The sequence below is a fragment of the Actinopolymorpha sp. B11F2 genome (genome assembly GCF_040195635.1).
Taxonomy (GTDB): Bacteria; Actinomycetota; Actinomycetes; order Propionibacteriales; family Actinopolymorphaceae; genus Thermasporomyces.
Genome location: NZ_JBEFTX010000007.1, coordinates 171,443 through 228,252 on the forward strand (window position 1 = coordinate 171,443; position 56,810 = coordinate 228,252).

Genomic DNA, 56,810 nt, shown 5'->3' on the forward strand with positions numbered 1-56,810 from the left:
GTACGCCAGGGCGAGCAGGACGAGTCGGACTACAAGGAGAACGTGGTCATCCGCTGGGCGAAGCAGAACCTCCCCATCACCGACCAGTACAACGGCGTCCGGCTCACCCTCATCGAAGGCGGCAAGCGCCTGGCGACGCCGATGCTGATCGTGATGATCGCGTTGGGTACGACCGACCTGCTCTTCGCCCTCGACTCCATTCCCGCGATCTACGGCCTGACCAAAGAGCCCTATCTCGTCTTCACGGCCAATGTCTTCGCGCTGATGGGGTTGCGGCAGCTGTACTTTCTCCTGGGCGGGCTGATCAACCGGTTGGTCTACCTTTCCTACGGCCTCGCGGTCATCCTCGGCTTCATCGGCGTCAAGCTCATCCTGCATGCCGTGCACGACAACACCCTGCCGTTCATCAATGGCGGAAAGCCGCTCGAGGGCGTTCCCGACATCGGCATCGGATGGTCCCTGACCGTCATCATCGGCACGCTTGCGGTCACGACGGTGGCGAGCCTCGTCAGAAGTCGAAGTCTCAGCAAGAGCGACCAGCGCTAGATGTACCCGGCCAACAGGTTGGTCACAGTCGGCTGATCGCGGGTAGTCCGCCGAGTGCGGCCAGAGCGGTGTTCCCCGGGGTGTCAGCCTGAGTCGCGCGCGGCCCTCAGTCGACGCAACGGAGGGGCCTTCTGGGGTGGCACCCGACGCGGAGGCATCTCCTCGAGCAGAGCTTCGGTGATCTTGGCGACCTCGGCGGCGGCCTTCTCGATCGGGCCACGAGTGGCGTTGCTCAGACTCCCGACGCCTGTGACCTTGCGTACGTACTGCAGAGCCGCAGCGTGGATCTCTTCGTTGGTCGCGGGCGGTTCGAGTCCTCGCAGGACGGTGATGTTCCGGCACATGCCTCGACCTTACGCGCGACGTCAGCCACCGGGGCGTCGAGCTGATCCCAGGGGCGTGCCCTAGATGACCCGGCCGGCATCGCAGACCAGCGTGCGGCGACGGTCTGCTGTGAGCGGCTCCTCGACCACCTGCTGGCCGGTGGCAGGCGCGTGCAGCATGACCCGGTCCTCACCGATGGCGAACCCGACATGGTGGACCGGCTTGTCAGGTCGTACGAAGAAGTAGAGATCGCCAGCGACCGCCCGCTCCGCCGGGACTCGCTTGGCGGCAGCGGCCTGGTCGTGGGCGTCGCGGGGAACGATCAACCCGAGGGCGCGGAACGTGAGGTGGACCAGCCCCGAACAATCCAGCCCGAATGCGGACGTGCCACCCCAGAGGTAGTCGAGCCCGATGAATCGGCGCGCCGCGGTGAGGACGGCCTGTCCTGGGGCCGGCGCGCCCTGGCCGGCGACCGATCGACCCGCACCGGACGGACGTACGACGCAGGCCGAGGTGTCCAGCCAGCCCTCTCGGTTCCCAGGGAGGCGGACCCGGACGCCGGCGCTGGCCTCTTCGGTCACCGCGAGGATGGTGGCGTACGAAGCCTCGGTGAGGGTGGCCGTGCCTTCGGGTGCGTCACGCACCGGCGCGGCCTCGACCGCCACGACCGCCTCGCGGTCCGACGGCGCAGCCGCGGCCGCGACGTGGGCGCGTGGAACCCAGCCGGGGTAACCCCGCGGGTCCAGGCCAGAGGGTTGCCAGAGCGCGACGACCTTCAGCCAGTCGCCTCGCTCCTCGATGACCTCGACCGGCTCGCCGAGCAGGAGTTGGGTGAGGACCCGGTCGTGCAGGTCACGCCGGGCGGGCACGTCGAGGCTCTCGGCCCACCGTCGAGGGTCGGCCAGAGGGGCGACGATGTGCGCGTCGATCTCTCGTACCGCGCCCGGGTCGATCCACAGGGTGGTGGCCGGAACGCAGATCGCTGTGCTTGTCGCGACGGAGAGGTCAGGCGCTGACATGGCGTCACGGTACCGGAGACACCGCCGCTGGCGTGGTTCCCAGCCTCGGCTTCGCGATTCCGCACCGTCGCGACCAGGTGAGCGGGGCCCGGGCCGGTCAACAGCTGACGAGGGAGATCAGGTGGGATAGATGGTGGGCACGCCGCCGAGGTAGCCGGGCCATCCACAACGGTTGAGGTCGGGTGGGGGAGCGGTGTCCTCCGTCAGTAGCTCGTCGACGAGGAAGAGTCGCGATCCGCCGTGCCGGAGCCGCAGGAGGAACGCCAGCGTCCCTGCCAGACCGCCGCCGTAGCCGGCGGAGACGTCCCGGAGCGAGTCGTCCGGGAGCAGGACCCTTCCCTCGCGGCGGCAGTGTCGTACGGCGAGCAGTGGGACCATGTCCTCGGCCCAGACCCGGTAGGTGCCGTCGGCGAGGAAGTCCGCGGCATCGAGGAGGAACTCCCCGTCTCCGGCAAGGCCGTGGCAGGTTCCTGGCCGTGACGTCCAGCGGGCCCGGTGGACGGCGCCGGCGGCGGCTCTCGCGTACTCACCGAATCTCTGCTCGCCCGTCACCATGGCGAGCCTGAGCAGGAAGGTTCCGATCCCCGCGGGACCGTCACACCGGTGTGGCCGATCCGACGTGGTGCCATCGAGGTCTTCGCACCACCATGCCGAACCGTCGTCGTCCATCCGCGCTGAGCGGCAGAGCGTGTAGCCGGCCTCACCGGCCAATGTGACGTAGCTGGAGTCGCCGAGCGCAGTACCGACGGCGAGCAGGGCATAGCCGATGCCCGCGATGCCGTGAGTGAGTCCGAGGCGTCCGCTCGGGGTGTGCGAGGTCGGCGCGCCGTTGGCGTTGGGTGGGGTGCCTGGCCCGACGGGCCAGGTCGGTCCACCAGGTCCCGGCACGGCGGTGTCGCGGAGGGCCGCGGCATAAGTGGCCGCGCGGTCGCAGAAGCGGCTGTCGCCGTCCTGACGCATTCGACCGGCTGGATGGGTACCTGGCCGCCGCCAACGCCGCTGGCCGGTGAGACGGGCGAGGCGGAGCTGGAGCAGCGCAGCGCCTGCCAGCCCGTCGGCAAGTCCCGGGTCGGGCCAACTCGTCGGCAGGGTGAGCGCGATGTGTTCGGCCTGCGCGTGCAGGTGAGGTTCGCCGAGGACCGCTGAAGCGTCCGTGAGAACCCATGCGACACCCGCGGGGCCGTGGAGGAGACCAGGAGGTTGGGTGTCGGCGGGTGTGCACCGGGCGGACAGCCAGGACGCGGCCTTGCGGGCGGCCGCCTCGACCGCGAGCGGAGCGATGTCGTCGGTCGCGTCCTGGCTGTGCGCACGCAGCAGGACCGCGAGGACGCCCGCCGCCCCGTGTTGGATGCTCGCCGAATCCGTGCGTGCGCCGTGCGGACCGGGCGGCCACAGTGTCTCTTCGTCGGGACACATCGCTGCGGTCAGGTGGTCGAGCCCATCGGCGAGCAGCTCCTCGGCGGGTGGCAGTGCCTGACCGCGAGGCAGGACCCGGTCTCTGGACCCGCGCTCGCCACCAGGCAACCTGTCGGCGAGGAGTCGGTCGAGCTGAGCCAGGTCACCGCGTTCGCTCGGCTGCGGGCACAGCAGGGCCATGATCGCCGGCCGCAGAACCCTGGCCGCGTCGTTGTAGCGCGAGACGAGAGCCAGCCAGTTGGCCAGTCGTTCGCGGACCGGTCGCTGCGCCGGTGCGTCGGCCGCAAGCACCGGATCGTTTCCGGTTGCCAGGTGGAACAGCAGCCCGCCCAGACTGTAGAGATCCTCCGCCGGTGCCGCGGGAAGGGGCAGACGGCGGGTACCCGACTCGGGCGCGGTGTAGCCCGGTGTTCCTCGGTGCAACAGCACCGATCCCCGGTCGGTCGCTCCGGCGAGATCGCGGAGCATCGGCTCCCCGCCGGGGCTGACAAGGAGCCGGTCGGGATTGAGGTCACGCAGTACGAGTCCGGCCTCGTGCACCGAGGCGAGGAGGAGGCGGAGTCGGCGGGCCATGGTGAGGGCCAGCTCGGCCGGCAGGCCCGCGCCGGCACCTGTGTGCTGGCGTACCCACTGACGCAGGGGCACGCCGGCCATGCGCTCCTGGACACTCACCAGGTCGCCCGCCACCGCGAAGAGGTCGAGGGGGAGCGACACCGGGACGCTGCCGTGGACGCGAGCGGCGAGCCGTGCCTCATGGAGGAGTCGGGCGCGGGCGTCGCGCCCGTGGACGTCGACGTCGGCGTGGGCGCGGGCATGTGTGAGCACGACGGTGGACCTGCCGGCTGTCGGGCGTTCGTCCGTCGCGAGGTACGCACCACCCGTCGGATCGAACCGAAGGGTCCGGTGCACGACGTACCGGGCGCCGAGGCGTTGCCCGATGCCGATGCCGCCGTCGATGCCGCCGTCGATGCCGTGGTGGCGGGAATCGGTGGACTCGCCCGAACCACCGCGGGCGCCTGTGCCATCGGCAGTGACCGAGACGGCCACCAGGCTGCGTGGCCGGACGGGCCGAGCCCCCGGAATCCGCGGTCCCGCGAGCCCTGCGGTCGTGAGGTGCAGGTCTTCTGCAAGGTCGGCGAACTCCGCGTCGTCGCGGGGGTGGACGGCAAGACATCGCCCGAAGTCGTCCTTGGGACAGTCGGGTTGTCCGAGCCAGCGCACCCGTTCGACCGTCGACGCGAACGAGAAGGGCACCCGCCGGCGGGCGAGGATGGTGATGGCCCGCGTGAAGACGGTCCGCACCGACTCAGGCGTCGCTGACACGTACAGCGTCCCACCCGCGGCCCCGCCACCGTCCTGCGGACCGACCAGGTCACTGGAGTGGTCGGTTGGGCGGTCGAACAGGTGGTCGCTCGGCCGGTCGGCAGGCAGCGCGGAGTGCAACGGGTGACCGGCCCGGATCTGCCAGACGCGTCCTGAGACGCGAACGATCAGCTCCGAGACCAGGTTCGTCAGGTTGTCTCCGCGGAGTCTGACCGGTGGCACTGACCCCACGCCCTCTCGATCTTGCACTTTAGGTGGTCATACGACTACCAAGAGTGCATGATCTCCGCAACCGAAACGAGGCAGAATCCCAACTCGATTCGATCACGGGCCCGCCGGCCCGCCGGCCCGCCAGCCCCGCCGGGCCTCCAGGGTCAGAGGCTGAACCTGTCGGCCCAACTCGCGGCCGCCACGCGTGCGGCCAGCGCACAACCATCGTCGTGGGAGAGCGGCGCGGTCGTGCAGCTCACCAGGAGGTACGCCGGCGCGTCGGGAGGATGGACGAGGGCCACGCTGTGCCGGATCCCGTCGACCCAGCCGTTCTTGTGCGCGACCGGCGTGCCGGGAGGAAGTCCGCGTACGACGTCTTCGGTGATCTCCTGGGCGCGCAGCACGTCGAGCATCTCCCGGCATCCGGCAGGGGACACGTGTCCCCAACGCGTCCGTGCCTCCGCACCGAGGGCCAGCGCTCCCATCAGGCCGGCGAGGTCGCTGGCGGTGACGAGATTGGCGAGGCCCGCCTGTTGGGCCGGCTCGTCCTGAATGCCACGGGTGACCACCGCGTGCCGTGCATCTGCGGCTCGCCAGGCCGCCGCGACCGGCTCGGGGCCGACACGCTCGAGTGCGAGGTTGGTGGCGAGGTTGCTCGACCTGACGATCATCCGGCGGACAAGCCAGCGCAGCGGCGCGGTCCTGCCGAGGAACCGCCACGGCTCAGGGTCGCTGTCGTAGTCGGCGGTCGACCGGTACGTCGCCCCGCGCCCTGCCGCTGAGACGAACTCGTCGTGAACGGCCACCTCCGCGTCGAGGTCGAGCTCACCTGTCTCCGCCAGCTGGTACGCCGCGATCATGACCGCGACCTTCATCGTGCTGGCGGCGTAGTGGGTGTGATCGGCGTTCAGGGAGTACGCCGGACCCGCGCCAGGGTGACCGCACCAGACCGAAACCGTACCCGGCACCGCGGCGAGTTCGGCGCCGAGGGCGCAGAGATGAGGCACCCGCGAAGGATTCAGGCTCACGGCGCCGGCCGCTCGGGAGGTGTCCCGGCGGTGAGGTCGAACGCCCACTGCACAGTGGCGAGGGCGGTACGCACGTCGACGCCGAGTGCGCGGGCGGTCGCGGCGTAGGTCTCGGCGGCGGTACGGAGCGGATCGTCCCGACCCGGTAGGGCCGCGGCGACGACCGTGCCGTGCCGGCGCGCGGTGTGCAGGACCCCTTCGGCCTCGAGCTCCTTGTACGCACGTGCGACCGTGCCAGGCGCCACTCCCAGGTCGGCGGCGAGCTGGCGGATCGGCGGGAGCCGGGTGCCTACCGCCAGGTGCCCCTCGTCGATCTGCGCGAGGATCTGGTCGCGTACCTGCCGCCAGGGCGGAGTTCGGCTTGCGCTGTCGACAGCGATCCTTGCCATGCAACCCCCATGAGATCGGATGCGGCGAAAGTTTCGGTTGGCGGAAATCGGCGTGCGGGTCACCGCGCAGGCGGCCGGCCGTCGGTCGTGGGAGAGGGTAGAGGAGCAAGCTGGCATTGCGACAGGAGGCGTACATGGGTGAGTGGCGGGATCTGCACCAGGACTGGGTGCTCAACGCGGTCGCTTCCGACGGCACCGGGGGTGAACCGAAGATCCCGGCGGCCCCGGCGTCGGCGACGGTTCCCGCCAGCGTGCCCGGTTGTGTGCACACGGACCTGCTGGCGGCCGGCCTCATCCCTGATCCGTACCTCGACCGGAACGAGCACGAGTTGCGCTGGATCGGTCGGACCGACTGGCGCTATGCAACGACCTTCGACTGGCAGCCGGACGGCACCGACCGGGTGGACCTGGTCTGCGACGGCCTCGACACTGTGGCCAGGATCGAGCTCAACGGGTCGCCGGTCGCCACGACGCAGAACATGCACCGGCCCTACCGGTTCGAGGTCGGGCAGCACCTCCGCCGGGGCGCGAACGAGTTGGTGGTGACGTTCACCTCCGCCCAGGCGTACGCCGAGAACCTCAGGGACCAGCTCGGCGACCTGCCCGGACCCAACTCCGCCACCCCCGAGCCGTTCAACTTCATCCGCAAGATGGCCTGCAACTTCGGTTGGGACTGGGGGCCCATCCTCGTCACCGCCGGAATCTGGAAGCCGATCCGGCTGCACTCCTGGCAGACGGCACGACTGGCCGAGGTACGCCCGCTGGTGACGGTCGAGGGCGGCGTCGGCAAGGTGCGGGCGGTCGTTCAGGTGGACCGGGCCGATGTCAACGCATCGTTGACGCTGACGGCTGAGGTGGCCGGGGTGCGGGGGCGGGTTGACGTCGCGCCCGGGGAGACGTCGGCAACAGTCGCGCTCGAAGTCCCCGATCCCCGCCTCTGGTGGCCGCACGGCCACGGCGACCAGCCGCTCTATGACCTCGACGTCGGCCTGGCCGCGGGCGACGGTACGGCGTTGGACAGCTGGTCGCGCCGGATCGGCTTTCGTCACGTACGCCTTGACACCACGCCGGACGAGACCGGTTCGGCGTTCACCATCGTCGTCAACGGGGTGCCGATCTTCGCCCGCGGCGCCAACTGGATCCCCGACGACTGCTTCCCCAGCCGAATCGGTCCGGAGCGCTACCGCGCGCGGCTGCAGCAGGCGAAGGACGCCCACATCGACCTGCTGCGGGTCTGGGGCGGCGGGATCTACGAACAGGAGGCGTTCTACGACGCGGCCGACGAGCTCGGCATCCTTGTCTGGCAGGACTTCCTCTTCGCCTGCGCGGCCTACCCGGAGGAGTCGCCGATCGCGGAAGAGGTCGAGGCCGAAGCCCGCGAGAACGTCGCCCGGCTGATGCCGCACCCCAGTCTCGTCCTGTGGAACGGCAACAACGAGAACATCTGGGGTTACTTCGACTGGGGTTGGCAGGCGAGGCTCGACGGCCGGACCTGGGGCAAGGGCTACTACCTCGACGTGCTCGCCCGGGTGGTCGCCGAGACCGACCCGACCCGGCCGTACTGGCCCGGCAGCCCCTATTCCGGCTCGTTCGACATCCATCCGAACGCCGACGACCACGGCTGCAGACACATCTGGGACGCCTGGAACCAGAAAGACTACGCGGTCTACCGCGACTACGTGCCGAGGTTCCTGGCGGAGTTCGGCTGGCAGGGCCCGCCGACCTGGGCGACGCTGACAAGGGCCGTGCACGACGAGCCGCTCGCGTCCGACTCGCCAGGGGTGTTGAGCCACCAGAAGGCGACCGACGGTAACGGCAAGCTCGCCCGCGGGCTGGCGCCACACTTCGACGAGCCGACGACGGTAGCCGACTGGCACTGGGTCACGCAGCTCAACCAGGCCAGGGCGCTGACGTACGGCATCGAGCACTTCCGCTCGCACCGGGGCCGCTGCATGGGAACCGTCATCTGGCAGCTCAACGACTGCTGGCCAGTGACGTCGTGGGCCGCGGTCGACGGTGACGCCCGGCGCAAGCCGTTGTGGTACGCCTTGCGGAAGGTCTATGACCCTCGCCTGGTGACCGTCCAGCCCCGCGACGGCGGACTCGACATCATCGGGATCAACGACGGAGCGGAGGCATGGAACGCCGAGGTCGTCGTCGAGCGTCGCGCGTTCGGTGGCGAGGTGTACGCGCAGTGGACGGCGAAGCTCGAGGTCGGTCCACGAGACACGACGGCGGTCCGCATACCTGCCGACGTCGCGACACCGGTGGACGCGGCGAGTGAGGTGCTGGTCGTCACGGCCGGAGACCGGCGTACGACCTGGTACTTCGCCGAGGACAAGGACCTCGCCTACCCGCAGCCGGAGCTCGACGTGGAAATGTTCCCGAACCCCAGCGGCACGCAGGTGCGTGTGGCGGCGCGGAGCTTCGTACGCGACCTGGCCCTGTTCGCCGACCGGCTCGATCCGGGCGCCAGCGTGGACGACATGCTGGTCACGTTGCTGCCAGGGGAGACGCACACGTTCCTGATCGAAGGTCTGACCCGCCCGGTGACTCGTGAGGAAGTCGCCGGTGCTCCCGTTCTCCGCAGCGCGGGCGACGGACAGGTTCCGGCCGCACAGGCACCCTGAATGCGTCGTACGTCCGGAAGATGCACTGAAAGGTTGTAATCCGACCGGCGGGGCACGTGAGTTCCGACAGTCTGCACCTGGCTTCCGATGAGGCCAGCCGCGCCGAGGTTGGAAAGGGGTCGCGATCCCGTGTCCGATCAGCAGGAGAGCAACGCGGAGCCTGAGCCGGAACGGACTCACCAGCCCGAGGGTGACGGCCCACCACCGACAGTCACGAGCCCACCGCCCATTACCGACTGGGTCGTGTTCGGAATCTCCGCCGCGGTGTCGGTCGCCGTCGTCGCCTGGGGTGTGCGGGGCACCGGCTCACTCGCAAGAGCCGCGAACGCATCGCTGACCTGGCTCGTCGACAACCTCGCGTGGTTCTTCGTCGTGACGGCGACGGGGTTTGTGGTCTTCTCCGTCTGGCTCGCAGTCAGCCGATACGGGCGGATTCCCCTCGGCCAGGACGGGGAGAAGCCGGAGTTTCGGACGATCTCCTGGGTCGCCATGATGTTCAGTGCGGGCATGGGCATCGGCCTGATGTTCTTCGGGGTCAGTGAGCCGCTGACCCACTTCGTCGAGACTCCACCAGATGCCCGTCCCGGCGCCGGGACCGCGATGGCGACCACGCTGTTCCACTGGACCCTGCACCCGTGGGCGATCTACGCCGTGGTCGGTCTCGCCCTGGCCTACGGCACGTTCCGGAAAGGGCGGCCGCAACTCATCAGTGCGGCGTTCGCGCCGCTCTTGGGCGAGCGCCGCGCGACGGGGCCGGCGGGACGGGTGATCGACATCCTGGCGATCTTCGCGACGCTGTTCGGCTCGGCCGCCTCGCTCGGCCTCGGCGCTCTCCAGATCGGTGCCGGCCTGGTCGAGCTGGGCTGGCTGGGCACGGCGGGATCGCTCGTCCTCGGCTCTCTGATCGCGGTCCTGACGGTGGCCTTCGTGGCGTCGGCGGTCTCCGGGGTCGCCAAAGGAATCCAGTGGCTGTCCAACACCAACATGGTGCTGGCGATCCTGCTCGCCGTCTTCGTGTTCGTCGTCGGTCCGGTCGCCTTCGTCCTCAACCTGGTACCCGCCGCCGTCGGCGACTACTTCCGCGACTTCGCGGCGATGTCCGCCCGCACACCGGCCGGCGGAGACGACGTGACCCGATGGTTGACCACATGGACGATCTTCTACTGGGCGTGGTGGATCTCGTGGGCGCCCTTCGTCGGGACGTTCATCGCGCGGATCAGCCGCGGTCGGAGCATCCGCCAGTTCGTCCTCGGAGTGCTCGCGGTCCCCAGTCTGGTGAGCGTGGCGTGGTTCGCGATCTTCGGCGGCGCGGCTATCGACGCCCAACGCGGCGGTCGCGACATTGCCGGTGTCGCGGACCCGGAAGGCCAGCTCTTCGCGCTGCTGGGGACGTTCCCGCTGGCTGGCGTGACGAGCACGTTGGTCGTGATCCTGGTGGCGATCTTCTTCGTCTCCGGGGCCGACGCCGCCTCCCTCGTCCTCGGCACGCTCTCCCAGCGCGGCACCCACCGGCCCCAGCGGTGGGCGGTGGTGTTCTGGGGTGTCCTGGTCGGCGCGGTCGCCTTCGTGATGTTGCTGTTGGGAGGCGAGAAGGCTCTCAGCGGGCTGGAGACACTGACGATCCTGGCGGGCGCACCGTTCGCCGTGATCATGGTCGGGTTGTGCGTCGCCCTCGCCCGTGACCTGCGCGACGACCCGGTGATCGTGGCCGACAGGCGGTTCCGCCGGCGGCTCCGCCACCAGGTCGCGCGGGAGGCCGGAACCCGGCCGGCGGATGACGCCGACCACCGTCCAACCACCGAGGACGAGTAGCGCCCCGCGGGCCAGCGGCGGTCACGGCTCCACGGTGGGAACGACCTGGATCTTGCGGCCCACGCCGGCCTTGAACTGCTCCAGTGCGGTGGCGTAGTCGGCGAGGGGGAGACGGTCGCTGATCATGACGTCTGGCCGCAGCACTCCGCTCGCGAACAGGTCGCCCGCACGTTCGAAGCTGTGCAGCACCGCCATCGACCCGGTGATCGTGATCTCCTGGTTGTAGATCTTGTACGGCTCGATCTCGACCCGCGCGTCGTAGGACGAGACACCGAACTGCAGGAACGTCCCGCCACGGTCGACACGCACCAACCCGTCCTTGATCGCCGCAACCACACCGGTGCAGTCGATGACGACCTCCCAGCCGCGGGGATGGCTCGGAGCCAGCTCGTCGGCGCTTGTCGCGGTGGCGGTGCAGCCCAGCTCCCGCGCGGTTTCGAGGCGGGCCGGGTTGATGTCGACGACGCTGACGCTGCCGGCACCCGCACGCTTCGCCAGCTCCATCATCATCAGCCCCATCGTGCCGGCGCCGTAGATGAGGTAGTGGTCGGCGAGAACGCGGGGGAGTACGTCGAAACCGCGGACGGCACACGACAGCGGTTCGATGAGTGCGGCGTCCGCGGTCGCCACCCCCTCGGGGAGCTGGTAGCAGTTCTTCACCGGTGCGACGGCATAGTCCGCGGCGCCGCCCGCTGTCGTCACGCCGATCGCGGCCCAGTTCTCGCACAGGTTGCCGCGGGCGCGGCGGCAGTAGTGGCACTCGCCGCAGTGCAAGGACGGGTTGACAGCTACCTGGTCACCCGTCGCGACCTCGGTGACGTCGTGGCCGACCGCGACGACCTCGCCGGCGAACTCGTGCCCTGGCACGACCGGCAGCGTGGGTGCGAACTCGCCTTCGAGGATGTGCAGGTCGGTTCCACAGATACCGCAGCCGGCGACAGCGACGACGACGTCCCGCGGACCTGGCGACGGGTCGGGCACTGACTCGACGCTGACCTTGCCGGGTTCGCTGATGACGGCAGCCTTCACGCTGAACTCCCTTGCTGAGGCATCACTGCTGAGGATGGACCATGGGCTTGATGGTGGTCGGGTCGTTCGCGGTGACGGTGAGCGCGGCCTCGGTGTCGGCGAGCCCGAAGTGGTGCGTGGCCAGCCGGTCGAGGTCCACTTCGCCGGACGTCGCGAGGGCCAGCGCGGTCGGCCAGGTGTTGGCGTACCGGAAGGTGCCCGTCACTTCGATCTCGTACCCCTGGACGTGCGCCAGCGGGAGCGGGATCTCGTCACCGCCCATGCCGACCAGCACCACCCGTCCGGCGCGGCCCACCCGCCGGATCGCCTCACCGATCGCCGGCGGGAAACCCGAGCACTCGATCAGCACCTCCGCCTCCACACCTGCCTCGGCGAGCGACGTCGTGCTCACGTCAAGCGGCGTGCCGCCGAGGGTGCGGGCCATCTCCAGCCGTTGCGGGCGTACGTCGGTGATGACCACCTCGCTGGCACCGAACACCCGCGCGGCCTGCAACGCGACCAGCCCGATCGGTCCGGCGCCGGTGATCAGCACCCTGGTACCGGGGGCGATCCGGGCCTTGCGGGCGCTCCAGACACCGACCGACAGGGGTTCGAGCAGGGCCGCGGCGTCGTCGGAGAGCGAGTCGGGGACGCCGTAGGCGAACTCCTCGTGCAGCACGACGTACTCGCAGAAGGCGCCGTCGATCGGCGGCGTCGCGAAGAACCGCATGTCCGGGCACAGGTTGTAGCGCCCGGCGCGGCACTGCGCGCAGGTGAAGCAGGGCACGCCCGGCTCCATCGACACCCGCTGCCCGATCTCGTGCCGCCGCGCCTCGGACCCGCGGGCGACCACCACGCCGCCCGCCTCATGCCCGAGCACCAGGGGAGAACGGACGACGAAGTCCCCGATCCGGCCGTGCTCGTAGTAGTGGATGTCGGACCCGCAGGTGCCGACGGACGTGACCTGGATGAGCACCTCCCGCGGTCCCGGCTCCGGCACCGGCCGCTCCTCGAGCACGAGATCCTTCACGTCCCGCAGGACGGCAGCCCGCATCGTGTCCGGTTTACTCACCTGTCACTGCTCCGAGGGTCAGGCCGGTGACGAGCCACCGGCGTACGGCGAGCCCCGCGAGCATCATCGGGACCACCACGAAGGTACCGATCGCGCACAACTGTCCCCAGTCGATGCCGGTCTGGGTCACCAGCTGGCTCGCGGCGATCGGCAGCGTCTGGGAGCTGGGCCCGGAGAAGACCAACGCGAACGCGTAGTCGTTCCACGCGAAGACCAGGCACAGCACGAACGTCGTGACCAGACCCGCCTTGGTGAGCGGCAGCACGACCTGCCAGAACGCCTGCCAGCGCGAGCATCCCGCCACGAGTGCCGACTCCTCCAGCGACGGCGGGATGTCGGCGAAGAACGCGCTCATCAACCAGATCGCGAACGGCAGGTCGAACGTGAGATACGCCAGCACCAGGCCCGGGATCGAGTCGATCAGCCCCAGTTGCCGGAAGATCAGGAACAGCGGCAGCACCACGGCGGCGATCGGGGCCATCCTGGTCGAGATGATCCAGAACGACATGTGCTTCTTGCCGCGCATCGCCGTCCGCGCGAGGCCGTAGCCGGCGAGCGCGCCCAGTGCGACGGCCAGCACCGCGGAGAGACCTGCCGCGAGGATGCTGTGCCAGAGATACGGCGTGAAATCGTTCGCGCCGGTGAACAGGCCCCGATAGTTGTCGAGCGTCGGCGCGAAGAACACCTGCGGCGTCGCGGCCGTGACATCGGCGTCGGACTTGAACGACGACGCCAGCATCCAGACCAGCGGCACGAGGGTCCAGACCAGGCCGACCCCGAGCAGTGCCCAGGCGAGGATGCGCGTCCGCCTGGTGCCGCGCTCCAGCGGGCTCATCGACGCGTTGGCGGTGGGGACGGGCGTAGACGGGCGCCGCGCGGCGGAGCCGCCTGAATCAGCACGGTCGCCGGGGGTTGGCGAGGGCACTGCGCTCATCGGGCGAGTCCCTTCTGGTCGAGGAGACGGACGAAGACCCGGGCGATGAGGATCGTGACGACGAGCATCGCCAACCCGATCGAGGCGGCGTAGCCGAGGTCGAAGAACCGGAACGCGGTCTCGTAGAGCCGCACCGGCACAGTCTTCGTGGCGTCGGCCGGGCCACCGTTCGTGGTCACCCAGATGATGTCGAAGTAGCGGATCGCGTCCATCGACCGGATCAGCAGTGCCACGAGGAGGATGCTCGAGATCGACGGCAGGACGATGTATCGCAACTCCTTCCACCCGCCGGCACCGTCGATCGCGGCCGCCTCGCGGACGGCCAGCGGCACCGACGACAGGCCGGCAAGCGTGATGAGCGCGATGAGCGGCGTCCATTCCCATACGTCCATGAGGACGACGGCGGTGAACGCCGAGAATGTGCTGCCGAGAATGTCGCCCTGGTAGCCGAGCTGGCGCAGGATCCATGCGTACAGACCGAACGTCGAGTCGGTGAGGAAGCGCCCGAGCAGCCCGACGATGACCGGCGCCACGAACATCGGCAGCAGGAGCAGGCTCAGCAGCACGTTGCGCCCGCGGAACACCCGCCACAGGCACAGCGCGAGGACGACGCCGCCGACCATCTCCAGGCCGACGGTAAGGACGAAGAAGACGGCGGTACGGATCCAGGCCCAGGCCAGGTCGGCGTCGGTGAAGAAGCGCCCCCAGTTCGCGAAGCCCACCCAGTCCGCGGCGACACCGCCGAGCAGGCGTACGCGGGAGAAGCTCATCCAGACGATGGCGAGGAACGGGATGATCGAGAGGGCCGCCAGCATGATCACGCCGGGAACCATCATGCGACCCTCGAAGGCGAGCCTGCGTCGTGCAGCAGCCCGCCGCCGTGTCGGCGCTGGCTGCGATGTCTTGGCAACAGTCGCGTTCATCTAGCCCACCCACCCTCGCGCGACGATCCGGTCGAACCGGCTGGCCGTCTCGCGCATCGCCTCGGCCGGTGTCGTGTCGCCGACGAGCATGCGGGACAGCTGCGTGTAGATGGCGGTGTCACATTCGTTCCACATCGGGATCTTCGGCCGCAGGCCGATGTTGGCAGGTCTCCATGCCTGCTGGACGGCACGCGCGGTCAGCATGTTGGGCATGGCCGACGGCCGGCGTTCGGCTCGCACCACCTCCGGCAGCTCATAGACCGACGTGCGGGTCGGAGTGCCGCCACCCGCTGTGCTCTTCAGGTTGGCGAGCTGGCTGTCCGGTGCGGTGGACCAGAGCAGGAACAGCCAGGCGGCCTTGCGTTCGTTGGGCAGGGTGTTGGCGCTGATGCCGATCCCCGTGCCGCCGTAGTGGTTGGCAGAGCGTGCCGGGCCCTTGGGCAGACGCGCATAGCCAACCTTGCCGGGAAGGGCCTGCTCGTTACTCGCCGCGAACTCGTGCCAGTTGGGGCACATCGCGATCCGGCCGGCCCTGAACGCCGCACCCACACCGTCCCAGTCCCACGTGCGGGACGCCGGGTCGGCGACCGCGAGCAGGTCCGCGTAGAACCCCGCGGCCGCGACCGCCTCCTCGCTGCCGAGCCGGCACGGTCCGGGATCGACCCGGCCTAGCCGCCCCACCGCGTCGCCGTCGTCGAAGTAGTCACCGCCGTACGCCCACAACACGTTGGAGAAGTCGCACATCAACGAGTCGTGCTGCTTCGCCTGGTGCCCGGTGCCGAAGAGCACCTCGTCGGCGTTGTCGTTGAACCATCGGGCGGTCGCGGCGTACTGCGCCCAGGTGCTGTCGTTGCTCGGCGTGGGGTCGAAGCCGAGGTCGTCGGCCATACGTTCGCCGTACTTGTCGAACAGGTCGGCGCGGTACTGCCAGATCATCGTGGGGCAGTCGTAGGGGAGCGCGAACACCTTGTCCTGGTTGACGAATCGGCCCGCGGCATCGAGCTGGGTCGGGATGAAGTCGCGGAAGCCGCCCTCCTGCCGGGGCAGGGACGGGTCGTCGGCGAGCTCCCGCAGGTCGACGAGCCCCTTCGAATACGGTGCGAGCACCTGGTAGGGGTCGGCGTAGACGATCTGGTACTGCGCCTGGCCGGACGCGAGGTCGAGGGCGACCTTCTGCACCAGCGCGCTGAGCTCGAGGGTGACGATGTTGACCCGGATGCCGGTGAGCTCGGTGAACGGCGTGAGGTCCGCGGCGATCGCGGCGGTCGGTGCGGTGTTCTCGGAGATGAAGTTGAGCGTGGTGCCGGCGAACTGCCGCCACGGATCGTCGGTCGTACGCCTGGTCACGTCGCGCCGGCTGCCGCAGCCACCGAGCAGCAGCGCCGCGCCCGCGCCGACGGAGCCGGCAAGCACGCTGCGGCGGGTCAGCGGGCGCATGGCGGTCTGGTTCGAGGGGGTCACGGTCGAGTGAGTCATGGGGGAGGCACCCTCCGTGTGGGAGAGTTCCAGCCTGGACCTGCACTCAAACCGAAGTCAAGAGATTCGGGCAGATTCGGGTGGGAACAGACATTGGATTGCCGTGAGGTTCCGCTTGCGTCTGAGTTCACTTCGCTGTCATGCTCAACGCAAACGCCACGACCGGGCAGAGCCACAGACGAACGGGCACAACCTCATGTACGCCGAAGAGCGGCAGCTCGAGATCCTGTCCCGCGCACGCGCGGTCGGCCGGGTCGACGTGGCCGGGCTGGCCGGAGCGCTGGACGTGACCCAGGAGACCGTCCGGCGAGACCTCAGCGTGCTTGTGCGTCGCGGCCTGCTGAAGCGGGTGCACGGCGGTGCGATCCCGGTCGAACGCCTGGACTACGAACCCAAGCTCGCCACCCGCCGGGAGCAGTACGCCGAGGAGAAGCTGCGCATCGCCCGGGCCGCACTGGAGGAACTGCCCGAGGAAGGTGCGGTGCTCTTCGACAGCGGCTCGACACCCGAAGCACTCGCGCGGCTGATCCCACGTGACCGCGAACTCACCGTCGTCACCAACTCCCTGCCCATCGCGACCCTCCTCGCCGACCGGTCCCACCTCGCCGTCTGGTGCCTCGGCGGTCTCGTTCGCGGACGTACGCACAGCGCCGTCGACGACTGGGCCCGCCGCCAGCTCGCCGAGATCTCCGTCGAGGTGGCGTTCCTCGGCACCAACGGGCTCAGCGTGGCCCGCGGGCTCACGACTCCGTTGCCCACCGAGGCGGCCGTCAAGTCGGCGATGGTGCAGGCCGGCAAGCGCCGGATCCTGCTGGCCGACCACTCGAAGGTGGCGCGGGACAGCTTCTGCAAGTTCGCCGGCGTGGAGGACCTCGACGTCATCGTGACCGGCACCGAGGTCGACGACGACGCCGCGGCGGAGCTGGAGTCGTGCGGGCCGAAGGTGGTCCGCGCGTGATCATCACGGTCACGCCCAACCCCGCGATCGACCGCACCCTCGAGGTCTCGGCACTCAGGCTGGGCGAGGTCAACCGGTCCGCGAGCCGGCAGGTGGAGCCGAGCGGCAAGGGTGTCAACGTCACCAGGGCCCTCCTGCGTAACGGGATCCGGTCGACGGCCGTACTTCCGCTCGGCGGTCCGGAGGGTAGCCAGCTCGCCGGCCTGCTCGACGACGAGGACGTGCCATACGTCGCCTTGCCGATCACCGGCCCGGTGCGAGTCAACATCTCGGTTCGGAGTCCCGGCGGAATCGTCACGAAGATCAACGAACCCGGTCCCACACTGACGTGGGCCGACGCCGAGACACTCGCCGACGGCGTCCTCGGAGTGGTCGGACGCGGCGACTGGGTGGTCGGGTCCGGAGCGCTGCCTGGCGGTGTGGCGGCCGATTTCTACGCCGAGCTCGTCACCAGAGTCCGGCAGGCAGGCGCTAGGTTCGCGCTCGACTCCAGCGGCGAGGCGCTACGTCGGGGTCTCGAGGCCTGGCCCGACCTGGTGAAGCCCAACCGCGACGAACTCGCCGAACTGGTCGGTACGCCGTTGCGGACGCTCGGCGAGGTGATCGCGGCGGCGGAGACGGTACGAGAACGGGCCGGGGGAGTCGTGCTGGTGAGCCTGGGAACGGATGGTGGCGTCCTGGTCGACGGTGACGGGCCTGTCCTGCATGCCGAGCTGGCGGTGGGGACCGTCCGAAGCTCGGTGGGTGCGGGTGACAACTTCCTGGCTGGGTACCTCAGTACCGCGGCGCAAGCCCGGGTTGACAGGAGGGACAGCGCTGGCCGAGCGGGTGCACTTCGCGAGGCAGTGGCGTGGGGTTCGGTCGCCGTCCGGTCCGAGGGCAGCCTCGGGCGGCGGGTGGGTGACGCCGACCGGAGGAGCGTACGCATGCACACCGCCCCCGATCCAGACCGGAGGCTGTCATGACCGAACGACCTGAGGTCATGATCAGGCACCGCACCCCCGTCATGGGACCGACGAAGGAGGTCTCGTGACCACGCGGGTCCTGGTGGTCGGTGACCACTTCATCCCGGCCGAGCGCTACGTCGATGCCCTGAGCGACGTCGGCATCGACTCCTCGGGCGTTCGTACCGTCGTCTGGGCCGGCAGCAAGGCCGACCAGCACGCAGCGCAGCAGCAGATGGAACACAAGGGACCGGACGCGGTTCCGGCGCCGGCGGAGGTGCGCGATGCCGTGGGCGACGCGCAGGTGCTCGCCCTGCACTTCGCGCCCGTTCCGGCGTCGGTGCTGGACGCCGGCCAGAACCTGCGAGCTGTCGTCGTCGCCCGCACAGGGCTGGAGAACGTCGACATCGATGCGGCGACGGCTCGGGGAATCGCGGTCGTTCCCGTCCATGGCCGCAACGCCTCCGCCGTCGCCGAACTCGCGATCGGCCTGATGCTGAGCGAAGCACGTGACATCGCCCGTGCTGACGCGTCGGTGAAATCCGGGGGCTGGCGCAAGGACTTCGGTGGTCCCGGCAGCGAGCTCGGCGGCAGCACCGTCGGAATGGTGGGCTTCGGCCACGTCGGGCGCGAGCTCGCCCGGAAGCTTCGTGGCTTCGACGTACGCCTGCTGGTCCACGACCCGTTCGTCGACGACGGCGTCCTCCGCGCCCATGACGCGAGTCAAGCCGGCCTTGACACGGTGTTCCGCGAGTCCGACTTCGTCCACGTCCTGGCCCGGCTCACCTCGCAGACCGAGCGGTTCATCACCGCCGAGCACTTCGCGTTGATGAAGCCCACGGCCTACTTCGTCAACACCTCGCGCAGCCGGCTCGTCGACTACGCCGCTCTTCTCCTCGCCTGCAAGGAGAATCGGATCGCCGGCGCGGCCCTGGACGTCTTCGACACCGAACCGCTGCCGGCCGACAGCCCGTGGCGACGCCTCGACAACGTGACGATCACCACGCACTTCGGCGGCGACACGACCACCACGATCACACGGTCCGCCCACCTCGTGGCGGAAGCGGTCGCCGAGCTGGACCGCACCGGGCGGATCACCACGGCGGTGAACGCCGCCAGGCTCGGGTGGAGGGTGTGAGCGGTGACTGATTCCGCCCGACCGGACGAGACCCTCCTGCTCGGTGTCGACGCCGGCCAGACCGTCACCAAGGCGTGCGTCTTCGATCGCGAGGGTCAGGAGCGGGGTTCGGGCAGCGCCCGCGTCGAGGTCGCCAGTCCACACCCGCACTGGGTCGAACGCGACATGGACGAGGTCTGGCAGGCGACCGCCGCGGCGATCCGTTCCGCGCTCGACGACGCACGCACACCGGGTGACCGCATCTCCGCGGTGGGCATCGTCGGCCACAACGACGGTCTCTACCTCGTCGACGATGCCGGCCACCCCGTGCGTGCCGCGGTCACCGCGATGGACACCCGTGCGCACGACGTGCTCGACACATGGCGTACGACGCCCATGTGGGCACGGGTCCTCGACGTGACCGGCCAGGTGCCGTTCGCGGGTTCGCCCTCGACCCTGTTGGCGTGGTTCGCACGGCACGACCCGGAGACCCTCGACCGCACCCGGTGGGTGCTGTTCTGCAAGGACTGGTTGCGGTTCCGGCTCACCAGCGCGATCGCGACCGACCCGAGTGAGGCCAGCGCGGCCTTCACCTCCGTGCGGACGCAGGACTATGCCGACGAGGCACTCATCCTCTACGGCCTGACGATGGTGGCGGGCAAGCTGCCGCCGCTTCGTCCGAGCCAGGCGATCGCCGGGGAGGTCAGCGCCGACGCCGCGACAGCGACCGGCCTGGCCACCGGCACGCCGGTCGTCACCGGTGCCCATGACGTCGACGGCAGTGCGGTCGGCACGGGCGCGGTCCGGCCGGGCATGCTCAGCCTGGCCGCCGGCACGTTCAGCATCAACCAGGTCGTAAGTGCCGACGTCGCCCTCGACGAACGCTGGCAGGCGCGCAGCTTCGTCCAACCTGGGCGCTGGCTCAACATGTCGACGTCCGCGTCGTCGGCGACGAACCTCGACTGGTGGCGAGCGAGTTTCGGACTGCCTGCGGACGAGTCGGCATATTCCCTGCTCGAACGCGAGGCCGCGGGGGCGCTCGATGGTCCGAGCACGCTGCTGTACCACCCGTTCCTGTACGGCTCTCCGTACGGCGAGACGGCGAGCGCCGGCCTGCTCGGTCTGCGGGGGTGGCATCGCCGTGCCGACGTCGTACGCGCAGTGCTGGAAGGAGTCGTGCTCGGGCATCGGGTGCATGTCGACGCCCTGCGCGAGAGGTTCGCCCTGTCCGGACCGGCTCGGCTCACCGGTGGCGCAGCCCGCAGTGGCGTCTGGTCGCAGATGTTCGCCGATGCCCTCGACGTCGAGATCGAGGTGCCCGACTGCGCCGAGACCGGTGCCCTTGGTGCCGCCCTTCTCGCCGGTCTCGGAATCGGTGTGTATTCCGACCTGGACGAGGCGGCGAACACTGGCAGGATTGCACGCCGCTATCACCCGGTCGCAGCGCGTACGGCGGTGTTGAATGACGCGTACGGTCGCTTTGTCGCAGCCGCATCAAGCCTCAGCGAGATCTGGCGCGGGCTCGGCTGACGAGGCGGCGAACTTCGCCGGCGTGGCCGCGTCCGTGGGCGGCGCTAGCATGCGGGTATGTCCGTCCTCCAGCAGAATTCCCAGCAGAACTCAGCACGCGACTCCCGGTTCCTCGAGCTGCTGCAGGCACAGATCCGCCACGAGTTCAACGCCCACCAGCAATACATCGCCGTGGCGGTGTGGTTCGACGCCGAAGATCTTCCTCGGCTCGCCGCGTACTTCTATCGGCAGGCGTTGGAGGAGCGAAACCACGCAATGATGATTGTGCGGTACCTCCTCGACCAAGGCGTCAAAGTCGCCATACCAGGCGTTGATCCCGTACGCAACGACTTCACCAGCGCACGCGACCTGGTGGCCCTCGCACTCGCCCAGGAAAAGGAAGTCACCGACCAGTTCGTCGCGCTCGCGAAGGCGGCGCGTGAGGAAGGTGACTACATCGGCGAGCAGTTCCTGCAGTGGTTCCTGCACGAGCAGGTCGAGGAGGTCTCGTCCATGTCCACGCTGCTGACGGTGATGGACCGGGCCGGCGACACGTTGTTCCACGTCGAGGAGTTCCTGGCCCGCGAGACGGTGGGCGACAGTGGTACGCCCAGTGCCGCTCCGGCGGCGGCTGGTGGCGCCCTCTGACGCGTTCGAGATCCGGCTGTTTCAAGGGCGGCCAGTAGGCCCGCCAAGTGCCGCTGCGATGGTCCGGGCGAATACATCCGGGTTGTCGTAGGTCATGACATGTCCCGAACCCTGCACGACGTGAACCGCCGCGCCTGAGTCCGCGAGGCCTTCCAGGTCGACGTCCTCGGAACGCTCGCCGACGAGGATCGCGCGCGGCATCGAGGCGGACGCGAGCATGCCGCGGAACGTCGGTGTGCGCTCGGCCAACAGTGAGACCGCGGTCCGGTACATCGCGGCCGGTGACCAGCGACCCGTCGTCGCATGGAACACCGAGGTGGCGACGGCATCCTCCTCCCTCGCGAGGACGGCACGAAGAGCGCTGTATCCGCGCGTGACGAACGCGCCCTCGGACTGGTCGGCGACGTGCCTGCTCAACGTGCCGACGCCCGGGTCGAGGTTGGGTTCGGCGACCACGAGCCGGGCGACCAGGTCCGGCCGGCGATCGGCCAGTGCGATCGCCACCGAGCCACCGAGGCTGTGCCCGATGATGTGGCACCCACGCAGGTGCGCTGCGTCCAGCAGCGCGGCGACCACATCCGCGTGCTCCTCGATCGTGTAGCCGAAGGACGCCGGGGCGGGGTCGCTCCATCCCGTGCCGGCGAGGTCCACCAGCAACGACCGCCGCCCGCGTAGCGGGGGCCGGGCGACGATCTCCGGGAAGTCCACAGTCGAAGCCGAACCCAGCCCGGCGAGGTAGACGCACACCGGTTCGGGCGTCGGCTCGTCCGGGCCGCCCGGCAGGTCGAGATAGCGGATCCAACAGGCGTATGCAGGAAGGCGGAAGGCGTGCACGCCCTCAGCATGCCAACGACCGCGACCACACCCTCGCGAGGGCGTCAGCGCGCGTGGCGGCCGAACGCCCCGAGGAGGGCGGCCGAGAGCAGCAACCCGCCTGCGAGGACGCGGAGGATGACCTCGATCGATGCCGAGGGCGCGTGACCAGCCGACTGGAGTGCCTCCAGCGTGGTCGCTGTCGCGGCCAGCCCGATGCCGGCGATGACGATGAGGACGGTCTGCGTGACGCCTGCGGCTTCGCCGCTGCGTTCGGGTCGTACCACCCGCTGGGTGCCGATGTTCGCGAACGACCAGCCGAGCCCGAAGCCCAGCCCACACAGGCAGAAGACCGGAACGTACGCACCCCAGGCCCGGCTGAAGGTCAGGGCGAGCAGGCTAAGCCCGCCGATGCTGTTGGCGATCGTCATGACGACCCGGGCCGAGTAGCGTGCGCCGAGCCAGCCGGCGAGCGGCCCCGCGAAACCCGTGGCGACCGACAGGCCGAGGAAGACGAGGCCGGCCGTGAGCGGGCCGAGGCCCCGGACGTCCTGCAGGTACAGGGTGGCGAGGAAGACGGTTCCGGCGTAGGCGACGTTCGCCATCGTCCCGACGGCGGTGACGAGAACGAAGGCGATGTTGCGGAACAGGCCCATGTCTATCAGTGGCAGGCGGACGTGCCCCTCCACCAGTGGGAAGGACACGAGCAGCGCCAGCCCGGCGAGACCAGTCGCCCAGACGAGGGGTGAGGCAAGCCCGGAGGTCGGGATCCGGTCGACGGCATAGGTGACCAGCCCGACCCCGGCGCTGAGAAGGATCGCGCCCGCGAGGTCGAGACGGCGCGGCATCGACTCGTCCCGTGACTCGCGGGTCGCTATGAGAGTGACGACAGCGGCCGCCACGACGAACGGCACCAGGAACCAGAAGATCCATCGCCATCCGGGTCCGGCGGTCAGGAGGCCGCCGACGAACGGGCCCAGCGCGGTCCCGACGGCGGCGAGCCCGAACACCTGGCCGATTGCCCGGCCACGGGACTTTTCCGGAAAGCTGCTCGACAACACCGAGACGGTCATCGGGAAGATGAGAGCGGCCCCGATGCCCTGCAGGATGCGGAACGCGATCAGGAGCCCGGCCGTCGGTGCCAGCGCGCAGAGTACGGCCGCCGCGCCGAAGATGCCGATGCCGACAACGAGGACGAGGCGCCGCCCGAAGATGTCACCGAGCCGCCCACCGAGGACGAGGAAGGCACCGAGCGCGAGCATGTAGCCGCTGAGCGCCCACTGCAGGTCGGTTGTCGTCACCCGCAGGTCGCTGGCCATCCGCGGCAGAGCGAGGGTGAGTGCGAAGAAGTCCAGCTGGACGCAGAACATCGCCAGCGCTGCCGCGGCGAGCACTCCGCGCAACCGGCGGCTCTCGGCGCCATCCGGCGTAGGAGCCGACGACGCCGGACCCATGGTGACTTCCCCCGTACTGCCACGTCCCGCCGCAGGCACTCCCCGCGTGCTGGTTCCAGGCAACCCTAAGCGGGGATGTGTGACGAGGAGGCCCCTTCCGCCCGAGTGGAGGAACTGTGGCGGACGAAATGCCCGACCCGCTGGATGTGCTGGGTGACGACGAACGCAGGCTCCTGCGTCGGGCGCCACGCCCCGGCTGGCAGGCACCCATGCTCGCCACCCTGACCAAGAAGCCGTTCTCCGACGAGCGGTGGATCTACGAACGCAAGCTGGACGGCGTACGCGTGATCGCCGTCAGGAGCCGCGGCCAGACGACCCTGTGGTCCCGCAACCACAAGGACATGACGAGCACCTATCCCGAGATCGTCCAGGCATTCGCGCCACAACAGGCCCAGGACTTCGTGGCCGACGGCGAGATCGTGGCCTTCGACGGCAGGCAGACGAGCTTCGCCAAACTGCAGGCACGGATCAATCTCGCCGATCCCCGGCGGATACCCGCGACCGGCGTCACCGTCTACCTCTACCTCTTCGACCTGCTCGTCGTCGGTGACGCCGACCTCACCCGACTGCCGCTGCGGGCCCGCAAGCGGGTGCTGCGCACGACGTTCGAGTTCGGCGACCGCGTCCGGTTTTCCACCCACCGCAACACCGAGGGGGAGAGGTTCCACGCCGACGCGTGCGCGCGAGGGTGGGAGGGCCTGATCGCCAAGCGCGCGGACGCGCCGTACCAGACCGGTCGCAGGTCTCGGGACTGGCTGAAGTTCAAGTGCGTACGCGACCAGGAGTTCGTCATCGGCGGGTTCACCGATCCGGAGGGATCGCGACAGGGGTTCGGCGCGTTGCTCGTCGGCTACTACGAAGGGAACCGGCTGCGCTACGCGGGCAAGGTGGGCACGGGTTACAACGCACTGATGCTGCGGGATCTGCGGGCCCGGATGGACAAGATCGCCCAGTCGTCGTCGCCGTTCGCCGATCCGGTGCGCGAGCGCTCCGCCCACTGGGTAGGCCCCGAGTTGGTCGCCCAGATCGGCTTCACCGAGTGGACCAGCGACGGCAAGCTCCGTCATCCACGCTTCGTCGGGCTGCGTACGGACAAGGACGCCTCGGAGGTCGTCCGCGAACAGTGAGCCACCGGGAGCCGGAGGATTCCCAGCGAATCTCCAGGTGGCGTTCAGGGCGGTCCCAGCCAGGAGAGCGATGGTGGAGACTGCTTTCGTACATCCACGACTGGAGGGAGACCGCGATGCGCCCTTACGGGCAGTGGGTCAGAGGGCGATGGGCCAACCGGCGGTGGTCGGACCGGTCCACGGTGCTCGCGGTGGCGGTGTCGACCGCCACGATCACGGCACTGGCGGTGGGCGGGATCGCCCTCGCCGACAACGTGGCGGAGTCCGGCAACGACGCGACCACTGCCACGAGCGACCAGCCACGTCCGGACGCGAAGGACCGGCCGGTAATGCGGGGCCACCGGGCTCCGGGGCTCATGGGATGGGCTCTGCATGGTGAGTTCGTCACGGCCAAGAAGGACGGCGGCTACCAGACCGTGGCCGTCCAATATGGCGAGGTGCAGGCAGTGAGCGACACCTCGATCACGGTGAAGAGTGAGGATGGCTACTCGAGGTCCTACGTCGTCGATGACGAGACGCTGGTCAACGCCCACCGCGAGGGCATCGGCTCGGTCGACGAGGGCGATGAGGTGCACGTGGCGGCGGTCGTGAGCGGCGACACCGCAACGGCGCTTCGGGTCGCGGATGTATCGGACCGCAGGGCCACCTGGGAGAAGTTCCGGCCACGGTTGCGCGGCCTGAACCCAGACACCGGAAACTGATCGGCTCGCCCGACGTCGGGGCCCTGGCTCGGATGTGAGGCGATCTCCGAGCCAGGGCCCCGGCTCGGCGGTCGCCGAGGTTGGGCAGCGGAAAGCCGTGCGGGACGGTTCCTCGGTGGCGAAGCGCCCGGCGGATAGGGTTTCCTCACCATGGGGTACGAGAGACCGTTCAGATGAGTGCGGAACCAGCAAGGGAGGCCGCCCGGCGCCGTCGTCGGTTGACCGTCACGATCAAGGAGTCGCTGCGCGGGCTGGCCATCCAGTTGTCCCTGCTCAACCACCAGGTGACCGCCAACCTCGCGCTCAAGGACGTTGATCTCCACTGCCTCGACCTCATCAACCGGGAAGGGCCGCTCGGCCCGACCACACTCGCGCGTCGGGCCGGGCTGCACCCCGCCACGATCACCGGCATCCTCGATCGGCTCGAACGCGGCGGATGGGTGGTCCGCGAACGTGACCAGTCCGACCGGCGCGCCGTCGTCGTTCGTGCTCTGCGGGACCGCAACGCCGAACTCTTCCGCCTGTACGCGGGGATGGATGCGTCGATGGGCACGATCTGCGCCGGCTACGACGAGTCCGAGCTCGCCCTCATCGCCGATTTTCTGCGGCGTACGAACGAGGCGGGGCAGATCGCGACCGCCGACCTCGCCAACGCACCGCCGGACGACTCCCACCCGGCATGAGCGCGGGGTCAGGTCCCACCGTCAGTGCGAGGCTCGCGGAGAACCTGGCTGGGCTCTGATCGAACGGAGGATTCGCACATGATCAGCCACGCACCGCCCGGCTACGTCTGCCCGATCTGCGCGTTGGTCGCCGGTGGGACCACCGACGTCAGCGGCCAGCAGGACATCGTGTGGCAGTCGGAACGGGCGACGGCATTCATCTGCGCCCGATGGTGGCCGAACAACCACGGTCATGTGCTGGTCGTGCCGAACGCCCACCACGAGAACATCTACGACCTCCCGGCGGAGTAGGGTCACGCTGTGCACGACGGTGTCCGGGCAATCGCCCGCGCGATCCGGGACACCTACGGGTGCGAGGGAATCTCCACCCGGCAACACAACGAGCCCGCCGGTTGTCAGGACACGTGGCACTACCACGTGCACGTGTTTCCCCGCTATCGAGGCGATGACCTCTACGGGTCGCACCCGTACCCGGGCTTCGTCTCCGCCGAACGTCGCCGGCCGTACGCCGACAAGCTGCGTACGCATCTCAGACATCCGGGGGAGTGACGCGCCCGTCACCGCTCAGCGTTGCACCTGATCCGCGAGGTTCGTACGCATCCGCTTGACGAGCGTGCGGGGCTCATCGGCGAAGAACCGCACCGCCGTCACGGTCTGGACGCCATGGGGGAGCGTCACCGTGAAGGGACGCTGCAGGACCAGGTCGATGTTTGTCCGGCTGGCGGCCACGACGTTCAGGGTCGTTCCGGCGTCGGTCTCGTCGAGTTGGACCGCACGTGATCTCTCACGGCTCCGCTCCCGTACCGAGACCGCGCTGATGGCCTCCCAGGGGATGGCGATGTCGAGAGTGAAGCCATTGCGGAGGCGTAGGCCCGCCGGCTCGACCAGGTGCGGGTGGACCTTGTACGCGGCGAGCATCCCCACCATCCACATCAATCCCCAGAAACCGACGGCCAGCAGGGCGATCTTCACCGGCTCCCATGGCACCAGCATGTGGGCGATCGGGATCTCGATCGCCGAGACGATGATGAAGACCCAGAAGAGGAGCTCGACCGCCTTCACATAGCTGAACCTCTCGGCACCCGGACCGGCGCCGGGGTCTCGCCGTCGCACCAGGAAGTACAGACTGCGCCAGACACCGAGCTCGAACTGGATGGCGTGCCGGGCTAGTGCCACCGGCGGGCCTGTGACGTTCACCGCTGTGCCTCCTTTTCCTTCGCTTGGGCGATCAGCTCACACAGCCGCGCCATCAGCACGTCGAAGCCCTTCACCAAGGCGCTGAACTGCCCGTCGGGCATGTCGGCGAAGAGGTCGTCCGCCAGCTGCTCGCCGTCGCGCTTCAGTTGCTCGGCGATGCGCGCGCCGTGTTCGGTGAACGACACGAGGGCGGCCCGACGGTCCGTAGGGTGCGGCTCTCGAACGACGAAGCCGGTGTCCACCAGGGCATCGACGAGGCCGGTGACATTTCGCGGGCTCACGCCGATTGCCTCCGCGAGCACCCGCTGCGTGCTGGGCCCGAGGTGGAGCAGCTCCCAGACGAGGGTCGCCCGCGAAGGGGTGAGCCCGACACGGCCGAGACCGTGCTCCATGTCCTCGTTGATGAGCATCGCGAGCTGAAGCAGCTGCCCGAGCGCAGCCTGCTGCTTCTGGCGGCGAGAACTCTCAACAGACATATCGTGAAGCCCCTTCACTATGTCGGTGCTTCACGTATCGTAGCCTACACGAGCGGTTGCACGGCGAGATTCCCGCGGACGCATGGGGGAGAGGCCACCCGCAGCTGGTCGCACCGCCCGCAAGCGGAGGTCGCGCCGGGCAGCTGTGGTGGATCATGCGCGGACGGCCCATGATTGCGGGCATGAGGAGCAGCCCCAGAGCAACCATGTTCATCGATCGCGACACCGACCCACGCGTCCACCCGCCGACCACGAGCGAGGAACGCGCGACCCTTGTCGGCTTCCTGCGCTGGCAGCGCGACACCCTGGAACTCAAATGCAGCGGCTTGGGAGTCGAGGACCTTGCCCGTCGATCGGTGGAGCCGTCGACGCTGTCGCTGCTCGGGTTGGTACGCCACATGGCCGAGGTTGAGCGCATCTGGTTCCGGACGGTGATGGCAGGTCAGGACGCTCCGCCGTACTTCTACTCCGATACCGATCGCGACGGGGAGTTCGACGGCGCAGTTGCCACGGCCGAGGCCGTCACCGAGGCATGGAACGCGTGGCGGACCGAGATCGAGTTCGCGGACCGGTTCATTGCCGAGGCGCCCGACCTCGATGTCGCCGGGACCGCTCACGGCGGGCCGAGGACGCTGCGGTGGGTCCTGGTGCACATGGTGGAGGAGTACGCACGACACAACGGGCACGCCGACCTGCTGCGGGAGCGGATCGACGGGAGGCTGGGGCAGTAACGAGCAACGCCCCTCTTGATCCGCGCCCCTGACGTGACGGACCCGACAGCGGTTGTCGGCGCGCCGGCGGGCCCGCAGCTGGAGAGGGGGAGCGACGCCTGGGAGAACCTCTATTGGCAATAGCACACGGCGCCCGGGCTCACCGCCGGACTTAGTTCAGGTGGCTTGTCTCGTTCAATTGGGCGATCTGGTGGCTGTAGCTTCGGTCGTCCTTGCGCAAGTGGGTGATGCCGCCTGAAGAGACACGGAATTGGACACGGCCCGATGCCTCCAAGGGCATGCCAATCCACGCTGCCAGGAGGAGGGTGGCAGTACCTCCATGTGTCACGACTACCTGGTTCTCCATCGTGGATTGTTGAATCCGACCCATCGCCGCATAGGCCCTGACGGCGAGGTCCATCCGTGTCTCAGCACCGTCCACACCTTCGTCGTGCCGTAGCCGCTCGCCGAACTCCGGAATCGGGATTCGGCGTTCTTCGAGCCAAGCCTTGGGTCGGCCACCCGCCTCACCGTACGACTTCTCCCGCAGGTCTGGGTCCAACTTCAGGGCGCCGCCGATCCGCTTGACGATGACCTCTGCGGTCCGCTGCGCGCGGCGCAGGTCGGATGTGATCGTCTCGACGTCAGCGTCGCCGAGGCGCTCAGACAGCGCTTCGGCGATCGACTCAGCCTGACGCATGCCTCGCTCGGTCAGGTTGGAGTCGAACCACCCGCCGACGAGTCCGTCTACGTGGTGGGTTGCCTCCGGATGCGTGACCACATAGATGTTCTTCACTGTGACCTCGAGATCCTCGTTGTGGACGCTGCACGTGTGCCTGTGCCGTGTTTCGAGATGTGACCCATGACAGTCGAAACGAAGGTGACTGCGCGAGGTGCGACTTGCTAGGCCGGTGGTCGCTGGAGGATCTGTCGGGACGACTCGAAGCCCAGCCGTTCGTACACCGGCACTGCCTTGCGACCAGAGTGGACCGTCACGCGGAAGGCCCCGAGGTGTGTCGCATGCTTCGAAGCAGCCTCCACGAGCGCCGAGCCGATCCCGTGGCCTCGCTGGTTGGGCTTGACGAAGACGCTCTGGATGTCTGCGGATAGCCGACTCGTCGCTCCAGGTCTCGGGACGCGGGGGACGAGCGCGACCCAGGCCATGCCGACGATCTCCGGTCGGAGGAGTCGGGCGACGAACGCCAGGTGCGAGTCCTGGTGGGCGGCCCACCACTTCGCGAGCTCCACCGCGAATGCGTCAACGGACCGCGGTGCTGGTTCCTCATCATGGGTGTCCAGCCACAACAGCCGGGCCAAATCTGCGACGTCGTCCGCATTCGCCTGGCTGATCCTCACGAGGTGAGAGTCTGCCAGCTGGTCGACCGGAGGGAGGACGGTGACTTGCGGGCTGAAGCGCGCCAGACCACTACTGGACACCCTGCGTACGAAGACTGGGCGGATTCGTCGGGCTCAGCGGTAAAGGGGCCCCAGAGCCGCGATGTCCCTGAGGACAGGCGGGGTCTCGAAGAGGACGGCTAGGTTGTGTCTCGTGGCGGTGTCAGGCGACTCACAGAAGGCGACGAGCTCTCACATGGACAGTCATGGGGATCCGAGCCAGCCGTGGCCAGAACTCGCTCCAGACTACGAGCGGGCCCGAAGCAGGGAGGACTCGCTCGATCGGCTTGTCGAGTGGCCTGCGCAGCGAGACCTTCTGGGCGATGTCACCGGACGGTCGGTGCTCGATGTCGGTTGCGGCAACGGAGGCAAGCTGGCTGAGCTGGTTGGAGACGGCGCGACCGCCGCCGTAGGTGTCGACGTCAGTGGCAACTTCCTCAGTGCGCCGCCGCCTGGCTTGGAGCTCATCCGAGGTGATCTCAAGCCGTCGAGCGGGCCGAACAGAATGAGACCTCCATGGGCGAGGAGTATTTCTCCACCGCGCGGTTCTCCTACCTCAGCGGCTGGAACGACCAGATCACCCTCACCAAGCGTCCCTACACCATCTCTGACCTGATCAACGTTTTCAGTGCCGCAGGGCTGTGGATCGAGACCGCGTTAGAGCCTCAACTATCCGAGGACGCCCGACGCCGTTACCCGCATAAGCAGGCGTGGATGAACAAGTACCTCGGCATCCTGATCTTCAAGCTCCGGACCCATTCCGGTCAGTAGCCGCGTCGCTACGGGCTACGGATGCGCCTGCCGGCGTAGCGGGCCCACGGCTCAGCTCCACGGGTCGGGGTAGTGGAGCGGACCTAGCGGCATTGATTCATCTGATGCAATACGCAGACTAGTACTTGACATAATGTCGCTTATCGGCGCTACGTTCCCGAGGGTCGTTCCCAGGCTCGATCAGCAATGGAGACTCACAACCGCAGGTGTCCGAGTCCGGCGATTTGAGCGATTACCGTGAAGGCGTGCCAGTTCCCGAGTTCATCCTTCGCCTGCGTGAGCGGATCGGTCATGACCTTCTGTGGCTGCCTGGCGTGACGTCTGTCGTCCTCAACGACGGCGCAGTCCTGTTGGTTCGGCGTTCCGACAACGGTTCTTGGGCTCCTGTGACCGGCATAGTCGATCCCGGCGAGCACCCAGCGAAGGCAGCGGTGCGAGAGGTGCTCGAGGAGACCGGGATCCGCTGCGTTGTCGAGGAACTTGTCTGGGTCAACGTCAGCGATCCGACTGTTCACGTCAACGGCGACCACGCTCAATACCTGGACCACACCTTCCGATGCCGATACGTCGCCGGCACCCCGTACGTGGCAGACGACGAGTCGCTCGAGGTCCGCTGGTTCCTCCTCACCGACCTGCCCACGATGAGGCCCAGCCTTCTAGAACGGATCGTGACCGCTGTAGAGCATGTCGGCCCAGCGCGGCTCATCTGACTCGTAGCCAGGGCGCTGCGCTGCCGCCGGTCCGTGGCCGCACCCGTGCTACTCCCGTCTCATGAACTCCCGCTCCTGCCAGTCAACTCACATCAGACCGGGCGACCTCGCCGGACCGATCCTGGTATGTTCTGCCGGATGGCAACGATCGAGCCGCCTGACGGCCATTGGAGCCTGAGCCTGCCACGCAAGCGCGAAGCGTCGGGTGCGTTGTTCTTCGACTCGGCCGGCCGCGTCCTCGTGGTCAAGCCGACCTACCGCGACGGGTGGGCCTACCCCGGCGGTGTGGTCGAGGTCAATGAGCCTCCACATGCGGCCGCCGTCCGCGAGGTGAAAGAGGAACTCGGCCTGGCTCGGTCGCTTGGCAGGCTGTTGGTTGTGGATTGGGAACCTCGCACCGAGACCATCCCCATCGAAGGGCTGATGACCGTGTTCGATGGCGGAGTTCTTACTCCACAAGAGATCTCGTCGATCCGACTTCAGGAAAGTGAGCTCGGCGCGTTCGACTTCTGGACGATTGAGCAGGTCCGCGAAATGCATCCTGCGCTCCATGCCCGCAGGATCAGTGCTGGCATGGAGGCCAGGAACACCGGCATCGTCGCCTATCTGGAGAACGGATATCCGCCCGCCTCCTTCTGAGGACGCGAACGCAGATGTCGGCGTAAGGCGCGCTTGTGCCGGCGATGACCCGTGAGAAGCTTCGGTCATGCCTCTGACGAACCCCTGGCTCGCAGGTCCCGCACCTGACGGAAGACTGTCGCGCCTGGAACTCGAAGAGCGGATTCTGAACCTTCTCTCAACTCACAACGTCGCCGTCATCGCCACGGTAAACGCGGACGGCTCGCCCGCCGCGACTCCCGTGCGCTACTACAGCCTGGGCTTCGAGATCTTCTACACCAGCTGGAACGGCTCGCCGAAGTCGCGCAATCTACGCCGTGACCCACGAGTTTCCGCCGGGATTGTCGCTCCACTCGTTGGCCAGGCCAGCAGCCGGGGCGCCCAGTTGTTCGGGACCGCCCGCACGTTGGAGCGGGACAACCCGCACGCCGATCCCTACTGGGAGGCATTTCGATGGCAATCAGACCACGTCGAACGCGGTCGCACACTCGACGATTCGCCAGCTGACCCGCTGACGATCATCACAGCCACGAAGATCGTCTACACCGAGCACTGGCTCCGCCGCTCCGGCCACGCGCCACGACAGATCTGGCTCGCGGACATCCAGCCTGAGAGTTGATCACTTTAGTCATACCCTGACACGAGCCGATGACTCAAGACTTGAAGAGCTGTGTGGTTCTCTGCCCTGAGTTCGTGTGCGGCGCGATCGACGTCGATCCAGAAGAAGTCGAACGCAATGAACTCCTCCGCCCCCGATGACGGACATGACTCGCCATGACGCCAGGCCCGCTGCACCGTGGAAGGCGAGAGGAGGTGAAAGTACCAGCGGTCGTGTAGTTCGTCGCAGCCGTAGGCCCGCATGTCGACGACTTGGTGATCCAGCAGGCCGCACAGGTGGAAGCCCGTCAGGCCGGACTCCTCCCACGCCTCGCGGAGAACGGCGTCTTCCGGCGTCTCGCCAGGCTCGATGGTGCCAGCGGGGACCTGGGTTCCGGTTCCTGGATGGTGAGGCTTGCGAAACACCAGCAACTGGTCTCCGTGAGTGATGAACGCGGATACCTTCTTCACAGTCGGCAGATGCTGCTGGGCGTCCACGCGGCACGTCACAGGGCGAAGAGGCGGGAGCTGGCTCTGGGAAACAGCACATCGATCAGCGGCCTGATCTCGGATGCGACCCAGACATCGGGATAGGCGGATCGTAACTCGTCCAGTGATCTGTGGCCGAACAGAAGTCGCAGGAAGACCAGCGGCGGGAATCCGCCGTTCGAGGACGTGTCATACGGCCCGAAGTCGGCGCTCTCGACGTCCTGCAGAATGCCGGCATCGAACTTGAGCCGCAGGCCGCCCCAATAGAAGTCGAAGGCCACGTCTCCGCTGTAGCCGACGAGCGATGATGCGGCAATGCGTCGTTCGAGGACCGGCGCGATCGTACGCACGAAAGCAGGCAGGTCCGGCACCCGGATATACCACGCGTACGGTCCATCGTTGCGCGGCGCCCAGTCTGCCGAAAGCACCTGATAAATGGGATGGGTGGCGCCGAGATCCAGCACTATTCTCGCCACGGGCTTATCGCGCGTCGACGGCACCTTCTCCCCCATGTCTTTCAGTCCACGCAGCAGCGAAGGCGCCATGGCATGGAGATTGCTCCCGGCCTGAAAGCCAAGCAGCCTGGGCCCGAAGCTGTCGCCGTGCCGGCCGTACGGCGAAAGCAGGAAACCGCAGGGTGTCCCGCCAGCGGCCTCGATGACGCGGATCCGGGAATGAGCCTCGAGTGCATCTTCCGCATGCTCGGCGTCGATGTGGTAGCGCCAGAATTCTTCAGGAAGGCCGCAGGTCACCAAGCTGTCCCTTTGCTGGTGTCGATAACAGGCAGCGATGAAGGGAATGTCAGCGCGAGTGGCCTGACGGAGGCGATAGGGCTCCTCTCCCCCGTCTCTAAGCTCTGGAAGGAGCGCGGCCGGAAGGGTGACGCTGCCGCCAAGGTCGATCGCATACTCGTAGTCGAACTGCCGATAGAAGTACCGAATTCCGGTGATGCCCTGGATCAGGGTCCCGTCTTTCGCGGCGCGTTCGTGGACCGCGGAGAAGATGGCTCGGATCAGGCCCTTGTTTCGATATCCCGGCTCTGTCGCCACGATTTCCGGCCGGCCGACAGCAATCGGTATGCCGTCGAACAACCACTCTTCGCGCAGGTAGCAGGTGCAGGCGACAATCGGACTCCCGTCCTTGCTCGTGTCCTCCACCACGACGAAGTCGTCGGGGCCCATGAACGGATAGTCGACCCGCATGTAGCGGCGCACCGTGTCCATCAGCCCGTGGTTCGGTTCCTCGTCCTCGCGACCCCGAAAGACCGCCCCGACGAGTGCGGCGACAGCCTCGGTGTCGGCCGCTGTGGTCCAACGAAGGACCAGGCCGTCTCCCAGATCGCGTCGCATGTCTGTGCTCATGTGATCCTTTCGCATCGTCGGTGGAAGTGACGCAACCTGAGGCACATCACCGACCACGGCTCAGGCGGGCCATGGTGGCGACCGTACCGGCTGAGCGCTCCCACTTCACCGTGGTTTTGCGTGAGGATCGCGGAGTCTTGTCCGCTTGGGAAAGCGTGCTTGGTCGGGGGTCGCCGGCGTTACCGCCGGAGCAGTGCGCCGGCGAAAACGGCCATGCCCGCCATGAGCAGGGCCGAGACAATCGCCGCGACCTGCATTCCCTGAGCGAACGCCGCGAACGCGGAATCGCGCAGCGCCTCCGCCAGGGGTGCGGCCAGCTTGTCGGCCACCTTGACGGCCGCGGGCAGCGTCTCCCGCGCCATGTCGATCACCCCAGATGGCAGGCCCGCCGAACGTGCCGACTCTCCCAGCTCCGCCCGGTAGACGGCGGTGCCGACACTTCCGAGCAGGGCGATCCCGAGGGCGCCGCCAAGCTCGGCGCCGGTCTCGGAGATCGCGGACGCGGCACCGGCCCGATCAGGCGGAGCGGCACCGACGACGAGATCGGACGCCAGTGCCATGACGGCACTGATGCCGATCACCATCACGCCGAGTCCGAGCAGCAGCACCGCGAGACCTGAACCTGGCCGGACCTGCGTCACGACGGCGAATCCCGCTGCGATCATCGCCAGTCCGGCAGCGACAACCGTGCCGGCGCCGGTCCGGCGTACCAGCGAAGCCGCTGCCAGCGCGCCCACCGGCATGACCGCGACCACCGGCAGGTTCCACAGCGCGGCAGTGAACGGCCGCATCCCAAGGACCAGCTGGAGGTACTGCGACGTGAAGAACAGGAACCCCACCATCGCGAACATGGTCACCGTGCTCACCGCGATCGCCGTCCCGAACGCCCGATGGGCGAACAGGCCCAGGTCGATCAGCGGTTCGACCAACCGGCGTTGCCGCATGACGAAGGCTGCGCCCATCGCGAGGCCGGAGACGATGTACAGGGCCGCCACCGGTCCGAGGCCGCCCTCGGCGTACTCCTTCACACCGTAGATCACCATCAGGACGGCCATCGTGGACAGCGCGGCACTCGCGAGGTCGAAGGGACCTGACCGCGCCGGGCGGAACTCCGGCAGCAGGAACCGACCGAGAGCCAGCAGCAGCACCATGAACGGCACGTTGATCAGGAAGACCGAGCCCCACCAGAACGCCTCCAGCAGCAGCCCGCCGACCAGTGGCCCCACGAGCGCGCCACCGGAGAAGCCCGCGGTCCAGATGGCGATGGCCCTACGCCGCTGCGCGGGATCGTGGAATATGTTCCGGATCAGCGAGAGCGTGGATGGTGCCAGCGTCGCCCCCGCCACGCCCATGACGGCGCGGCTCAGGATGAGCATGGTGGCGCTGGTGGAGTACGCCGCGAGGATCGACGAGAGCCCGAACGCCGCCGCGCCGATCAGGAGCAACCGCCGCCGCCCGATCCGATCGCCGAGCGTGCCCATCGTGATCAGCAGTCCCGCCAGCAGGAACCCGTAGACGTCCATGATCCACAACAGCTGGGAGCTGTCCGGCTCGAGATCCGCGCTCAGGAACGGCAGCGCGAACGACAGCACCGACATGTCCATCGACACCAGCAGACAGGGCAGGACGAGGACGGCCAGCCCGACCCACTCCCCCCGCCCGGCTCGCGGAGCCCCGTGTGCGCTGTCCGTTTCGTCCGGGGCCGTATGGCCCGCCTGGCCGCTCCGCCCGCGCCCCGCGGCCGTCCCCAGCTGTCCATCGCTCATGACGCACGACTGTACGCTCGTCTTATACATTTGTATAGGACGTACGTATAGACGGCAGGCTAGGATCGCTGTCATGGGTCATCGGGAGCAGCTTCTGGCCGGAGCGAAGCAGTGCCTCAAGCAGCGTGGTTATGCGCGGACCACGGCGAGGGACATCGTTGCCGCGTCCGGGACGAACCTCGCCTCGATCGGCTACCACTTCGGCTCCAAGGAGGCGCTGCTCCTGGCCGCCCTGATCGAGGCGTTCGGCGAGTGGGACGAGGAGTTCGTCGGCTTCGCCCGCACCACCGCGCAGCGAGGCGGGAGCCTGGTCGAACAGTGGGAGACGATCTGGACCTGGGTGGTTGATTCGTTCGACCGGCTGCGGCCGCTGATGGTCGCCCATCTCGAGGCGGTCGCGCAGGCCCAGCACATCCCCGCCCTTCGCCAACAGCTTGCCGACTACTACGAGAGGTCCCGGTCGGAGTACGTCTCCACCGCCGCTGACCTCGACCTGTCCGACGAGGAGGGTGCCGGGCAGCCGGGTGCCGGACAGGCGGCCGGGGTGGACCTCGCGACCCGGGCGGTCGGATCGTTCCACATGGCGCTGATCGACGGGTTGATGGTGCAGTGGCTGATCGATCCCGAACGCACGCCCTCCGCCCAGGAGCTGGGCCAGGCGTGGCGCGCCCTGATGGCCGCCCAATCCCCGCAGGGGCAGCGCTCCCACGGGTAGGGTCGTCGCCATGCCGACACCACCCCGACCCGCCCAGCGCCCGGTGGTCCACCGTCACCACGGCGACGAGCGGACCGACGAGTACGCCTGGCTGCGCGAGCGGGACAACCCCGCGACCCTGGCCCACCTCGAGGCCGAGAACGCCTACACCGAGCAGACGCTGTCCCACCTCGAAGGGCTTCGCGGCGAACTGTTCGAGGAGTTCCGCTCCCGCATCCAGGAGACCGACGAGGATGTGCCTGCCCGTGACGGCGCGTGGGAGTACTACACCCGCACCGTGGAGGGCCTGCAGTATCCGATCTTCGCCCGACAGCCCCTGCGCTCAGGAAAGCCTGGCGGCGCCAAGGAGCAGGTGCTCCTCGACTGCAACCAGGCCGCCGAAGGCACGGAGTACTTCGCCCTTGGCGCGTTCGCCGTCTCCGCCGCCGGACGGCTCCTTGCGTACTCCGCCGACACCAACGGCAGCGAGGAGTTCGAACTGCGGGCCAAGGACCTGCAGACCGGCGAGCTTCTGCCCGATGTCATCACGCCGACCGGCTATGGCGCGGCGTGGTCGGCCGACGAGCAGTACCTCTTCTACACCACGCTCGACGCCGCACACCGGCCCTGGAAGCTGTGGCGACACCGGCTGGGCACCGACCCGAGCGAGGACGTGTGCGTCCACACAGAGTCCGACGAGGCGTTCTATCTCGGCATCGGGCGTACCCGTTCGCGCGAGTGGCTCGTCATGGGTCTGCACGCGACCGAGTCCAGCGAGGTACGGATCCTGCGCGCGGACGACCCGGAGGGCGACTGGCGGGTGGTGGCGGGCCGGCGACCTGGCGTCGAGTACTCCGTCGACCACCACGGCGACCGGTTCCTGATCGTCACCAACGACGCGGGGCCGGACTTCCGGCTCGCGCAGGCCCCGGTTGACGATCCCGGACCTGACCACTGGGTGGACGTCATCCCCCACCAGCAGGGCGTACGCATCGTGTCGGTCGACGCGTTCGCGCGTCACGTCGTGGTGTCCCTGCGAGAGGACGGCCGTACCGAGCTCGACATCATCGCCGCCGACGCGTTCGCGGGTGACCCGCGCGACGGCGCGCCTCTCGCGGCGGGAAGCCGGCGCCGGCTCGACTTCGACGAGCCGATCTACACCGTGGACGTCGGCGTCAACCGGGAGTTCGACACGAGCACGCTCCGCATCGACTACGCGTCGCTCACCACCCCGAGCTCGGTCATCGACATCGACCTCGACACCGACAGCCGAGAGCTGCGCAAACAGCAACCTGTCCTGAACGTCGACCTCGGCAGGTACAGGTCCGCGCGAGAGTGGGCGACGGCAGCCGACGGCACCAAGATCCCGATCTCGTTGGTATGGCGCGACGACCGGCCCGCCGGTGGGCCGCTGCTGCTCTACGGCTACGGGTCGTACGAACATTCGATGGACCCGTGGTTCTCGACCCTGCGGCTGTCGCTGCTCGACCGCGGCCTGGCGTTCGCGATCGCACACGTGCGTGGCGGTGGTGAGCTGGGACGCGCGTGGTACGAACACGGCAAGCGGCTGGAGAAGCCCAACACCTTCACCGACTTCGTCGCCTGCGCCGACTATCTCGTCGAGACCGGGTGGACGAGTCGGGACGGGCTCGCGATCCGTGGTGGATCGGCTGGTGGGCTGCTGATCGGCGCGGTCCTCAACCTGCGCCCCGACCTGTGCGCGGCGGCGGTCGCCGAGGTGCCGTTCGTCGACGCGCTGACGACCATCCTCGACCCCTCCCTGCCGCTCACGGTGCGGGAGTGGGACGAGTGGGGCAACCCGGTCGAGGACCCCGAGGTGTACGCCGTCATGAAGTCGTACGCCCCCTTCGACAACGTCGCCGAGCGCGACTACCCCGCTATCTACGCCACGGCCGGCCTCAACGACCCGAGGGTGAGCTACTGGGAGCCCGCCAAGTGGGTGGCGCGGCTGCGGGACCGGATGACCGGCGGCGGACCGGTGGTGTTGAAGACCGAACTCGGCGCCGGCCACGGCGGTCCGTCCGGGCGCTACGACGCCTGGAAGGACGAGGCGGGCGTGCATGCGTTCGTTCTCGACACGGTGAAGGCGGTGAACGGCGTGAGCGCCGGGGCCGGGGTCCCCGCGGCCGACACCGGTAGCGACGCCGGCTGAGAAGCCCATCCTGGCCGCCAGCCCGGAGGGTCACGGGAGGTAGAGCCCAAGGCACGCTGCTCCCCCGAGAGAGCAGCGTGCCTTGCGCTACACGTCCGGCCCCTCCCTCCCGACGTGGGCCGGCCAGGCTGGTACTGGGCCCAGCCGCCGATGAGGCGTACGACAGGATGCACGGCACCGCTAGCACGCCGATGACATATCGCTGACGCGGCCAAAGTCCTTCCTCCGGCGGACCCGCTGAGCGCCTGGTAGCAGCATCCCCGCATCGACGACCTCGGCAGAATCGCTTGAGCCGGGCGATGGTTCCGTAAACTACCTCTTGAAGAGGCTCTATAGGGAAGCCTGAGGTATGTTACGGTAGGACACATGCAGCAAGAGTTGTTCACGGCAGACGAGGTTGCCGAGCGGCTTGGCCTGCACGTGCGGACGGTGCGCAACTACGTCAGGGACGGGCGGCTGAAGGCTGTCCGGATCGGCAAGCAGTACCGGATCGCGCGCGCGGACCTCGAGGCGTTCACCGGCCAACCCGTCGAGCCTGCCGTGCGGGAGTCGGTCTCCCGCCATCGCCATGTCGCAGTGTCGAGCATCGTGGACATCGATGCGATCAGCCCTGAGACGGCAAGCCGGGTGAGCACCTTGCTGACCGGTGCGACCGCCCATCGCCGCGAGGGCGATGAGCAGTTGCGCCTGGAGACCATCTACGACGAACGGCGGGCCCACCTGAAGATCGTCGTGCTGGGCAGCCTCACCACCAGTGCGTACATCTTCGGCCTGATCAGCGCCGTCATCGAGGAGGCGGACGCGTGAGCGACATCTACCGATCCGAGGCCGGGCGCCGCCTGCTGCATGAGCAGTATCGCAAGGCGCTGGAGGCCTGGCCGGTCGACCACCAACAGCTACGCGTACCGACTCCTGAGGGCGAGACGTTCGTCATCGCGTCCGGTCCCGCCACCGCTCCCCCACTGGTGCTGTTCCACGGCTCCGGAAGCAACTCGGCGCAGTGGATCGGCTGGATCTCCGACCTCGCCGCGCGCTTCCGGGTGTACGCCATCGACATGATCGGCGAGCCGGGCTTCAGCCCGCCGTCTCGTCCGCCTCTGAGGTCGGACGGATACGCCGTGTGGCTGGATGCCGTCCTGGACTTCCTCGGGCTTGATCGGGTGTCGGTCATGGGGTACTCCCTCGGCGGCTGGCTGGCGTTGGACTACGCCACGCGGCGGCCCGGCCGGGTGGAACGCCTGTCGCTGTCGTGCCCGGCCGGCGTCGGCCGACAGAAGAAGGGCTTCCTACTCAAGGCGATGTTGCTGAGCCCGCTCGGTCGGTGGGGGCGGCGCAAGTCGGTGACGGGGGTGCTCGGTCCAGGGCTGTCGACGTTGGAACCAGCGGTGGCAACATCGATCGTCGAGCAGGTTCTGGCCGTGTCGAAGCACTACAGATTCCGCACGGACGAGCTTCCCGTCTTCGACGACCGGGCGTTGCACAGGCTGACCATGCCTCTGCACGTACTTGTCGGGGAGTTGGACGTCATGATGGACTCCGCCGAGACCAAGCGGCGGCTCGAAGCCGCCGCACCACACGCGACCGTGCGCCTGCTTCCCGGCATCGGTCATTTCGTTCCCCCGCACCCGGCTGCGGAACTCGATTTCCTGACGGGCACCCGGCAGGGGTAGCCGCCCAGCCGCGGCGCGCCCGATCACGCGCTCACCCGTTACGACTGGCCGCCGAGTGCGCGACGGGCGGCAGCGCATGCGTCCTTCAGGCGTTCCTCGTGCCGGGTCGCGCCCACGTCGGCGAACGCCGGAAGGGTCTCGTCGACGAGCGGGATGACGTCGGCCGCGCGCCCCACCTGGAGGTACGCCTCGGCCAGGCTGGCAATCGCGGCGATCTCGCCGAACCGGTCGCCGAGCTTGCCGAACTCCTCCCGCGCGCGTTCGGCGAGAACGACCGCCTGCCGGCCCTCGCCGCGTGCTGACGCGACCCGGGCCGCCATCGCGGCGACATAGGCGCGCGCCCTGAACTCAGTCACCCCGGCGACCGCGTCGAGACTGGCCTGCGAGGCCTCGGCGGCGCGGTCGAGATCGCCGTGCTCCAGTGCGTACCTGGTGATGCGATGGAGCACCAGTGCCTCGTCGACCGGCCCACCGATGTCACGGGCGATCGCGAGGACCTCGTCGAAGAGCGGCATCGCCTCGTCGTACCGGTCGTACTCCGCCAACAGGGAGGCGAACTCTCGGACCGAGGTCGCGTACGCCGGCCGGTGGCCACTCCTTCGGGCTGCCGCCACCGCCTCTTCGGCCAGCGAAAGGGCGGCCGTCCGGTCCTGCCGCTCACTGTGGAAGTAGGCGAGAGACGCCAGGGCGTACGCCAGGTCGACGGCGGCATCGAGCCGCTTGAAGACGTCGGCGGCTTCGGCGAGAGATTCGAGGACGTCGTCGGTGAGCTGCCGGGTCGCCATCTGCATCGAGCGCTGCCAGGTGGCGCGCCACGCGACGCGTTCGTCGCCGGCCTCGCGAGCCGCGCCGGCCACGAGGTCGAGGAGTTCCACGACGTGGGCGTGCGGGAGTTGGATGTCGAGTCTGGCGAGTGCACGTTCGCAGAGCAGAGCCGCGCGGGCGTACCAGCCGAGGCCGACGCAGCGCCGGATCGCCCAGTCGAGCAGCGGTTGCTCGGCGAGCAGCCAGGCCTCGCCGTCGGCAGTGAGCCGGTCGACCATGCGCGCCGGCAGGATGGGCGGCGGGTCGGCCGGCTCGACGGGGGCCTCGTCGATCGTGACGGTGGACAGCTTCTGGTGTGCCGCATCAGCCAACCCCAGCAGGGCGTCCATGAGACAGCGAAGGGCCGAGGTGTTGGTCGCGTCGTCGTCGGTGCGTGCGAGTTCGCCCGCGTACAACGCGATCAGGTCATGTGGGCGGTAGCGGGCCTCACCGGTCGGGTCGCGGCCGGTCTCGGTGAGGAGGTTCGCCTCGACGAGTTCCTCCACCAACCGTTCCCCGTCCGCCCAGCCATCCTCGGACGGATTCCCGTCGGTGCGGGCGGCCAGGACGCCTACTGTCCACGTGGCGACGTCGACCGCTCCGAGCAGCCCCAGCCGGCGAAACGCCGTACGGGCAGCTGCGGACAGGCCGGAGTAGCTGAGGGCAAGACCGGCCCGCACCTCCAGGTCCCCCGTGCGCAACTCGTCGAGGCGGCGTTGCTCGTCGGCGAGTCGTTCGGCGAGGCCGGCCAGACCGGCGAGGGGGCGCGCTGCCAGCCGCGCGCCCACGATGCGTACGGCAAGGGGTAGCCCGCCGCACGCGTCGACGATCGCGCGTGCGGCGGCGGGTTCCTCGGTCACCCGGTCCGACCCGGCCAAGCGGGCCAGCAGGTCAAGGGCGTCGGCGGGTACGAACGAATCCAGCCGGAGGCCGACCGCGCCGGGGATGTCGCTGAGCATCCTGCGCCCGGTGACGAGGACCGCGCAGCTCGCCGTCCCGGGCAGAAGTGCCACGACCTGGCTGGACCTCGCCGCATCGTCGAGCACGAGAAGGACCTTGCGGTCGGCGAGCCGGGCACGGAACGCGGCCGCCCTGGCTTCCTGACCTTCCGGAAGCGCGTCGCGGCCCAGCCCACTCGCGGTGAGAAGCTCGCCGAGCACCTCGGCCGGGTCTCGGCTCGCCCCGCTCGCCCCCGTGAGACGGACGAACAGTTGTCCGTCGGGAAAGCGTGGCCGCAGGCGGTGGGCGATGCGGACGGCGACCGCGCTCTTGCCGGTGCCTGGAGCGCCGGTGATGGCGACGACGGGGACACCGGTCCGGTCATGGTCCGGTTGCAGCGCCGACGTCGCCTGCGCGATCAGCTCGGACCTCCCCACGAAATCGGAAAGGTCCGGCGGGAGTTGGCAGAGGGTCAGCCAGGTCGCGGGCACGGTCACCGCTGCCGGCTGGCGGACGTGACCGTCGGCTTCGTGCAACGTGGGATCCTCCGCGAGGATGCGCAGATGCAGCGCGCGGATCTCGGTACTCGGCTCGAGGCCCATCTCGTCGATCAGCAGGGCACGCAACCGGCCGTACGCATCGAGGGCGTCCGGCTGCCGCCGGGACCGGAACAGCGCCAGCATCAGCTGATGCCAGAAGCGCTCCCGCAGCCGGTGTTCGGTGGTGAGAGCGGTGAGCTCGCCGACCAGCTCGGCATGCCGGCCGAGAGCGAGTTCGGTGTCGATCCGGCGTTCGATCGTGTGCAGACGTTGCTCTTCCAGTCGTGGTGCGACGTCGCGTTGCAGGGACTCCGACGGGATGTCGACGAGCGCGGGACCACGCCACAACCTGAGCGCGTCGGCGAGAAGTCCCAGGACCGCTTCGGGGTCGTGCGGATGCCGGTCGGCTTCGGCGAGCAGCTGGTCGAAGCGGCCGAGGTCGACCTGCTCGGGAGCGGCGTCGATGAGGTAGCCCTCTGGACGCGTGCGGATCGGGTCTCGGCGAGGTTCCTCGTCGCCGGCACCGGTGCGGAGGATCCGACGAAGCCGCATGACGTAGGTCGCGAGGGTCGCCCGTGCGGTCGCCGGCGGATTCTGTCCCCACAGTCGTTCGACGAGTTCGTCGACGGGCACGAGCCGGTTGGCCGACACCAGGAGCGCGGCGAGAAGCGATCGATGCTTGCCAGCTCTGATCGTGAGGACGCGTCCACCTCGAGACACCTCGAGCGGGCCGAGAACGCGGTAGGACAGCTTCGTCGGCACGACAGCCTCCTCCCCGTCACACCCCGCGAAGGAGGTCGCACCGGACACCTCCACCGAGACGTTCAGCGTAACCGTGTCGGGCCATGCGACCGGGCGCGCGTGAGGGTAGCCTTCGCGTCGAAGCCCGCAGAGAGGACGACCGATGAACGCAGAGGTCCATCGATCGCTTGTGTGGTTGAAGGAATGTGGTGCCGAGTTGGCCGAGGTCAAGCTGGCACGAGGTCGGCTGTCGGCGGTCGGAGCGGCGATCGGTGGCGATCCGCTGCCGTACCGGTTGGAGTACGTCCTCACGACGACGGACTCGTACGTCACCTCGTCGTTGCGTGTCCACACATCCGCGGTGGGATGGCGTCGCTCGCTCGAGCTGCACCGCAACGGCGACGGCAGCTGGCGGATCGTTGCCGACGCGGAGGGCACTCTCGACGCACCCCAGCCTGGTGGAGACCCCGCGGCCTTCCACGGCGCGTACGACTGCGATCTCGGGCTGTGCCCCTTGACCAACACGATGCCGGTACTCAGGCATGGTCTCCTCACCGGCGGCGATCCCGTCGAGTTGGTCATGCCCTGGGTCTCCGTGCCCGACCTCGCCGTCACTGCGAGCCGGCAGCGCTACACGCCGGTCAGCCAGGCCGCGGAGTCGTCTGTGGTGCGCTTCGACGATGACGACTTCACCGCCGACATCGTCTTCGACGCCGACGGTCTGGTCCTCGACTACCCCGAGATCGCCCGGAGGGTGCAGTGATCCGCCCTCGACCGATCCTCCGGGTGAACTGAGCGCCGGGTGAACTGAGCGCCGGGTGAACTGAGCGCCGGGTGAACTGAGCGCCGGGTGAACTGAGCGCCGGGTGAACTGACCGACTCGGGACATGACCGGGTCCGGTCGCCGTGGCGGTTGTGCATGCCCGACATGCCCGTGAGGCTGGATGGACGAAAGTTTCGAACGCCTGACGAGGGAGGCCGGCATGGTCAGCGACCAACCGTACGCGCAGGAGTTCAGCCGTCGTAGGTTGCTGCACGGTTCCGCTGTTGCGGCGACGACAGTGGTGCTCGGTGCCTGCTCGACCACCGACGGACCGACAGCGGACCGGGGCGACCCTGATCCGTCGACGCGGGGCGGAAAGGGTTCGCGGACCAAGCCCGTGGAGCCGCCCGCGAAGTTCGGTGAGGCACCCGCGCTGGCCGCACAGGTCAAGGCAGGAGAGCTGCCACCGGTGGCAGAGCGCCTTCCCTCCCGGCCGTACGTCGTTCCACACCGCTGGTGTACGGATGGAAAGTACGGCGGGCGCATGCTCAACCTCGTCGACAAGTCCGACAGCGGGGCCATCAACGAGTACATGTACGGCCGCTCGCCCCTGCGCTGGCTCAACGACGGCCTCGACATCGGGCCCGGAGTGGTGGAGTCGTGGGAGTCCAACGACGACGCGTCGGAGTGGACGCTCCACCTGCGCGAGGGCCTGAAGTGGTCCGACGGTGAGCCGGTGACGGCGGCGGACGCGTTGTACTGGTGGGAGGACATGGTCCTCGACGAGGTGCACACCGCCATCCCACCCGACTCCGGCCGGTCGGGCTCGGGCAAACCGATGACGCTCAGCGCACCCGACGACACGACGCTGCTCCTGACGTTCGACAGCCCCACGCCGCTCACTCCCGCGCTGTTGGCCAACGGCGTGAACACCCTCGACTGGTTCGTGCCGAAGCACTACCTCGGCCGGTTCCATCCGAAGTACAACAAGGAGATCGAGGACAAGAACTGGTTCGAGGACCACGACCAGCACGCCAACTGGGTCGTCGATCCGGACTGCCCCACCCTCACCGGATGGCACACGACGTCCTACCGCGAGGGTCGCCAGATCGTGATGGAACGCAACCCCTACTACTGGTGCGTCGACGCCAACGGCAACCAGCTTCCCTACGTCGACGAAGTCGTCTTCTCGGTCGTCACCGAACCCGAGGTGAGGAAGCTGCAGATCCAGGAAGGCTCGGTGGACTACGTCCACGGCGCGTTCATCCCGATCGGGCTCGGAGACATCTCCGGCATGAAGAGCACCCAGAACCAGCACGACATGGACGTGTTGTTGTGGGACAGCGGATCCGGCACGGGATCGGTCTTCTTCTTCAACTACGACTACCCGGAGCCAGGCCTACGCAGATTGATCCGGAACCCGAAGTTCCGCCAGGCATTGTCGTACGGCTTCAACCGGGCCGAGGCACAGAAGGCCATCTACTACAACACCGGCGAGAAGACGACCGGGACCTACAGCCCGAAGTCGATCGAGTACCAGGTGAACGACGAGGGCAAGCAGGTCTACCGGACCTGGCGGGACGCCTACGTCGACTTCGACCCCGACAAGGCGGCACAGATGCTGGACGAGCTCGGCGTCGTCGACAGTGACGGTGACGGGGTCAGGGAACTTCCGGGCGGCGGCAAGCTGCGGATCCGCATCGACGTTCCCGCCGACGTGAGCGCTGAACACTCCAGCAAGAACAACCTCCTCAAGGCCGACTGGGAGAAGCTCGACATCGCCGTCGAGATCAACCCGATCGCGCCCGAGGCGTTCGGCGACCAGTGGCAGAACGGCCAGCTGATGGCACAGAGCTCCTGGGAGGTCGGTGACGGCCCGGACCACATCACCGGCCCGTGGTGGTTCGTTCCGATCGAGCCCGCGCGCTGGGCGCCGTTGCACGGGCGGATGTGGTCGCTGCGTGGAACACCCGAGGAGAACAAGGAGACCGACGTCTATCCGTGGAAGCGCACACCGCCACGCGTGGATCCCGAACCAGGCAGCCCGATCGCCCGGCTGTGGGAGATGTATGACCGGGCGAAGTCGGAGACCGACGCGCTCGCACGGCACCGGATCGTCTGGGACATGGTGAGGATCCACATCGAGGACGGGCCGTTCTTCATGGGGACCGTCGCCAACTACCCGCAGGTGACCATGCGCAAGAAGGAGCTGCGTAACGTTCCGGCGCGGGACCAGCTGGCGCTCGGAGGGATGGTCAACACCTGGGCCCATCCCACACCCGCGGTCTACGACCCGGAGGCCTACTACTGGGAGAACCCGGACGCGCACACCTGAGTGGCCGGCGAGGTAATTACCTGCGCGCGAATCTGGACAGGCGTAAGGGATTGACGAACCACGGGTGGCGGCCCACTCTTGTCCCGTCCACAGGACACGGTGCTCGGTTACCGCTCCCCCATGGAGACGGAACCGCGGGCAGGAGGTCGGCGATGCCCCGTACCCCTTCGATGCTTCGGCTTCTCCGCCGCGGTGCCGTCGCGGCCGTGACGCTGGCACTCGCCGTGGGCGTCTGCGCGCCCGTCGTCGGAGCGAACGCCGCGCCGTCGCCAGAGGCCGCAACCGTCGCGGACTCCCGTCAGGATGCCTACACCCAGGCGGCTCACGAGTTCGGGGTACCGGAGTCCCTCCTGCTCGCGGTGTCCTACCTCGAGACCCGCTGGGACGTCCACGCCGGACAACCCTCCCGGGCAGGCGGGTACGGGCCGATGCACCTCACCGACCTCGAGGCCGCGATGTCGGAGCCCGGTGGTGCCGCGGCCGCTGGTGAGGTCGCGGAATCCCGAGGCGATTCCTCCCGGCAGGCGCGCCCGCCCGTCACGAGTCCCGCGCTGCGCACCGTCGAGCTCGCGGCCCGGTTGACCGGCATCGACGAAGCCCGCCTACGTACAGACCCCACGGCCAACATCCGCGGCGGCGCGGCCGTGCTCGCCGAGTACCAGCGCCAGATCGGCGCTCCGAGCACCGACGACGCCGGTGAATGGTACGGCGCGACCGCTCGCTACAGCGGGGCGAGGGACCATGCCTCCGCGCGGGCCTTCGCCGACGAGGCGTACTCCGTCCTCGCCGAAGGCGCCCGGCGTACGACCGACGACGGCCAGGTGGTCGCGCTGGCGGCAGACGCCGTCCAACCGGATCGGACCTGGCTCGGAAAGCTCGGCCTGCAGAAGGCCGAGGACGGCGACGTCGAGTGCCCGCGCAGCATCGGCTGTGAGTGGATTCCCGCGCCGTACGAAGACCTCGGCGACGGCGACTACGGCAACCACGACCTCGCCGACCGGCCGAACAGCCAGCAGATCCGCTACATCGTCATCCACGACACCGAGACGACGTACGAGACGACACTCAACCTCGTCCAGGACCCGACGTACGTCAGCTGGCACTACACGTTGCGCGCGAGCGACGGGCACATCGCCCAGCACGTGAAGGCGAAGGATGCCGCCTGGCATGCCGGCAACTGGTACGTCAACGCGAAGTCGATCGGCCTCGAGCACGAGGGCTATGCGGCCCGCGGCACGTGGTACACCGAGGCGATGTACCGCACGTCGGCGAAGCTTGTTGCCTACCTGGCGAAGAAGTACGACATCCCGCTCGACCGCCAACACATCCTCGGCCACGACACCGTCCAGGGCATCACGCCGCCCTTTGTACAAGGCATGCACTGGGACCCCGGTCCGTACTGGGACTGGTCCCACTACTTCGACCTCCTCGACGCACCGTTCGAGAACTCCGGCGGTCCGACGTCAGGCGCCGTCACGATCAACCCCGACTTCGCGACGAACAACCCGGGCTTCACCGGTTGCGAGAACTCCCCCGGTCCACCGGGCGAAGGGATTCCCCCGCAGTGCGGGACATGGGGATCGTCTGCCCTCGTGCTCCGCACCGAGCCGCGTTCGGATGCTCCGCTGCTTCTCGACGTCGGCAGCAACCCGCCCGACGGGACGAGCACGATGGACGTCGCCGACATCGGCAGCCGGGCGGGTGCCGGCCAGCAGTTCGCCGTCGCCGAGACGCGCGGCGACTGGACCGCGGTCTGGTACCTCGGCCAGAAGGGCTGGTTTCACAACCCGCGCAGGTCTCCGACAGCGGTGTGGACGAAGGCGATGGTCGCCACACCCAAGGCGGGCAAGGCGTCCATCCCGGTCTACGGAAGGGCGTATCCGGAAGCCGCCGCCTATCCGCCCGACGTGCCCGTGCAGGCAATCGTGCCGCTGCAGTACGCGTTGCCAGCCGGGCAGGAGTACGTCGTCGGCATGAAGGCCGACACGGAGTACTACCGTGCCGTGACGTTCGACCCGACCAACCACAAGGTGATCCGCGGCTCGCTGGTCTATTACCAGATCCAGTTCGGTCACCGGGTGGCGTACGTGATGGCCGATGACGTCACGCTCACACCGTCCTGGCGTTGATCGCTCGCCGTCAATGATTGCTTGACAACGGGTGATCTCCGAACGAATCTTGCACCATGGCTGTCAATGACTTGGACCTCGACCAGATCATCGCCGCGATCGACACGGCGCAGGCAGCAGGCAGACCCCTCGACCGGGTGACCGCCGCGCGCGAGGTCGCGGCCCGACTGGAGGCGTTCGCGCACCATGTCGTTGCGCACTACGTCGACGAGGCGCGTCAGGCAGGCGCCTCATGGACCGACATCGGCGCCGCGCTCAGCGTGACCCGCCAGGCCGCACAGCAACGATTCGTTCCCGCCGAAGGCAGTGTCGGTGCCGCGAACCGGGCAGCCGTTCCGTACTCCTCAAGGGCCGCCACCGCGCTCGAGGCCGCCCGCGACCTGGCTCGTGAGCAGCACCAGACCGTCACCGACCTGCACCTGCTGCTCGCCCTGTTGGACAACCGGTCCGGCGGCGCGATCGTGCTGCTTCGAGGACTCGACCGTCGAGCCGCGGACGTCCGCAAGCTTGCGCGAGCCACGCTCGCCGCCGAAGGGACCAGGGCGTCGGCGAAAAGTCCCGACCTGGGGCGCGCGGCGGCACGCGCCCTCGAGGTCGCCACCCGCGAAGCTCTCCGGCTCGGTTCCGACGACGTCGGAACCGAGCACCTGCTGCTCGCCCTTGCCAGTGACGAGCAGCGACCTGCGGGCCGCGTGCTCGCCGAGGCCGGGCTCAGCTATCCCGCACTCCGCAGGGAGGCGGCGAACCAGGCACGGCTTGCCCGTGAGCGACCTGCGAAGCGGACCCGCAAGAAGCGCGTCTGACGCGCCACCGCCAGGCCAACAAGTGACATTCCTCGCCTGTCAGCACGTCGGTGGGCGTGGTGTCGCTGGTTCTGGCCGCGGTGCTCACCAATCGTCGGTGGTGAGCAGCTCACCGAGCCATCCCGGTACGCAATCGGCGTAGGTCGTGCGCTCGGTGGCGCCGGCACCCATCAGGGCACGCTGCCAGGCCAACGCGCGGCGATGCTGTGCGCAGGCTGACGAGAGGGGTCCCGAACGGGTGGGCGACCGCCGCGTCACCCCAGTCCAGGAACACATACGTAGCATCGTCGTCGGAGCGTCGCACGAAGATGTTGCCGTCGTGGAAGTCGTCGTGCTGCAGGCTCGGAGGGATTCCCGTCGCGACGAGCCGCTCGGCGCAGCGGGCGACTCGTGGGAGGAGAGTCTGAAGCCTCGCCAGGTCGTCGTACGACAGACCATCCGGTGCTCGTACGCCGTGCCCGGGCCGTTGGCCTTGAACCAGGCTGGCCCGTCAGAGGTCGGGACGCTGCAGACCGTCCCCCACGGCCGCACGCGCGGCGGCGCGAGCGGACCGGTGACCTGCAGGCCGAGCTCCTCGAGCCGTTCGGTGATCCATGCAAGGACGCGACCGCGCCACTCGGGGTCTCCCAGGCGCGACCCTGGGCACCAGCTGTGGCCATCGTCGGAGATCAGTCGAACAGGTCGTCGAGGAACGACCGCTTCCGCTTCTTTCCGTGTCCGTACGGTCCGCCGTAGCCGTGCCGGTCGTCTGAACCGTAGCGTCTGCCGTAGCCGTGGCGGTCGTCGGAGCCGTACCGGTGGTCGTCGCGGTGCTGGGTGTATCCCGACGGGCCGCGGTGCTCCGAGGGGACGGATCTTTGCTCACTGTGCCAGCGGGTCTCCGCGTCGCTGAGGCGTTCGAGCTCGCCGCGGTCGAGGAAGATGCCGCGGCAGTCGGTGCACTGGTCGATGTGGACGCCGCTGCGTTCGTACTGCCGCATGACGCCGTGACATTTCGGGCAGCTGAGTTGGGTCATGTCGGCAACCTAACCGATGGATGTGACAGAACGCGGGTACGGGCGGATGCCCGTACCCGCGTCGCTGCGCTGAGCCGCCCCGTGCTAGACGGATCCGAGGTCCATGTGCATGAGCTCCCACACGTGGCCGTCGAGGTCGCAGAAGCTGGCTCCATACATCGGACCGTCCTCGATCATCGGCTTCCACGGCTTGCCGCCGGCGGCGAGAGCGGCCGCCAGGGTGTCGTCGACCTGCTGCCGGCTCTCCGCCGACAGACAGGTGATGACCTCGGTCCGCGGGGGATCGCAGATCTCGCCGTTGATGAAGTCCTTGAAGCGCTCCTCGACCAGGAGCATGACGAAGATGTTCTGGTCGACGATCATGCAGGCGCACTTGTCGTCGGAGAACTGCGGGTTGAACTCGAAACCGAGCGTGGTGAAGAAGTCGGTCGAGGCCTTCAGGTCGGTGACCGGCAGGTTCACGAAGATCATGCGCATGGCTCTCTCCTGGTGTCAGTGTGCTGGATGACTCAGCGGAACGACGCGGGGTCCCGCAGGGCCTTGGTCGTACGAAGCCGCGCCCGCACAGGGGATTCAGCGGGCGCGGACGAGGGCGAGCAGCGCCTTGACTTCCGACCACCGTGCCCACGCGATCAGCCCGACCAGGACGCCCAGGATGGCTGGCGTGATCGAGGTGATGCCGGCGTCGAGAACGAACACGGATGTGAAGGTGGCTCCCACCATCACGCCGACCAGTCCGAGGGCAGCGAGTCCGGCGAGTCGCGGGATCAGGAGGCCGATCCCGCCGGCCAGTTCAAGGATCCCGACCAGATATCGGAACCACTGGCCGAGCCCGATGTGGTCGAACATCTCCACCGCGATCTGGTCTCCGACGAGTTTGGGCACTGCCGCGGCGGCCACGAAGAACACCCCCAGCAGGATCTGTCCTGCCCACAGGGCAATGGTGACGGCCCGGGGGCGGCTCGCCGGTGTCGGGCTCTCAGCGTGGGAAGCGGTCATGGTGGTCTACCTTTCCGATATGGACCGTGAGTGGTTGCCGGTATGGACCAGGCCGCTGGCGAAATCTCATCGGCGTAGCGATGAGTTTTCTCCGCGGCGCGGTCTGTACTCATGTGACCGGTCCGCAGAACACGTGTGGGTGAGCCACCTGGCCGGCCCGGGAGAGGGAGAGTGTTGTGACGACGACGACGGACAAACTGGACGAAGAGGACTTCCTCCGACAGGCCGACCCCTACCGCCGGGAGCTGCTGGCGCACTGTTACCGCATGCTCGGCTCGGTCCACGACGCCGAGGACCTCGTGCAGGAGACCTATCTGCGCGCGTGGCGGTCCTACCACGGTTTCGAAGGCAGGTCGTCTCTTCGCACCTGGCTGCACCGGATCGCCACCCGCGCGTGCCTGACCGCCCTGGAGAGCCGCGGCAGGCGGCCCATGCCGACCGGACTGGGGGCGCCCAGCTCCAGTCCGCGCGACTCCTTGGTCGAGCAGCCGGAGGTGCCGTGGCTCGAACCCATTCCGGACGCCATGATCGGCGCCGACCATGCCGACCCCGCCGCGATCGTCACCAACCGGGCCAGCGTCCGGCTCGCCCTCATCGCGGCTCTGCAGCACCTGCCGCCCCGGCAGCGTGCCGTACTGATCCTGCGTGATGTCCTGCAGTGGCGCGCCGCCGAGGTCGCCGAGGTGCTCGACACCACCACCACCGCCGTCAACAGCATCCTGCAACGGGCCCGGGCACAGCTCGACCAGCTGACACCGCGCGAGGACGACATCGTCGAACCCGTCGACGCCGACCAACGCGAGCTGCTCGACCGCTACGTCAGCGCGTTCGAGAACATGGACATCGCCGCGATCGTGGAGCTGTTCACCTCCGACGCGGTCTGGGAGATGCCACCCTTCGCTGGCTGGTACCAGGGCCCCGAGGACATTGGCGAGCTCATCGCGAGGCACTGCCCCTGCGACGGCCCAGGCGGCATGCGGCTCGTCCCCACCGAGGCCAACGGCCAGCCGGCGTTCGGGCTCTACCTGCGTGCCGAGGACGGCACCTACCGACCCTTCAACCTGCCGGTGCTCACCCTCGGCCCGACCGGTGTCACCCACGTCTCCTGCTTCTTCGATCTCCGGCTCTTCGCCACGTTCGGGCTCCCGGAGTCTCTACCGGCAGAGCCGCGGCCCGTGGCCGGCTGACCGGGCATATGACGATGACGGACGTCTGTGAGAGGGCGGCCGCCGCAGGGGGAATCGTTCTGCTGGAGCGGGCGATCAACTACACGCTCGGCAGCCTGCACCTGGTCGGGGCTGGCGAGTTGTCCCGGCCGACTCCCTGCGACGACTGGGACCTCGGGTCCCTGTTGGCGCACTTGGACGACTCGCTCGTCGCGCTGTTCGAGGCGGTCGACGGTGGACAGATGGCGCCCGGCAGGACCTCACCTCCTGTCGGGCGACGGGCCGGGCGCATGCACAGCGACCGTGGCCCGGCCGACTTCGTGAACGATGTCCGGGCCCGGGCCCGGGACCTGGTCGGTGCCTGCACCATCGCCGGTCGCCACGAGGTCTCGGTCGCCGGCCTGCCACTCAGCACCGGCATCGTCACCGGGGCCGGCGCGATCGAGGTCGCGGTCCACGGCTGGGACGTCGCCCGCGGTTGCGGATGGGAGCGGCCGATTCCTGCATCCCTGGCCGAGGAGATGCTCGCGCTCTCGCCGCTGTTCGTCGCGACCGCCGACCGCCAGGGGCTCTTCGCTCCGCCCGTCACCCCGCCGGAGCCCGCCAGCCCGAGTGACCGGTTGGTCGCCTTCCTCGGTCGCCAGCCCTGATCCGTCCGGCGCCTACGCCCCCGTCAGGATGGGGTTGTCCGTGGGCTCACCTCACCGGGTGAGGCAGGTGAGGACCTCGCGCAGGTCGTCGTACGTCTCGGGGAGGTCCCTGAGGTTCCCGAGCCGATGGCGCTCGAGCCGTGCGGCGCCGACGTGGCGGGCCCGGTAGAACAGTGCGCGCGTTACCGCGGCGGGTGTGCTCGTCGGCGGTCCGTAGGCCTCCCAGAACGCATCGCGCTCCGTGCCCGGGCGTCTGCCGGCCCGGTAGATCGTCCAGTCCGCCGCCGGATCACCCCACATGGCTCGGTCGCCGTCGATGACGCCGGTGATCGTGGGCCTCGACGCCGCGGGGTCGATCATCACGTTGACCGTCCAGAGATCGCCGTGCAGCAGCCGCGGCGACGTGACCTCGTCGAGGACCCCGCGTTGGTGGGCGGCCAGCGCGGCGACCTCGCGGACGTCCGCCGCGTCGAGACCCACGTCGTCGAGGTCGGCCGCGGTGTCGTCCAGGTATGCGATCACCGTCTCGCTCCAGGTGGCGTACGCCGGGCCGTGCACCGGCCCGAAGCGCGTGCCGCGTACGTCGTGGATCCGGCGCGCGATCTCGCCCATCTGTCCGAAGAACGACGCCCACTCCGTGCGAGGATAGGCGCCGAGGCCTTCCGGCGCGGGGATCCCGTCGAGCATCGTCTGGAAGACGTAGTCCCGCCCGACGATCTCGTGGGTGAAGTCGACGGCGAGGGTGCGTGGCAGCAGTGGCCCGAGCGGGGCGAGGTACGGCGTGCTGGCGTACTCGTTGCGCATGAGTTCCCGCTCGATGCGGAACTGCTTCCCTGGTTCGGGTGCCACGCGCAGAATCACCGGATGATCCGCTCCGATGTCGACGCGATAGGTGCTGTTGTAGGTCCCCCAGCCGAGTTCGACGGCCGAGGAGACCCGGACCTCACCGCCGAACGCGCGGTGGCACATCGCTCGCACCTCGGCAGCGGTCACCGTGTGTTGAAAGGCAGCCGGCGCGCGCTCGATGGGGTGGAACTCCATGCTGCTCCCTTGAGAAGCTTGCACCTTCGGACGGCCTGGAAGCACACCGACTGACCCGCTCGCCCACACCGGGTTCCGGACCAGTCAGAACAGGGTGTGGGCGATCTCCACGATCCGGTCGTCGTCATCGAGGACGGGGATGACCCGCCACTTGTCGAACGCCGTGCACGGGTGCGAGATCCCGAACGCCACCAGGTCGCCGACAGCAACCTCGGCGTCGCGCGGCAGGTCGATGAACGCGTGCTGGTCGTTGAGGGCGCTGACGACGGCCCCGACGGCGTGCCGCTCTGATCCCTCGGGGGACACGACCCGGTAGACCACCGGAAGCTCGACGTCGAACGGCAGGTCGCGTCGCCCGGCGCCCACCAGCGCCCGGCCGGGTTCCGGCCGCGAGAGGACGTACGCCCAGACCTCCAAGGCGGCGCGGAGTTCGTACGGGGAGCCGCCCGTCGGCAGCGGCGTCGACGGCCCATACAGGCCCTCGTCGTGGGTGACGTAGCCACCGCTGCGGAGCACCACCGTCGCCGGTTCGCCGACCAGCTCGCGCGCCACCACGTCGAAGTACGTGCTACCTCCCGCGGAGAGCAGGAGCTCCCCCGCCGGGTCGACCAGACCCTCGTCCCGCAGCCGGAGCCCCAGCGTCCGGATGTCGCGGCAGAACGCGGCCACCGCGTCGAGCTGTTCGGGAGTACGACCGTGGCCGACGACGCCTTCGTACCCGGTCGCGCCCGCCACGGCCAGCGTGGAGGTGTTCGCGACAGCCTGGGCCACCGCCATTGCCGCCTCCATGCTCCTGGCGCCGGTCCGGCGACCGGTGAGGCCGAGCTCCACCAGGACCGGTAGCCGCCGGGTCGCGCCGTGCCGCGTCAACTCCCGGTCAAGCAGGGCGACGCCCTCTCTCGAGTCGACGTACCCGATCACCGTCAGATCCGGATCCTCGGTCGTCGCCCGGGCGAGCCAGCTGATGCCGGCGGGGTCGACCAGTTGGTTGGCGAGCACCACCCGGCGTACGCCGAAGTCGACGTACGCACGCACCTGACCGATCGTCGCGGCCGTCATGCCCCACGCGCCTGCCTCGAGCTGGCGGGCGATGAGTTCGGGCGACATCGTGGTCTTGCCGTGCGGCGCCAGCTCGACCCGCTGGTCGGCGCACCAGGCTGCCATGGTCGCGATGTTCGAGGAGAGCGCGCTCTCCCGGATCACCATGAGCGGGAAAGTCAGCTCACCGCCACGCAGCCGGATCTTGCGGTCGACCAGTTCGGCGGCCGTCGTGGCACCGGTGCCGGTGAAGCCGGTCTCGAACGGTTCGATCGGACGCTCTCGCCACGCGTTCAGCGCCGTGCTGAGCGCCACCGGATCGTAGGCATGGGTCATGCGGTGTTGATTCATGACCTCACTTCGTTCGGTCATGCGGGTTCTCCTCGTCGTAACGCCCGGCCGGGTGTCGCCCCGGTGAGCTTTCCGTCGGTGAGGACCGGTTCGCCCGCGACCAGGACGTCGCGGACGCCGACGGCCAGTTGGCATGGGTGGTCGTACGTCGCGAGGTCGGTGACCAACGTGGGATCGACGACCACGACGTCGGCCGCCGCCCCCTCGCAGAGGGTCCCACGCCCCGCGAGCTGGAACCGCCGTGCCGGATGGCCGGCCAGGTGCCACGCCGCCTGCGCCCAGGTCCAGTCGCCCAGCTCACGGGTGTGGTGGCCGAGGAACCGCGCGAAGGCACCCCAACCGCGCGGGTGCGGATGCCCGCCGAGATAGATGGCGTCCGAGCAGCCCATGTGCCGGTCGTCGCGGATCATCGCCCGCAGGTCGGCGTCGTCGCCACCTGGGCTCGGGACGATCGCTCCCACCGCGAGGTCGCTGGCGAGCAGGACCTCACAGACGAGCTCACCGAACGAAAGTCCCGCCCGCGCGCCGGCGGCGGCGAGGGTGAGCCCTTCCGCCCACCGGTAGTCGGTGCCCGCGATGTAGCCGAAGATCGCCGGACCCAGCGCCGCCTCGGCCGCGGGGAACCACCTGGCCTCGAGCTCCGCGCGCACGGCCGGGTCCGCGAGTCGCCGCAGCGTCTCCTCGACCCCACCGGCCTGCACCTGGGGCGGGAGCGCCTTCATGGCGAGGATGGTGTTGCCGTAGAGGTGCGGGTAGGCGTCGAACGTCACGTCGACTCCGGCCGTGGCCGCCTCCTCCAGGTGGT

General features: G+C 68.7%; 55 protein-coding genes and 1 pseudogene (2 of these 56 running past the window's edge). 29 read left to right on the plus strand and 27 right to left on the minus strand.

The features are described from left to right. Positions 1-546, plus strand: the 3' portion of a protein-coding gene (locus ABN034_RS15200) for a TerC family protein (protein WP_349691656.1). Its footprint begins 441 nt before the window's first position; the window shows 546 of its 987 coding nt (coding positions 442-987); the start codon falls outside the window, past its left edge; its stop codon occupies positions 544-546. Between the two features lie 83 nt (positions 547-629). On the opposite strand, the gene ABN034_RS15205 is transcribed toward ABN034_RS15200, so the two are convergent. From ABN034_RS15205 to ABN034_RS15225, 5 genes are all read right to left on the minus strand, one after another. Beyond that, positions 630-890 (minus strand): DUF2277 domain-containing protein, encoded by a 261-nt coding sequence (locus tag ABN034_RS15205; RefSeq protein ID WP_349328638.1) that lies wholly within the window; start codon positions 888-890, stop codon positions 630-632. A 60-nt stretch (positions 891-950) separates the two neighbouring features. After that, a complete protein-coding gene (locus tag ABN034_RS15210) occupies positions 951-1,889 on the minus strand; it encodes a C40 family peptidase (protein ID WP_349691657.1) in 939 nt (312 codons plus the stop codon). A 117-nt stretch (positions 1,890-2,006) separates the two neighbouring features. Next, positions 2,007-4,850, minus strand: a complete 2,844-nt coding sequence (locus ABN034_RS15215; RefSeq protein ID WP_349691658.1) for a protein kinase/lanthionine synthetase C family protein — start codon at positions 4,848-4,850, stop codon at positions 2,007-2,009. Positions 4,851-5,002: 152 nt separating this feature from the next. Further along, positions 5,003-5,845 carry a serine hydrolase gene (locus ABN034_RS15220; RefSeq protein ID WP_349691659.1) on the minus strand — a complete coding sequence of 281 codons (843 nt, stop codon included), beginning with the start codon at positions 5,843-5,845 and terminating at the stop codon, positions 5,003-5,005. A gap of 17 nt (positions 5,846-5,862) precedes the next feature. After that, entirely contained in the window at positions 5,863-6,255 is a 393-nt protein-coding gene (locus ABN034_RS15225) for a GntR family transcriptional regulator (protein WP_349691660.1), read from the minus strand. A gap of 134 nt (positions 6,256-6,389) precedes the next feature. Here ABN034_RS15225 and ABN034_RS15230 point away from each other — a divergent pair, with 134 nt between their 5' ends. Then, complete coding sequence (locus ABN034_RS15230; protein WP_349691661.1) at positions 6,390-8,885, plus strand: glycoside hydrolase family 2 protein; 2,496 nt, start codon at positions 6,390-6,392, stop codon at positions 8,883-8,885. Between the two features lie 129 nt (positions 8,886-9,014). Next, the gene (locus tag ABN034_RS15235) at positions 9,015-10,697 is read left to right on the plus strand and encodes a BCCT family transporter (protein WP_349691662.1); all 1,683 of its coding nucleotides are present in this window, start codon (positions 9,015-9,017) and stop codon (positions 10,695-10,697) included. 21 nt (positions 10,698-10,718) lie between these two features. Here the strand turns inward: ABN034_RS15235 and ABN034_RS15240 are convergent, their stop codons facing one another. From ABN034_RS15240 to ABN034_RS15260, 5 genes are all read right to left on the minus strand, one after another. Next, entirely contained in the window at positions 10,719-11,726 is a 1,008-nt protein-coding gene (locus ABN034_RS15240; RefSeq protein ID WP_349691663.1) for a zinc-dependent alcohol dehydrogenase family protein, read from the minus strand. Between the two features lie 22 nt (positions 11,727-11,748). Then, positions 11,749-12,777 (minus strand): NAD(P)-dependent alcohol dehydrogenase, encoded by a 1,029-nt coding sequence (locus ABN034_RS15245; protein WP_349691664.1) that lies wholly within the window; start codon positions 12,775-12,777, stop codon positions 11,749-11,751. After that, positions 12,770-13,711: a carbohydrate ABC transporter permease gene (locus ABN034_RS15250; protein ID WP_349691665.1), complete on the minus strand. Its 942-nt coding sequence runs from the start codon at positions 13,709-13,711 to the stop codon at positions 12,770-12,772. Before ABN034_RS15250 ends, ABN034_RS15245 begins: the two co-directional genes overlap by 8 nt. Next, positions 13,708-14,526: a carbohydrate ABC transporter permease gene (locus ABN034_RS15255; RefSeq protein WP_349691791.1), complete on the minus strand. Its 819-nt coding sequence runs from the start codon at positions 14,524-14,526 to the stop codon at positions 13,708-13,710. The genes ABN034_RS15250 and ABN034_RS15255 overlap by 4 nt, the downstream gene beginning before the upstream one ends. A gap of 108 nt (positions 14,527-14,634) precedes the next feature. Next, on the minus strand, positions 14,635-16,110 hold the full coding sequence (locus ABN034_RS15260; protein ID WP_349691666.1) for an extracellular solute-binding protein: 1,476 nt from the start codon (positions 16,108-16,110) through the stop codon (positions 14,635-14,637). Between the two features lie 196 nt (positions 16,111-16,306). Here ABN034_RS15260 and ABN034_RS15265 point away from each other — a divergent pair, with 196 nt between their 5' ends. The 5 genes from ABN034_RS15265 (at position 16,307) to ABN034_RS15285 (ending at position 21,286) form a co-directional block, all read left to right on the plus strand. After that, complete coding sequence (locus ABN034_RS15265; RefSeq protein ID WP_349328626.1) at positions 16,307-17,068, plus strand: DeoR/GlpR family DNA-binding transcription regulator; 762 nt, start codon at positions 16,307-16,309, stop codon at positions 17,066-17,068. Further along, complete coding sequence (locus tag ABN034_RS15270; RefSeq protein WP_349691667.1) at positions 17,065-18,033, plus strand: 1-phosphofructokinase family hexose kinase; 969 nt, start codon at positions 17,065-17,067, stop codon at positions 18,031-18,033. The genes ABN034_RS15265 and ABN034_RS15270 overlap by 4 nt, the downstream gene beginning before the upstream one ends. A 64-nt stretch (positions 18,034-18,097) precedes the next feature. Continuing rightward, entirely contained in the window at positions 18,098-19,150 is a 1,053-nt protein-coding gene (locus ABN034_RS15275; protein ID WP_349691668.1) for a 2-hydroxyacid dehydrogenase, read from the plus strand. A 3-nt stretch (positions 19,151-19,153) separates the two neighbouring features. After that, complete coding sequence (locus ABN034_RS15280; protein ID WP_349691669.1) at positions 19,154-20,659, plus strand: FGGY-family carbohydrate kinase; 1,506 nt, start codon at positions 19,154-19,156, stop codon at positions 20,657-20,659. A gap of 57 nt (positions 20,660-20,716) precedes the next feature. Further along, positions 20,717-21,286, plus strand: coding sequence for a ferritin (locus ABN034_RS15285; protein ID WP_349691670.1), 570 nt, complete (start codon positions 20,717-20,719; stop codon positions 21,284-21,286). A 21-nt stretch (positions 21,287-21,307) separates the two neighbouring features. On the opposite strand, the gene ABN034_RS15290 is transcribed toward ABN034_RS15285, so the two are convergent. Both ABN034_RS15290 and ABN034_RS15295 read right to left on the minus strand, forming a co-directional pair. Then, positions 21,308-22,120 (minus strand): alpha/beta fold hydrolase, encoded by an 813-nt coding sequence (locus ABN034_RS15290; protein WP_349691671.1) that lies wholly within the window; start codon positions 22,118-22,120, stop codon positions 21,308-21,310. Between the two features lie 44 nt (positions 22,121-22,164). Then, positions 22,165-23,553 carry an MFS transporter gene (locus tag ABN034_RS15295; RefSeq protein WP_349691672.1) on the minus strand — a complete coding sequence of 463 codons (1,389 nt, stop codon included), beginning with the start codon at positions 23,551-23,553 and terminating at the stop codon, positions 22,165-22,167. Positions 23,554-23,669: 116 nt separating this feature from the next. Between ABN034_RS15295 and ligD the strand changes: the two genes are divergently transcribed. The 5 genes from ligD to ABN034_RS15320 all read left to right on the plus strand — a co-directional run bounded on the left by ligD (position 23,670) and on the right by ABN034_RS15320 (position 26,613). Next, on the plus strand, positions 23,670-24,680 hold the full coding sequence (gene ligD, locus ABN034_RS15300) for a non-homologous end-joining DNA ligase (RefSeq protein WP_349691673.1): 1,011 nt from the start codon (positions 23,670-23,672) through the stop codon (positions 24,678-24,680). A 116-nt stretch (positions 24,681-24,796) separates the two neighbouring features. Beyond that, the gene (locus tag ABN034_RS15305; RefSeq protein WP_349691674.1) at positions 24,797-25,381 is read left to right on the plus strand and encodes a hypothetical protein; all 585 of its coding nucleotides are present in this window, start codon (positions 24,797-24,799) and stop codon (positions 25,379-25,381) included. Between the two features lie 173 nt (positions 25,382-25,554). Continuing rightward, positions 25,555-26,064: a MarR family transcriptional regulator gene (locus ABN034_RS15310; protein WP_349691675.1), complete on the plus strand. Its 510-nt coding sequence runs from the start codon at positions 25,555-25,557 to the stop codon at positions 26,062-26,064. Between the two features lie 78 nt (positions 26,065-26,142). Continuing rightward, the gene (locus tag ABN034_RS15315) at positions 26,143-26,355 is read left to right on the plus strand and encodes an HIT family protein (RefSeq protein ID WP_349691676.1); all 213 of its coding nucleotides are present in this window, start codon (positions 26,143-26,145) and stop codon (positions 26,353-26,355) included. 9 nt (positions 26,356-26,364) lie between these two features. After that, a complete protein-coding gene (locus ABN034_RS15320; RefSeq protein ID WP_349691677.1) occupies positions 26,365-26,613 on the plus strand; it encodes an HIT family protein in 249 nt (82 codons plus the stop codon). 15 nt (positions 26,614-26,628) lie between these two features. On the opposite strand, the gene ABN034_RS15325 is transcribed toward ABN034_RS15320, so the two are convergent. Further along, positions 26,629-27,261: a PH domain-containing protein gene (locus ABN034_RS15325; RefSeq protein ID WP_349691678.1), complete on the minus strand. Its 633-nt coding sequence runs from the start codon at positions 27,259-27,261 to the stop codon at positions 26,629-26,631. Next, positions 27,258-27,737 carry a MarR family winged helix-turn-helix transcriptional regulator gene (locus tag ABN034_RS15330; RefSeq protein ID WP_349691679.1) on the minus strand — a complete coding sequence of 160 codons (480 nt, stop codon included), beginning with the start codon at positions 27,735-27,737 and terminating at the stop codon, positions 27,258-27,260. Before ABN034_RS15330 ends, ABN034_RS15325 begins: the two co-directional genes overlap by 4 nt. A gap of 182 nt (positions 27,738-27,919) precedes the next feature. Between ABN034_RS15330 and ABN034_RS15335 the strand changes: the two genes are divergently transcribed. Beyond that, a complete protein-coding gene (locus ABN034_RS15335; protein WP_349691680.1) occupies positions 27,920-28,468 on the plus strand; it encodes a DinB family protein in 549 nt (182 codons plus the stop codon). 151 nt (positions 28,469-28,619) lie between these two features. Here ABN034_RS15335 and ABN034_RS15340 read toward each other — a convergent pair whose 3' ends face one another. Together ABN034_RS15340 and ABN034_RS15345 are read right to left on the minus strand one after the other, a co-directional pair. Continuing rightward, a complete protein-coding gene (locus ABN034_RS15340; RefSeq protein ID WP_349691681.1) occupies positions 28,620-29,243 on the minus strand; it encodes a histidine phosphatase family protein in 624 nt (207 codons plus the stop codon). Positions 29,244-29,350: 107 nt separating this feature from the next. Beyond that, the gene (locus ABN034_RS15345) at positions 29,351-29,803 is read right to left on the minus strand and encodes a GNAT family N-acetyltransferase (protein ID WP_349691682.1); all 453 of its coding nucleotides are present in this window, start codon (positions 29,801-29,803) and stop codon (positions 29,351-29,353) included. 235 nt (positions 29,804-30,038) lie between these two features. Here ABN034_RS15345 and ABN034_RS15350 point away from each other — a divergent pair, with 235 nt between their 5' ends. From ABN034_RS15350 to ABN034_RS15370, 5 genes are all read left to right on the plus strand, one after another. Next, entirely contained in the window at positions 30,039-30,458 is a 420-nt protein-coding gene (locus tag ABN034_RS15350) for a DUF1698 domain-containing protein (protein ID WP_349691792.1), read from the plus strand. Next, on the plus strand, positions 30,359-30,613 hold the full coding sequence (locus ABN034_RS15355; RefSeq protein ID WP_349691795.1) for a hypothetical protein: 255 nt from the start codon (positions 30,359-30,361) through the stop codon (positions 30,611-30,613). Before ABN034_RS15350 ends, ABN034_RS15355 begins: the two co-directional genes overlap by 100 nt. Positions 30,614-30,858: 245 nt before the next feature. After that, complete coding sequence (locus tag ABN034_RS15360; RefSeq protein WP_349328609.1) at positions 30,859-31,323, plus strand: NUDIX hydrolase; 465 nt, start codon at positions 30,859-30,861, stop codon at positions 31,321-31,323. A gap of 138 nt (positions 31,324-31,461) precedes the next feature. Further along, entirely contained in the window at positions 31,462-31,962 is a 501-nt protein-coding gene (locus ABN034_RS15365; RefSeq protein WP_349691683.1) for an NUDIX domain-containing protein, read from the plus strand. Between the two features lie 67 nt (positions 31,963-32,029). After that, positions 32,030-32,560 carry a pyridoxamine 5'-phosphate oxidase family protein gene (locus ABN034_RS15370; RefSeq protein ID WP_349691684.1) on the plus strand — a complete coding sequence of 177 codons (531 nt, stop codon included), beginning with the start codon at positions 32,030-32,032 and terminating at the stop codon, positions 32,558-32,560. Between the two features lie 5 nt (positions 32,561-32,565). Here ABN034_RS15370 and ABN034_RS15375 read toward each other — a convergent pair whose 3' ends face one another. From ABN034_RS15375 to ABN034_RS15385, 3 genes are all read right to left on the minus strand, one after another. Next, positions 32,566-33,036: an NUDIX hydrolase gene (locus ABN034_RS15375; protein ID WP_349691685.1), complete on the minus strand. Its 471-nt coding sequence runs from the start codon at positions 33,034-33,036 to the stop codon at positions 32,566-32,568. Positions 33,037-33,044: 8 nt separating this feature from the next. Continuing rightward, on the minus strand, positions 33,045-34,388 hold the full coding sequence (locus ABN034_RS15380) for a GNAT family N-acetyltransferase (RefSeq protein ID WP_349691686.1): 1,344 nt from the start codon (positions 34,386-34,388) through the stop codon (positions 33,045-33,047). Positions 34,389-34,567: 179 nt separating this feature from the next. After that, a complete protein-coding gene (locus tag ABN034_RS15385) occupies positions 34,568-36,154 on the minus strand; it encodes an MFS transporter (RefSeq protein WP_349691687.1) in 1,587 nt (528 codons plus the stop codon). A 73-nt stretch (positions 36,155-36,227) separates the two neighbouring features. On the opposite strand from ABN034_RS15385, the gene ABN034_RS15390 reads away from it, so the two are divergent. The 4 genes from ABN034_RS15390 (at position 36,228) to ABN034_RS15405 (ending at position 40,691) form a co-directional block, all read left to right on the plus strand. Beyond that, entirely contained in the window at positions 36,228-36,869 is a 642-nt protein-coding gene (locus ABN034_RS15390; protein ID WP_349691688.1) for a TetR/AcrR family transcriptional regulator, read from the plus strand. A gap of 10 nt (positions 36,870-36,879) precedes the next feature. After that, complete coding sequence (locus ABN034_RS15395) at positions 36,880-39,021, plus strand: S9 family peptidase (RefSeq protein WP_349691689.1); 2,142 nt, start codon at positions 36,880-36,882, stop codon at positions 39,019-39,021. Between the two features lie 366 nt (positions 39,022-39,387). Continuing rightward, entirely contained in the window at positions 39,388-39,828 is a 441-nt protein-coding gene (locus tag ABN034_RS15400; protein WP_349691690.1) for a helix-turn-helix domain-containing protein, read from the plus strand. Next, the gene (locus ABN034_RS15405) at positions 39,825-40,691 is read left to right on the plus strand and encodes an alpha/beta fold hydrolase (protein ID WP_349691691.1); all 867 of its coding nucleotides are present in this window, start codon (positions 39,825-39,827) and stop codon (positions 40,689-40,691) included. The genes ABN034_RS15400 and ABN034_RS15405 overlap by 4 nt, the downstream gene beginning before the upstream one ends. Before the next feature lie 38 nt (positions 40,692-40,729). Here ABN034_RS15405 and ABN034_RS15410 read toward each other — a convergent pair whose 3' ends face one another. After that, positions 40,730-43,735: an AfsR/SARP family transcriptional regulator gene (locus ABN034_RS15410; protein ID WP_349691692.1), complete on the minus strand. Its 3,006-nt coding sequence runs from the start codon at positions 43,733-43,735 to the stop codon at positions 40,730-40,732. Between the two features lie 142 nt (positions 43,736-43,877). On the opposite strand from ABN034_RS15410, the gene ABN034_RS15415 reads away from it, so the two are divergent. From ABN034_RS15415 to ABN034_RS15430, 4 genes are all read left to right on the plus strand, one after another. After that, entirely contained in the window at positions 43,878-44,477 is a 600-nt protein-coding gene (locus ABN034_RS15415) for a putative glycolipid-binding domain-containing protein (protein ID WP_349691693.1), read from the plus strand. Positions 44,478-44,697: 220 nt separating this feature from the next. Next, positions 44,698-46,812 carry an ABC transporter substrate-binding protein gene (locus tag ABN034_RS15420; protein WP_349691694.1) on the plus strand — a complete coding sequence of 705 codons (2,115 nt, stop codon included), beginning with the start codon at positions 44,698-44,700 and terminating at the stop codon, positions 46,810-46,812. A gap of 152 nt (positions 46,813-46,964) precedes the next feature. Beyond that, positions 46,965-48,941, plus strand: a complete 1,977-nt coding sequence (locus tag ABN034_RS15425) for an N-acetylmuramoyl-L-alanine amidase (RefSeq protein WP_349691695.1) — start codon at positions 46,965-46,967, stop codon at positions 48,939-48,941. 56 nt (positions 48,942-48,997) lie between these two features. Continuing rightward, entirely contained in the window at positions 48,998-49,744 is a 747-nt protein-coding gene (locus tag ABN034_RS15430; protein ID WP_349691696.1) for a Clp protease N-terminal domain-containing protein, read from the plus strand. A gap of 247 nt (positions 49,745-49,991) precedes the next feature. On the opposite strand, the pseudogene ABN034_RS34425 reads toward ABN034_RS15430, so the two are convergent. From ABN034_RS34425 to ABN034_RS15445, 4 genes and pseudogenes are all read right to left on the minus strand, one after another. Beyond that, positions 49,992-50,225, minus strand: a pseudogene (locus tag ABN034_RS34425) (phosphotransferase); the annotation flags it as partial. Between the two features lie 187 nt (positions 50,226-50,412). Continuing rightward, a complete protein-coding gene (locus ABN034_RS15435; protein WP_349691697.1) occupies positions 50,413-50,760 on the minus strand; it encodes a TFIIB-type zinc ribbon-containing protein in 348 nt (115 codons plus the stop codon). A gap of 84 nt (positions 50,761-50,844) precedes the next feature. After that, entirely contained in the window at positions 50,845-51,237 is a 393-nt protein-coding gene (locus ABN034_RS15440) for a VOC family protein (protein ID WP_349691698.1), read from the minus strand. Between the two features lie 96 nt (positions 51,238-51,333). Beyond that, the gene (locus ABN034_RS15445; RefSeq protein WP_349691699.1) at positions 51,334-51,759 is read right to left on the minus strand and encodes a DoxX family protein; all 426 of its coding nucleotides are present in this window, start codon (positions 51,757-51,759) and stop codon (positions 51,334-51,336) included. A 176-nt stretch (positions 51,760-51,935) separates the two neighbouring features. Between ABN034_RS15445 and ABN034_RS15450 the strand changes: the two genes are divergently transcribed. Further along, entirely contained in the window at positions 51,936-52,946 is a 1,011-nt protein-coding gene (locus ABN034_RS15450; RefSeq protein WP_349691700.1) for a sigma-70 family RNA polymerase sigma factor, read from the plus strand. Positions 52,947-52,960: 14 nt separating this feature from the next. Further along, complete coding sequence (locus ABN034_RS15455; RefSeq protein WP_349691701.1) at positions 52,961-53,575, plus strand: TIGR03086 family metal-binding protein; 615 nt, start codon at positions 52,961-52,963, stop codon at positions 53,573-53,575. A 51-nt stretch (positions 53,576-53,626) separates the two neighbouring features. Here ABN034_RS15455 and ABN034_RS15460 read toward each other — a convergent pair whose 3' ends face one another. The 3 genes from ABN034_RS15460 to ABN034_RS15470 form a co-directional block, all read right to left on the minus strand. Further along, the gene (locus ABN034_RS15460; RefSeq protein ID WP_349691702.1) at positions 53,627-54,616 is read right to left on the minus strand and encodes a phosphotransferase family protein; all 990 of its coding nucleotides are present in this window, start codon (positions 54,614-54,616) and stop codon (positions 53,627-53,629) included. Between the two features lie 84 nt (positions 54,617-54,700). Further along, positions 54,701-56,026, minus strand: coding sequence for a type III PLP-dependent enzyme domain-containing protein (locus tag ABN034_RS15465; RefSeq protein WP_349691703.1), 1,326 nt, complete (start codon positions 56,024-56,026; stop codon positions 54,701-54,703). Beyond that, positions 56,023-56,810: the 3' end of an N-acyl-D-amino-acid deacylase family protein gene (locus ABN034_RS15470; protein ID WP_349691704.1), read on the minus strand. It continues 796 nt past the right edge of the window; only the last 788 of its 1,584 coding nucleotides appear in the window; its start codon lies off the right edge, out of view; its stop codon occupies positions 56,023-56,025. The genes ABN034_RS15465 and ABN034_RS15470 overlap by 4 nt, the downstream gene beginning before the upstream one ends.

Excerpts from the sequence above, each read along its gene's own strand:
- ABN034_RS15350 (WP_349691792.1), top strand. The coding sequence starts at position 30,039 with ATGGACAGTCATGGGGATCCGAGCCAGCCGTGGCCAGAACTCGCTCCA.
- ABN034_RS15305 (WP_349691674.1), top strand. The coding sequence starts at position 24,797 with ATGCGCCCTTACGGGCAGTGGGTCAGAGGGCGATGGGCCAACCGGCGG.
- ABN034_RS15440 (WP_349691698.1), bottom strand. The coding sequence starts at position 51,237 with ATGCGCATGATCTTCGTGAACCTGCCGGTCACCGACCTGAAGGCCTCG.
- ABN034_RS15285 (WP_349691670.1), top strand. The coding sequence starts at position 20,717 with ATGTCCGTCCTCCAGCAGAATTCCCAGCAGAACTCAGCACGCGACTCC.
- ABN034_RS15415 (WP_349691693.1), top strand. The coding sequence starts at position 43,878 with ATGAACGCAGAGGTCCATCGATCGCTTGTGTGGTTGAAGGAATGTGGT.
- ABN034_RS15385 (WP_349691687.1), bottom strand. The coding sequence starts at position 36,154 with ATGAGCGATGGACAGCTGGGGACGGCCGCGGGGCGCGGGCGGAGCGGC.
- ABN034_RS15315 (WP_349691676.1), top strand. The coding sequence starts at position 26,143 with ATGATCAGCCACGCACCGCCCGGCTACGTCTGCCCGATCTGCGCGTTG.
- ABN034_RS15310 (WP_349691675.1), top strand. The coding sequence starts at position 25,555 with ATGAGTGCGGAACCAGCAAGGGAGGCCGCCCGGCGCCGTCGTCGGTTG.
- ABN034_RS15210 (WP_349691657.1), bottom strand. The coding sequence starts at position 1,889 with ATGTCAGCGCCTGACCTCTCCGTCGCGACAAGCACAGCGATCTGCGTT.
- ABN034_RS15370 (WP_349691684.1), top strand. The coding sequence starts at position 32,030 with ATGCCTCTGACGAACCCCTGGCTCGCAGGTCCCGCACCTGACGGAAGA.
- ABN034_RS15205 (WP_349328638.1), bottom strand. The coding sequence starts at position 890 with ATGTGCCGGAACATCACCGTCCTGCGAGGACTCGAACCGCCCGCGACC.
- ABN034_RS15395 (WP_349691689.1), top strand. The coding sequence starts at position 36,880 with ATGCCGACACCACCCCGACCCGCCCAGCGCCCGGTGGTCCACCGTCAC.
- ABN034_RS15460 (WP_349691702.1), bottom strand. The coding sequence starts at position 54,616 with ATGGAGTTCCACCCCATCGAGCGCGCGCCGGCTGCCTTTCAACACACG.
- ABN034_RS15295 (WP_349691672.1), bottom strand. The coding sequence starts at position 23,553 with ATGGGTCCGGCGTCGTCGGCTCCTACGCCGGATGGCGCCGAGAGCCGC.
- ABN034_RS15435 (WP_349691697.1), bottom strand. The coding sequence starts at position 50,760 with ATGACCCAACTCAGCTGCCCGAAATGTCACGGCGTCATGCGGCAGTAC.
- ABN034_RS15380 (WP_349691686.1), bottom strand. The coding sequence starts at position 34,388 with ATGAGCACAGACATGCGACGCGATCTGGGAGACGGCCTGGTCCTTCGT.
- ABN034_RS15400 (WP_349691690.1), top strand. The coding sequence starts at position 39,388 with ATGCAGCAAGAGTTGTTCACGGCAGACGAGGTTGCCGAGCGGCTTGGC.
- ABN034_RS15455 (WP_349691701.1), top strand. The coding sequence starts at position 52,961 with ATGACGGACGTCTGTGAGAGGGCGGCCGCCGCAGGGGGAATCGTTCTG.
- ABN034_RS15265 (WP_349328626.1), top strand. The coding sequence starts at position 16,307 with ATGTACGCCGAAGAGCGGCAGCTCGAGATCCTGTCCCGCGCACGCGCG.
- ABN034_RS15355 (WP_349691795.1), top strand. The coding sequence starts at position 30,359 with ATGGGCGAGGAGTATTTCTCCACCGCGCGGTTCTCCTACCTCAGCGGC.
- ABN034_RS15425 (WP_349691695.1), top strand. The coding sequence starts at position 46,965 with ATGCCCCGTACCCCTTCGATGCTTCGGCTTCTCCGCCGCGGTGCCGTC.
- ABN034_RS15420 (WP_349691694.1), top strand. The coding sequence starts at position 44,698 with ATGGTCAGCGACCAACCGTACGCGCAGGAGTTCAGCCGTCGTAGGTTG.
- ABN034_RS15445 (WP_349691699.1), bottom strand. The coding sequence starts at position 51,759 with ATGACCGCTTCCCACGCTGAGAGCCCGACACCGGCGAGCCGCCCCCGG.
- ABN034_RS15250 (WP_349691665.1), bottom strand. The coding sequence starts at position 13,711 with ATGAGCGCAGTGCCCTCGCCAACCCCCGGCGACCGTGCTGATTCAGGC.
- ABN034_RS15260 (WP_349691666.1), bottom strand. The coding sequence starts at position 16,110 with ATGACTCACTCGACCGTGACCCCCTCGAACCAGACCGCCATGCGCCCG.
- ABN034_RS15330 (WP_349691679.1), bottom strand. The coding sequence starts at position 27,737 with ATGTCTGTTGAGAGTTCTCGCCGCCAGAAGCAGCAGGCTGCGCTCGGG.
- ABN034_RS15465 (WP_349691703.1), bottom strand. The coding sequence starts at position 56,026 with ATGACCGAACGAAGTGAGGTCATGAATCAACACCGCATGACCCATGCC.
- ABN034_RS15365 (WP_349691683.1), top strand. The coding sequence starts at position 31,462 with ATGGCAACGATCGAGCCGCCTGACGGCCATTGGAGCCTGAGCCTGCCA.
- ABN034_RS15230 (WP_349691661.1), top strand. The coding sequence starts at position 6,390 with ATGGGTGAGTGGCGGGATCTGCACCAGGACTGGGTGCTCAACGCGGTC.
- ABN034_RS15255 (WP_349691791.1), bottom strand. The coding sequence starts at position 14,526 with ATGCTGGCGGCCCTCTCGATCATCCCGTTCCTCGCCATCGTCTGGATG.
- ABN034_RS15335 (WP_349691680.1), top strand. The coding sequence starts at position 27,920 with ATGAGGAGCAGCCCCAGAGCAACCATGTTCATCGATCGCGACACCGAC.
- ABN034_RS15430 (WP_349691696.1), top strand. The coding sequence starts at position 48,998 with ATGGCTGTCAATGACTTGGACCTCGACCAGATCATCGCCGCGATCGAC.
- ABN034_RS15390 (WP_349691688.1), top strand. The coding sequence starts at position 36,228 with ATGGGTCATCGGGAGCAGCTTCTGGCCGGAGCGAAGCAGTGCCTCAAG.
- ABN034_RS15225 (WP_349691660.1), bottom strand. The coding sequence starts at position 6,255 with ATGGCAAGGATCGCTGTCGACAGCGCAAGCCGAACTCCGCCCTGGCGG.